Here is a 57671-nt window from a genome sequence, read left to right on the forward strand (position 1 = left end):
TGTTCGAAGTTTTTGAAAATATTGCTAAAAACTACGAGTACAAAGAAACAATTTCTCACAAATCTACTGAGGATGAGTTGAGAGAATTTATGGGAGCATCACTTCCAAACTATGATACAGAAAGAGTATATTTTTCTGATATCAAAAAATTAGCTCAATGGTATAACATTCTTCACAAAGCAGGATATGTAACTCCAGAAAGCTTCGTGAAAGCTGAGCCTGAAACTACAGAAGGAGAAAGCGCTGAAGGTGATATCACTGCAGATAAAGCAGCTCCGAAAAAAGCAGCTCCAAAAGCTGACAAGCCTGCAACTCCAAAAGTGAAAGCAAGTACAGGAGCAAAAGCAGCTACAAAAAGTACACACAGAAAAATGGGATAATTTAATTTATCTGAATTTATACAAAACCTTATCAGCAATGATGAGGTTTTTTTGTTTTTGGGCTAAAAAATTTGACTTAGGAAAATGGAGCGTTAAGAAAATTAAAAGTTAATCCGTTAAAAAATTCCCACTGTTTGAAGCGCGATATCAATTTTGAACTGAAGAATTGATTTAGAATTCGTGCAAGTTTTGGGAATTTTAGGATTGACTTTTAATTTTTAGCAGAAGTTTTCAATTCTTGAACTTTTGGTTCTTTTGTTTCAAGACAAAAGAACTAATAAAGATTTACCTTAAATTTGCATGAATTTCAACACTCAAATTATGAACACCAGACAGGAAAAACTCGAAGCTTTTGGAAGACTATTGGATATTATGGATGACCTTCGTGAAAAATGTCCGTGGGATCAGAAACAAACGCTTCAGACACTTCGTCATTTAACGTTGGAAGAAACATATGAACTTTCAGATGCGCTTTTGCAGGAAGATTTAATTGAAATTAAAAAAGAACTCGGTGACGTGCTTTTGCATTTGGTTTTTTATGCTAAAATAGGTTCAGAAAAAGAAAGTTTTGACATTGCTGATGTCATCAATTCACTGAATGAAAAACTAATTTTCCGTCATCCTCACATTTACGGTGATGTAGAAGTGAAAGATGAAGAAGAGGTAAAGCAAAATTGGGAAAAGCTGAAACTGAAAGAAGGTAACAAATCGATTTTGGGAGGTGTTCCTAAAGGCTTACCAAGTATGGTGAAAGCGTACAGAATTCAGGATAAAGTAAAAGGGATTGGTTTTGAATTTCATGATGCGGAAGATGCATGGAAAAAGGTAGATGAAGAGATTCAGGAATTTCATGATGAAACCGATTCAGATAAAAAAGAACAGGAACTGGGAGATGTATTTTTTTCATTGATTAATTATGCAAGAATTTCTGGTTTAAATCCAGATTCTGCGTTAGAGAGAACCAATTTGAAGTTCATTTCAAGATTCCAAAAGATGGAAAATTTAGCATTAAAAGAAAATTTAAAATTGGGAGAAATGTCTTTGGAAGAAATGGATGTTCTCTGGGAAAAAGCAAAACGTTTTGAATAAATGAAAACCGATCATTCAGCACAAAACCGATTTCAATATCTGATTGAAATTAAGAAAACTGAAAGAAAATGGCATTTCCCGTTTCTTGCGGCTTTGTGTATCGGTACGCCGCTTTTGCTGGGCTGGTTTTCCGGGAAACCAAATTACGGCAGTCTGTCGAGTTTGGGTGCGTTGACGATCTTGTATTTCACTACAGCACCAATTAGTCAACGAATGATTCATCTGGCGGTCTGCGCTTTCGGAATCATTTTTTCCTTTACCATCAGTCTTTTTTTTAGCTTTAATATTTATATGGCGGCTTTGTCCTTCGGGATTGTTTCTTTTCTGTCACATTTTATTACTTCTTATTTTAAAATTCCGCCACCGGGAAATTTTTTCTTCATTATGCTTGCGGCAATGGCAAGTACTTTTCAGTTTGATTTGGAAATGATTCCTATGAGAGTTGGATTAGTCGCAATGGGAGCCATTTTATCATGTTCGTTGGCTTTTATTTATTCCGTTTTTGTTGAAAAAAGTGAAGTGGTGACTGTTCCCCGAAGAGTTTTTAAAAAGAAAAGGTACAGCAAGTTTGTAGAAAGTACGATTATTGGTTTGATCATGATGCTGACTTTAATCGTGGGTCATCTTTTAAAATTTCAGAATACGTACTGGATTTCTATTTCCACCGTTGCCATTATTCAGGGACGGAATTTCGAGCATGTACGCCAAAGAAATATGCACAGGATTTTCGGAACTTTTATTGGTCTCGGTTTAGCTTCGCTGATTCTACTTTTTGATCCTGAAAAGATTGTAATGATAGGAATTATCGTAGTTTTACAGTTCATTGTAGAATTAATGATTGTGAGAAATTATGGTTTGGCCGTGATCTTTATTACACCACTTACCTTACTTTTAATAGAAGCGGGAAGTCCTATTCATCATGATGTTGAAAATCTCATGGAGGCGAGATTACTCGATACGATTATCGGAAGTTTGATGGGATTGGCAGCCGGTTTTTTTCTACATCATCAGCAAATCATCAATCAACTGGAGAAAAATATTAGGTATTCTTTTTTTCAGTTTAAAAAATTAAAAAAATAAAATTATGCGCATTCTTGTTGTATTCGCTTTCATGTTATTAAGTTGTAATCCGAAAGCTCAGGATTCAATAGCCCAATCACAGGACGATTTGAAAACAGAATTTTCACTTCCCAAAAAACTGAAAGAAGTTTCTGGGATTGCTCTTTCGCAGGATCAGAAAACCATTTGGGCCATCGAAGATGCAGGAAATAAAAATGTAGTGTACGGGCTGAACAGAAAGGGCGAGCAAATCGCTGACGTTTTGGTGGAAAACGCTGAAAACAACGATTGGGAAGATATTACAAAAGATGCAGCAGGAAATATCTACATCGGAGATTTCGGAAATAATGAAAACGACAGACAAAATCTTTCCATTTTAAAATTAGATTTAAAAACTGATTCTCAGAAGTCGACAAAGGTTATTCAGACGACGAAATTTCATTACGAAGGACAGACTGAATTTCCGCCTAAAAAATCAAACTTATTGTACGATTGCGAAGCTTTTGTAGAGAAAGACGGCAGTTTTTACCTGTTCACCAAAAACAGAAGCAAAGGTTTTGACGGAACTTTTCTGGTTTTCCAGATTCCTAATATAGAAGGTGATTTTGAAGCGAAATTGGTTGGTAAATTGAAACTTGAAGGTGGTTACAGTGATGCGGCAATTACTTCAGCAACCATCAATTCAAAAAATCAGATTGCTTTGCTGAATCATAAAAATATCAATGTACTTTCCGGATTTACAGCGAATGATTTTAGTTCAGCCAAAATTCAGAAAATCCCTTTAAATCACAATTCACAAAAAGAAGCGGTCGTTTTTGTTGATGATAAAACCTTGTTGATTGCGGATGAAAAGGATAAGAAAACGGGTGGCAATGTCTATCAGTTTTCTTTAAAATAAATATCCAGTTTGTCATTCTGAAAGAATCTCAACAGCTTGTTTAAAATGTTGTATAGATTCTTTCAGAATGACAAACTTTGTTTTATAATTTTACTTTAGAGTAGTTTTTTTTAGAGAGCTCTAAATAAAAAACGGTTAATGACCGTTAAAAACTCAATCCCACACCCCCAGAAATTCTTCCTCCATCTTCCCCGGTAAAATAATCCACTCTCGCAGAGAACGTTTCCAGAATGTTCATCCAGAAACCTGCACCGGCTCCTTGATGCCATTTGTCGGATTGTTCACCGTCTTTCCAGACTCTTCCTAAATCGTAGCCGACTAAAATTCCCAAGTTCGTAGGAACGATATTGTTTTTTACTCTTCCGAAATTCCAGCGGATTTCAGAATTATTGGCGAAATATGATTTCCCTGCAAACCTTTCATTTCTGTAAGCACGCATTCCGTTGTTTCCGCCGATGGCTGCAGCTTGGTAGAATTCAAAATTATTATTGTTAATAATCATTGCGTTGCTCGAGTTGGCAAATACAAATTTTCCTCGCTTATCAATTCTGTGGAATAGATTTAAAGTTCCGTTGAAGTTGGCGAAGTTTTGATTAAATTCTGATAGATTGGCTTTCCAGCCTGCATTTAAAATCATTTCCAAACCTAAAGTAGGGAAGGCTTTATTGTCTAAATTTTTAAAACTAAACGTATAGTTTGCGCCCGCAAATTGTTGTCCATTAAAAACTTCAGGATTAACATCGGGAGAAACAGCTATGAATCGATCATCATTGAATTGTACTTTAGCATGTTCAAAATTCAACTGGAATTGGTGTTTCAGATTCAGCCAACTTATTTTTGAGATAGAAGGTGCAAATTTAAACTGAGAAATACGCACTCTGTTGTAGTCGCGGTTATCTTCATCAGCATCATTCAAACTTTCATTACCCAAACCGAAAAATGTTCTTGCAAAAAACGGTGTGGTGTAAGTTGCGTCAATTCCTGCGTCCCAGCCTGCGATTGCTTTTTTGAAAATTCCTTTATAACCGACATTAAATCCACCTGTTGCGGTATAATAATTGGCGCTAAAACTATGCTTTTGGGTGAAAGGATCACGAATGAAATTATTAACCGTATAATTAGCAACAATTCCTAGAATCACTCCGTCATCAGGATTGAAATTGGCCATTGGGTATCCTGCAAAGAAATTGTATTTCGGATGCTTCCAGTTGTAGGTGTTGACGTCATAATCATTGCTGATATGTTTAGTTGCGGATTTTGCGTTGTAGGTGTTTTTTTGTGATTTAAAATCATAAATCTTTACCTTGCTTCCGTTTTCTACATTGTAAGTGTCATGATTATAACCACCAATTAATCGGATGTTTATTTTCGATTTTCCTTCTCCTGAAATTTCATAAATATCATCTTCTTCCAAACCGTAGATCCAAAGTTCTTTGGTTTTGGTATCGTCATATTTCTTTTCAAAAACCAGCTCTTCACCTTTGTTTTTGTCTAATTGATATTGTTTTACTTCAACAGAATTTTCTGTCTTAGTAATCACAAATTTATCTTTGTTTACAGTTCCCGTTAAAGGAATTTTTTCCTGCAAAACATCAAAATATCTCGTAGCATAATCTCCCAGTTTGCCTTTTCTCAGCTTCAGTTTTCTCTGAATGTCTATAATGGTTTCATCCTGAACCTCTTTAGGTAAATTATCAAAAGCACGGTCGATATCGGTATCTGATAAATGTTCCTGAATGTATTTTGCCTGACCCGTCCAGTCTTCCTGATTCGCATTTTTCAGGAAAATTAAATCCATAGGATAAGGCTCCATGTTCATCCATCGTACGCTTTTGATATCATCTTTAAACGTTTTCATGTGACGAATTGCAGGAATATTCATCAACAATTTAAAAGCTGCCCCATCATAGTTGCTGAATGCCTGATCTCTGTCACGGGGAATTGGTTTGTAAATTACTTTATCGCCAACTTTGTATTCTGCCCATTTCCATTGATCTTCGTGCCTGTCCCAATCGCCAATCAGCATGTCAAAAATTCTTGCTCTGATGTAAAGATCCTGATCTACTGAATATTTACCATCTTTTCGCATATTTTTCAGAACATCTGAAGTTGAAACGATGTCTAATGCATTATCCAATGACTGCAAAGTTTTCGGATCCGAAGAAAAGCGTTCTTCAATCATGTATAGTTCGTCACCGTAATTTTGATTGTATCGTCTTAAAGATTTTTGTTTTGGAATGTAATATAATTCAGGATTGCTGTGGAAAATACCCAACTTGTCAATCATATTATTAACCGCAAAACCTGTAAACGGATGATTTGTGGTATAAAAATCAAGTAAAAATCTTTCGGGAAATGTATTGTTAAGTTCGCTTCCGAAACTGTTTTTCTTGAAAGCCTGTGCATTCAGAAAACGGACTGCACTTTTCTTGATTCCGCGCATCACAAATTCTTGTCCGTCATTGGTTCTTAAACGTAAGCTGTTTGACTGGTTTCCGCCACCTTCTCTGACAGGAGAATATCCGGGATTCATGTCTGAAAGATTTTTTGTTTTGGCTTCTATCGGAAGTGCGTAGTATTTCCTGTAATGATTTCCCCAAAGCCAAGAGTAGAATTTTCCTGCTTTTGTCTGTCTTTCGGAGTAAATTGTTGACGTTACGGTTGCAGGTAAAGAATCTGGATAATTATTTTGAAATACTTCAGGTTTTTTAATGACTGCAATCTGAGTCAGCTTTTCAAATTTATTGTTTTTAGTCGAAAAATATTCCACATCCGAACTTAAATCTTTTCTGAGATTTAAAACTGCAAATCCGCTTCCGCCATAGGAGAAATCTGTTTTTTGAGCAATTGTCGAAGGATCGGTTTTAGAACCCGCACCGCTGATGATTTGTTTGATATTTTTGTCTTCATGATATTGGAGATTATGGTCATGCCCAGAAACCAAAATCACATTTTCTTTATCCTGAATAATACTTTTGATTCTATTGGCAAACTCTGCATAATGCGCATTGCTAATGTCTTCCATACTCGCTCCGGAAGAACTTCGCAAAACATTAATTAAACTCGCAACTCCGGGAATTGGAAGTTTCCCCTGAAAAGATGATAGATGAGATTTAGCAGAATTAAAACCTGCATGAACTCCCGAGCTGATGACAGGATGGTGCACCGCCACAATGATTCTCTTATCCTGATTTTTTGTAATCAAATCTTTAAACTCGGCATAAAAATCTGCTGTTGTCTTGATGTCGCAGCCTTTATTGATTCCTGGATATTTGTCCCAATTGATAAGAGCCCATTCAGAATCAAGAACAATCAGTTTGATGTCTTTAGTTAAATTAATATCATCAATCGGACAGGAGTTTTTAGGTAAAAAAGCTTTTTTATCATTCAGATAAGATTTTACAAATTCTTCCTGTGCTTTTAAGCCTTCCACCCCGTGATACCAATCGTGATTTCCAGGAATCACCAATGTTTTCCCTTTGAAATTTTTAGTAATTTCTAATTGATTTTCCAGTTTCTGTTTGGCTAGAGGATACCCTTTATCGGTCTCCTTTGGCATTCCCAGCGGATAAATGTTGTCTCCTAGGAAAAGCAGCATTGAGTTTTTATCGGCTGAATCTAATTTATTTTTAATGAAATTTAAAGTATGCTGCGCTTGCGGTTCATCTGCGTTTCCGGCGTCACCAACGAGGAAAATTCTAAAATCATTTTCAGTTTGCAGGTCAGAATTTTGTATTTCATGCACGTTTTTTCCTTTTTGTACGTTATAGGTTGCACACGAAAACAAAAATCCGGAAAGAAGGATAACTCTCGCACTCGCCGAGAATATTTTTCGATCAAATTTAAAGGATAAATTCATACATTTACATTAAGAAAAATTCAGAAATGAGCGTTTTAAACAAAGCCAAAGATTACGTTGAAAACTTATTCAAAGATAAGTTATCTTCTGTATATTTTTATCATAATTTTATACATACCACATACGCTGTCAACAAGGCTGAAGAGATTATCAGTCACTCTGAAGTTTCTGAGTCAGACAGAGAAAAAATCTTACTTGCACTATGGTTTCACGACGTAGGTTTTACCGATTGTAATGCAGAAGGTCATGAGAAAAAAGGAGTGGAAATTGTAACAGAATTTCTGCTTCGTGAGAATGCTTCACGAGAATATATTGATGAAGTTTCAAAACTGATTCTTTCTACCGAAAAATATCATCAGCCTCAAAATTTTCTCGAGCAAATCATGAAAGATGCAGATTTTAGCCATTTTGCGAGTCCGTTTTATAATGATACTGCTGAAGCTTTGCGTAAAGAATGGGAACTGACCGGCGGAATGTGCTTTTCTAATGATGAATGGAACGTGATGAATGTAGATTTTCTGAAAAACAAGCATAAATATTTTACAGATTACGCCAAAGAAAACTGGGAGCCGCTGAAACTGAAAAATGTAAAAAAATTGGAAAAGAAGATTGATAAAATTGAAAAAGAAGAAAAACCTAAGAAAGAAAATTCTGACTCCAAGAAAGATAAAGACCAAAAGTCTGACAGAAGTGTAGACACGCTTTTCAGAGTTACCTTAAATAATCATACAAGATTGAGTGATATTGCAGATAGCAAGGCAAATATTTTGCTTTCGGTAAATGCGATTATCATTTCGGTTTGTTTGTCTGTTTTGGTTCCGAAATTAGATACTCCGAAAAATGCGCATTTGATTATCCCAACTTTTTTCCTGTTGATTTCGAGTGTGATGACGATCATTTTTGCCATTCTTTCTACAAAACCGAATGTGACGAAGACTACTTTTACCAATCAGGATATCGAAGACCGAAAAGTGAATCTTTTATTCTTCGGGAATTTTCATCAGATGAAATTTGATCATTACCTAAGTTCAATGCATGATTTGATCAAAGACAGAGATTATATTTACGATTCTATGGTGAAAGATTTGTATTTCCTTGGGAAAGTTTTAGACAGAAAATATAAATTACTTTCTATCACCTACACCATTTTTATGGCAGGAATTATCTCTTCGGTACTTGCTTTTGCGTATGCTTTTCTTAGTCTGTAATTAAATGAGAATTTTAAATTTGGGTATATTTAAAGCGGAACTTTTCTAGATTGAAAAGAAATAAGCGAAAATATAAATCAAACAAAAGAAACTCTGATTGCCAACAATCCTGTAATTCCCTGAAGATCTTCAACTCTTAAAAATTCAACATCAGCTTTCAGAACATTTTGTTTTTGAAGTCTGTTGATGTATTGAAGATATTCACGTTGATTTTCCATCCCGAAATAAACAATTGTGATTTTTCCTGGACGGGTTAACCTCTCAGTAGAATCTTTAACGTGAGCTTTTTCAAGTCTCTTTTTAATGATTTCAAAATTAGAATTAAAAGCACCATCAACATCAAAACGTTTCTCATCCATTCGGAAACGGATGTCTATTTTTTCATTATAAACAAAGATCAGTGATGCAATATCCAGCGAGATTGGAAGATCTTCTTTGAATAAATGAAATTCATGTTCCATCGTGCAAATTGTTTCCAGCTGCCAATATCTCAATTCGTGAACGACTTTTGTGGAGTAAGGTAATTCCGGAGAGATATTGGGTCCGATGTAGAGATTATGTTCAACCCCATCAGATTTAAATCTTTCAAAATAATGTGGGAAAATTTCCTGCGCAATCACTTGTTTTTGGTCTAAAATATCCGCCAGTTTACGGTTGAGAAGCGTAATGGAATCATCTAAATTTTTTCTATTGGCATAAAACAGATCATTCTGTGTAAAGACCTGACTGAAATAATTTTTGATTTTATCTTTAATATTTTCATCGCTTTTTATCTCAAGCTGACCTTGTAAATAGGGATGAATTTCTTCCCGTAAAATTCTCTGAAAACGTTGCTCTGTATCTGCTTTTATTTCGTTGTTGAGTTCATTTTCAAAAACTTCAAGTGCCAATAAATGTTTTTTGGCGTCTGAAGAATTGAGCATGATCATTACTTCATGAAGTCCGTCTATTTGCAGATTGAGATCTTCCAGCATCAGATTAAATCGTTTGTCTGACGAAGAACGGATGTCTGAAAAACTGAATAATGGGGTAAGATTTTTAAACGAAATCTCCTTTAAAGTATATATTTTTTTAGATAAATAAGCATTGAAATACCGTTCCGCTTCATTTCTGAATTTCCAGATTACGCTGTCGTGAATCGTGGTGTATTCTCGCTGAATGATGGCTTCAATCTGATTATTTCTTTCATAAGTAAATCTGCTCAAAGAGAAAATAATCATGTCTGCTACAAACTCGAGTTTTTTCAGTTTTAAACCATTCAAACTGTTAGCGGTAGGTGAAGTGAACTCCATGATAGCCAGCAGTTCACCATCTTTCATAATCGGAATGACCATGAAGCTGTTGATCTGGTGATCTTTCAAAATATTAAATGAAGGCAGTTTTTTGATTTCTTCATCTATTTTATCAACATCAGAAATGACAACGGGTTTTGAGTTGTACGTGATGTTTTCAAAGGTAGTTTTGCGAACCTCTTCATCAAATGTGTTTAACCAAAAATCTAAGAGATAATTGGTGAACACGCTGTCATAGATTGGTAGTTTTTCGAGCCTTTTATTTTTATTATTAAAAAGCATCAGCCCAAAATTGAGTTCGGCAACATCAAAATAGGATTTGAAAATTTCTTTCAGATTTTCGTCCGGTGAAGGGTTTTCAAGATCAACTTTGATAAGCGTAGATTTCAGATCAGACAAAGCAACTTCTGTGGTGCAGTCGACGAGGGAAATAATGCTGAATCCGTTTAAAATCCAAGATTCTGATGGGAAATGTTTTTTCCAAATATGAATATCATCAAGATTTTCAAGCAACATATCGATGACATCATCCGCAGGAATTTTTGTTCCTTCTGCCGGATAAACGTAGCTGAAGTCTGAGTTAACTGTAATTTTATAATGCTTAATAATCCCGTTTTTATCGGGAATATCATAATAGAAAGGAATGGTGACTCTTATGTCTCTTTTCAGATAGGTCTGCAAAATGAGGCAGCAACAAAATACGTAATATTCATCATCGCTGATGTCTCTGAATTCAATCTCAAAATCTTTTCCGGCATCATTCAGAATATTCTGAAATCTCTCGGTATAATTGAAGGTAAGATTCGTTAAAGGAATTCCGGCGGCTTTAATTTCATTTTTTGTCAAGCCTGTTGGAAAGAGATCTGCCAGCAAAAGTCTTATGAGGTCTTTATGTTTTTCAAACACCGCAAGATCCTGAAAACCATCCCGCAATTCCTTGAAATTCTTGGTTTTTTCAATCAAAGATTCTGCATAATTGGCACGATACTCTAGTCGGTCGTTATATCTGATATGCTCAAGCACATCCAAATATTTTTTGAACGATATAAAAACCTGAAACGGACTTTCTTTCTTGTAAAGATTTGCCAAAATGTGAAAAAATTGTGAAGGTAAAGGTATGAAAAAGGTCTTTCAAAAGGTGAATTCGCAGGAGTGAATTATCAATTAAAATTAATTTATTTCACAGGTTGAGAGTTCAAAAAAATCTAAGCTTTCTTTTTTTCTAATTTCTTCTGGAATTGTTTAATTAAAAAGTAAAACAAAAGAAATCCTAAAGAAAACAATGAAAATCTGCTCAAAAGATCTCCTGCTTTTACATAGAATGTCTCTTTGTCATAAAGATTCACTTTAGCAAATAATGCAGTTTGATCACCATAAAAAGTATCTTCCAGAATTTCACCTTTTGCATTGATATGTGCAGAAATTCCGCTGTTGGCAGATCTTGCAATTTCCCTTCTCGTTTCAATCGCTCTCAGTTTTGCATAAGATAAAAGCTGTTTATGACCTTCTGTAACACCCCACCAGGAGTCGTTGGTGACAATTGCTAAAAAGTTCGCTCCTTTTTTTACATAGTCAGTTACAAATTCACCATAAATGCTTTCATAACAGATAATTGGAGCGATTTTTCCTTTGTTGAAAGGATTTGAAAAAGCTACTCGTTCTTCATCTATTCCGAGCGAAGCGACAGTTCCTCCAAGATCAATCATAGCATCGCCTAAAAGCGGTTTTAAAACATTCATGTATGGGAATATTTCAACACCAGGAACCAGTTTTCCCTTATGATAAACTTCTACTTTTTGATTGGGAATAATCTGTACTGCAGAATTGTAGCTTTCAACCCATAGTTGAGGATTCAGCTGATAGGCTTCTTTAGGTAAATTTTTATCACTTTTATAAAATCGATGCGATGAAATTCCGGTGGTGAAGACCGAACCTGGATGTTTTGCCAGAAAACCTTTCACGTCATTCAGAAGTACGCTTTTTTCAAATGCAGTTTCAGAGATAGAACCTCTTCCAGGTATTGCGGTTTCTGGAGCAATGTAATAATCTATTTTTCCTTTGGTGTTTTGCTCGGCAAGGGCAAGAAGTTCTTTGACGATAGTAACGCTGTCTTTGGAATATTTTTCTGCGTAAGGATCAAGCGCAGGTTGTAGCATCAAAACGTTAACCTGGCCAATCGGTTTTTCATTAAAATTATTAAATTTAACCAAAGAAATAATCATTGGAAGAATAATTAATAAAGCTACAATTGATGAATTTCTTATTAGATCTTTTCTTTTTCGTCCAGCTTCAAAAACTCTTATCGTATAAAATATCAGAACATTAATTAATAAAATCCAGAAGCTACCGCCGGTTGCGCCTAAAGTGTCGTACCATTGAACTAGTTCAGGATAATCTGAAAAAACATTTCCTAAATTCAGCCAAGGCCATGTGAGCTCCCAGTTCATGTGGAATTTTTCAAAACTCATCCAAATCGCCACGAAAAATGCCAATCCCCAATAACTTCCCTGTGCGTTTTTGTACCAATGATAACATTGAAAGACCAAAGAATATAAAAATGAATTGGCTAAAATAGGAATCAGTACTGCCATCATCGAGTGGCTTCCGTCGGGGTTCTTAGAACCGTACAGCCAACCTGTGGTGACAATATTCCAAATGATAAAACATAAGTAAGAAAGTCCGAAAACTACCCAGCTTTTTCTTTTGAAATTGGAAAATTTAGAAACACCATGTTCCATCATCAAAAGCGGAACGAGGGCGAAAAATATAAAAAACGGAATCCCGTATGTAGGCCACGAGATGGACAAAAGCATCGCTGAAATGAGCGTGAGTAAAACGTATTTCATTAAATTATTTTAACACACAAATTTAATGCTTTTGAAATGAATAACTTTGCAAATGATGTTAAAGAAATTTTATAAATTCATCATTTTACCCTACACAATTTTTCTGCTCTATCTGATGTTTTTCGGGATGGGAAGATTTCAGTATGATGAAAATGTGATAAGGATAGAACCACTATTTTCAACATTGAGCTACATTGAAAATACAATTCGTTGGTGGGATATTATTCGTGTTGTTTTAGGGAATGTGGTCATGTTTATTCCTTTTGGGTTTTTGGGATGGGCATTTCCTCAGGTAAAACATTTGAAGAATACTATTATAACGTTTGTTTCTGCTATTGTGATTGTAGAAGCTCTTCAATACTTTTCAAGATTGGGTATTTTTGAGGTAGATGATGTTATCCTCAATACTTTTGGAGTTTATTTGGGCTGGCAGATTAAGAGACTGATTGAAATTAAATTCATGAAATTTGTAGCCGAATAATTCAATACAAAATTTGTCATTCTGTAAGAATCTGGACAGAGTGATTAGATTTAGAATTTTTAAAATCTCGCAGATAATTCAGATTTCGCAGATTTTATTTTAAATTCATCTGCAAATAGCTAAACAAAATTTATCCATTCAATTCTTTAGCCCTCTTTTCTGCATTTAAAATTCCTTTTTGTAAAATCTCTTTGAAATTATTGTCTTCAAATGTCTTCAGGGCAGCTTCGGTGGTTCCGCCTTTAGAAGCTACATCTTTGATGAGTTCCTCCAAGTTTTTTTCGGAATTATTGATTAAATGATAAGCGCCAAGCATGGTTTGCTTTACGAAAAGTTTAGAAAGATTTTCATCAATTCCCATCTGGGTTCCGGCTTTGATCATGGCGTCAACGATATAATAGAAATAAGCGGGTCCACTTCCGGAAAGTGCGGTAACGCCATCTAATAAATCTTCATTTTCAAGATAGACGGATCTTCCGGTGCTGTTTAAAAGTCTTTCAACATTCATTAATTCATTGAAAGTAATTCCTTCTGCGGAGGTGTAGCCTGTGATTCCCATTCCCAAAAGGGTAGGTGAGTTGGGCATTGCTCTTACAACCGATTGATGGTTAAGTAATTTTTGAATTTTCCCGATTTTGATTCCTGCCATGATGGAAAGAATCATTTGCTTTTCATTCAATTTAAATTTAAAATTTTCCGCAACTTGCTGAAAATCTTGTGGTTTTACGGCAATGATAATTAAATCTGCATCTAATTCTTCAACATCATTAAAAATTGAAATTTTCGATTTTGGAAATTCTTCTGATATTTTAGAGATTTTCGATTGATTTCTCGTGATTAGCTGAAGGTTTTCGGGTTTTATCAATTCGTATTTCAGGAAAGATTTAGAAAAAGATAAGCCCATATTTCCGGCTCCAATGATGGCGATTTTCATTTGTGTGTCGTTTTTTTAATGTTGAATTCTTTCGGGTATTTTTGAACACGAAGGCTAATAATCATTAAAAATAGTGATTTCTAACTTTTAAAATGAAATTTAAACCTTCTTTTTAAAGAATATTCACCTCTCTTTCCAATTCAATCCCAAACTTCTCTTTAATAGATTCAATAATCATTGTAGAAAAATCAAAAATTTCTTTTCCGGTTGCGTTTCTTGTTGCGTTGATGATGACTAAAGACTGTAATTTGTGTGAAGCCACATTTCCGATTTGTTTTCCTTTCCAGCCGCATTGTTCGATCAGCCAGCCTGCAGGAACTTTCACAGAATTTCCGTTCGGATATCCTTGAATGTTTTCAAATTTTTGCTTTAATTCTTCAAATTGAGTTAAGGGAATTGTTGGGTTTTTGAAAAAACTTCCTGCATTTCCAATGACTTTCGGGTCGGGTAATTTGCTTTGTCTGATATTGATGACGGCTTTTGAAATATCCTGAATGGTAGGGTTTTCAATACCTAATTTTTGTAATTCAGATTGTATAGCGCCGTATTCTGTTTTAATTAAATGGTTTTCTTTTGTAAGCTTAAAACTTACTTCCAAAATCACATACTTTCCTTTTCCTTCCTGTTTAAAAATAGAATCTCTGTACCCAAATCTGCACTGTTCCGCGTTTAAAGTTTCGACTTCAAGTGTTTCTAAATTTAAAACTTTACATTCTACAAATACATCTTTTATTTCAGTTCCGTATGCACCGATATTTTGCATCGGTGAAGTTCCTACATTCCCCGGAATCAAAGAAAGGTTTTCTAATCCGCCGTAGTTTTTACTTAAACAAAACATCACGAATTCGTGCCAGTTTTCTCCTGCTTGTGCGGTTACTAAAATCTCATTATCGTTGATGATTTCTTCTGAAATTCCTTTTAAATGAAGCTGAATGGCTAATCCTTCAAAATCTTTTGTCAACAAAATATTACTTCCACCTCCAATAAAAAGCAGTGGGAGAGTTTTAGTGTTTGAGAGTTTTAGCGTTTCTTTTAATTCATCAACAGAATTTACTTCTGCAAAATATCTGGCGTTTGCTTCTACACCGAAAGTGTTGTAAGGTTTTAAAGAAAAATTTTCGTGCATTGAAAAGAAGATATTTAGAATTAATTTAAGCTGAAATATAGATTGTAAATTTAGCGTTGCTTCGGTGAAAGGTTTTCTAATTTGATTTTGAATTCTTCAAATTGTCTGTAATGGGTATCGCTGTAAGCATTCACAAAAACATGAGACTTTTTTGTGGTCTTGATCTGAAAAGTTTCATCAATTCCGTCAATAGGTTGAATGCTGGGCGAACTTTCAATTAAGCCTAAGTCTTTGATTTTAATAGAAGAAATCAGGTTCTTCCAGATTTGAGGAGTAATTGCTCTGTGCCATTCATTATGTTTTTGATTGGCGGTCATTCCGCCCTCAAAATGAATAGAATCTCGAGTGATTTTGTAGCTGCTGTAGTTTCCTAATTGTCCGCCAACATGAGATAAGCTGATAAAAGTAATTTCTTCAGGATCTTTTGGCGAGGGTTTATTTTCAAAACTTTTTTCGCTGCAAGAAAAAAATGTCAACAGTAAAAACATGGATAAGATTACTCTTAAAGCATTTGTTTTTACTGTTGACATAATATGTAAAGTTTGTTAGTGACGTTTGTCTGAATTATAATTTTCTAACGCAGCCTGCAATATCGCAACGCTTTTTCTTAAATCCTGTTCTTTCAGAACGTATGCGATTCTTACCTGTTTTTTTCCTAATTCAGGATTGCTGTAAAATCCGCCAGCCGGTGCAACCATGATGGTTTCGTTATTCAAAGAATATTTTTCTAATAACCACTGAGCAAATATTTCTGTATCGTCAACAGGAAGTTCGGCTACACAATAAAAAGCGCCTTTAGGTTTCGGGCAAATAACACCAGGAATAGCGTTAAGTAGATCTACCAAAACGTTTCTTCTATGAGTGTATTCTTCTCTTACCGCTCTGATATAAGCTCCGTCATTTTGATGAGCGGCAGTTGCTGCGATTTGTCCTAAAAGTACAGGGCTCAATCTTGCCTGTGCAAAAAGCATCGCTGCATCATGAATTTTTTTAGAACGAGTTAATAAGCAGCCAATTCTTACCCCACACATTGAGTAACGCTTAGATTCTGAATCGATGATAATGCAGTTTTCGCTTAATTCGGGAAAAGCCAACATAGAAATTTGCTGTTTCCCATCATAAACATATTCTCTGTAAACTTCATCTGAAATAATGACGATATCATATTTTAAAGCAATATCTGCCAATTGCTGAAGTTCTTCTCTTGTATATAAATATCCGGTTGGATTTCCGGGATTACAAATAACGATTGCTCTCGTTTTTGCGGTGATTTTTTTCTCAAACTCTTCAATTGGAGGCAATGCAAATCCTGTGTCGATTGTAGAAGGTACTGCAACCACATTTACGTTAAAAGTGCTTGTGAAACCATTATAGTTTGCATAATAAGGCTCCGGAATAATCACTTCGTCACCATCGTCACATAATGTGGAAATTGCAAAATTCAAAGCTTCAGATCCGCCATTGGTTACAATGAAGTTGTCTGGCGTTAAATCTGTAAAGTCTAAAGAGTGGTAATACTCTGTCAATGCTTTTCTGTACTCAATGTTTCCCTCTGATAAAGCGTATTCCAATACTTTTAAATCAATATTTTTTAAAGCGTTAAGAGCGGTTTCCGGAGTTTCGATATCGGGTTGTCCGATATTTAAATGATAAACTTTTGTTCCTCTTTGTTTTGCCTGAAGGGCGAATGGAACCAGTTTTCTTACCGGTGAAGGTGGCATCTGTTGTGCTCTGTTTGAGATATTCGGCATTGTTTAAAATTTGTATGCACAAAAATAAGATTAAATTCTTAATAAGTAAAATGCAAATGCTGGAATGTAATATTTTAATTTAATGTTAAATAATGTTTAATGTTTTACTATTATTTGTTAATTAAACTTTTTCATTTATTTATTTTGGTGTTGTTTTGTTATTTTTTATCAATTATTTAAATTATATTATTTGTGTTAAATTGAATTAATTATTTGTGATTTATTTAATTTTAATTGTTTTATTGTGATTTATATTTATATTAGCGCATTAAAAATTAATAATATGAAAATAAATCGATTTTTTGGAATTGCTAGTTTGGCTCTGGTTTTATCTTCGTCTTGGTTAACAGCTCAATATTATCATCCGGTTACGGTTACGGGCTTTACGCAAGATGTAATTGTAAATGGGGTTGGCAGTGCATCTACAAGCACAACATCTGCTGTTGATGACGCGAGTTTTGCTTATATCTCCAGAGATTTTCAAGCAACTGCTGGTGCTCCTCTACCTTATTACGGTCTTCCTGTAACCGGACAGTTTATGACAATCGTCGGCTCAACTGCAGGACTTACTTATCAGTTAGCTCCTTATTCGGGAAATAACTCTCTGAAATTGAGTGCTGCAAATGATACAGGCACTTTGACATTGGGTACCCCTACTGCAGCTTACAATTTATACTTTCTTGCAACAGGAGGAAGTGGTGCTGCAGTTGCAAGTGCGGTTGTTACCTTTTCAGATAATACGACGCAAGCCTTTAGCGGTTTAAATGTTTTAGACTGGTATGGCGGTGCAAATGCTGCAATACAAGGGATTGGAAGAGTAAATCTTACCACTAATAATATGGAAGATGGGGGTGGAGTTAATCCTAGAATCTATCAAATTCCTTTAGCAATCTCAGCAGCTAATCAATCAAAAACTATTCAAAGTGTAAGTTTTACCAAGGTATCAGGAACGGGATTTATTAATATATTTGGTATTTCAGCAGATCGTTACACCACTTGTTTAGCTCCTACAGCTGTTACTGCTTCGGCGATAACATTTACTACTGGTACACTTAGCTGGACGGCACCTGCATCTACTCCGAGTAGTTATGATGTTTATTATACTTCATCTACCGTTGCGCCTAATGCATCTACAACACCGTCTCAATCTGGTATTACTGCGACAACAGCTCCAATGAGTGGGCTGACGCCTCAGACCAGATTTCATGTATGGATTCGTTCAAATTGTAGTGGTAACGTCGGCGAATGGGCTTACGGAACAACATTCTTAACACCTTGTTCCACTTATAATGTACCTTACTCTGAGAATTTTGATACAACTGCGGTGGGGTCTTCTACTAATACAAATGCACCATATTGTTGGTCATATCTTGAGACAAGTGGTTTTGCTGGTTCTGGCTATGTAGTAGCGACCAACCCGTTTGTTGCGCCTAATTCTTATGTTTTAGCAAATTCAAGTGCAACTACAGGAAATCAAATGCTGGTGTCTCCTCAAACCATTGCGCTATCAGATGGTACAAAAAGAGTAAGATTTTATGCTAGAGGAAGCTCTGCAAACTATTCATTGCAGGTTGGCACACTGACGAATCCTTTAGATCCTACGACATTTGTAGCATTTAATACTACCACACTTACAAATGCCCATGCATTGTATACGGTTTATATTCCAGCGGGTGGTGGTGATTATTTGGCTTTCAGACATAATTTAGGAGGTACTTCGAGATCGATTTATATTGATAATATTACAGTGGAAGCTAACCCTACATGCATTGAGCCGGCTAATCTTTCTTCATCAAACGTACAAGCTTATACTGCTGACATTGCGTGGACATCAACTCCGGGCTCTCCTGCAAACGCACCAGGTTCTGTTTATGAATATTATTATTCTACATCCAACGTTGCTCCTACTGCTTCTACTACAGCATTAGGTTCTAGCTCTGGTCTCTCTGCATCTCTAAGTGGTCTTACACCATCATCAAATTATTATCTATGGTTAAGATCATCTTGTAGTGCTACTGATAAAACCAGTTGGTTAGGTCCTATAACGTTTACAACGCTTTGTGTGCCGGTAACAACTTTCCCTTGGAGTGAAAATTTCGATTCAATGACTGCTATAGGATCTGGAATCGTTCCGAACTGTTGGAAGCAGACTTTAGGAGGTGGTTCTTCAAATTTCACTTCGGCAAACGCATCTCAACAATCGTATAATGATCCTAAATCTGCACCGAATTATATGACAATTTATTATCCATATAATAATCCTGCTTATTTATGGACACCTCTATTTACTTTAACAGCGGGAACTTCTTATGAATTCTCTTTTTATTGGGTAGGAGACAACTTTGCAGGTTGGCAAAATGAAGTGGTTGTAAACAATACGCAATTGGCAACCGGTTCTACAAGTTTGACTACATTTATTGAACCATCACAAGTTGCAACAGGAGGAGGTAACAGTACGAATTATACCAAAGTAACCGTTACCTATGTTCCTACAGCCACAGGGAATTATACTTTTGCGATAAAGGCTAATAATACAACAACGGCTCCGTTTTATATGGGATTTGATGACTTCTCTCTAACGCAGGGAGCATTGGCTACTTCAGAAGTTGGTTCAGATAAAAAAGAGATTAAAATATCTCCGAATCCATTTACGGATGTAATCAAGATTTCAGAATTTAAAGATATCAAAACGGTAAAAATCATTGATCTTGCTGGAAGAACTCTTCAGACTATTGAAAATCCTGGACAGACAATTAATTTAAGCTCATTGAGCTCAGGTTTATATTTGGTGAATATGTATTTCAAAGATGGCTCACAAAAAAGTGTGAAGGTCATCAAAAAATAAAACTATTTTTTTTGAATTATTTTTTTAGCAGCTGTACGAAAGTATGGCTGCTTTTTTATGTGCTCAAATTTTTGTTATTTTGAAGCTTAAACTTAAAAGCAATGCAAATTCCTGCTTCGTCTGTAGAAGACTATATATCCAAAATTCCTGAAGAAAGGCAGGAGGTTTTCACAAAGCTATTTGATACCATCACTGAAAATCTGCCAAAAGGTTTTACCAAAGGTGTCAGCTACGGAATGGTTGGCTGGGATGTACCTTTAGAAACTTTTCCTGCGGGTTATCATTGTACGCCGGGTTCGCCGCTGCCTTTTATGGGATTGGCTTCGCAGAAGAATTTCATAGCCCTTTATCACATGGGGATTTATGCAAAACCTGATCTTCTTGATTGGTTTGTAGCAGAATTTCCAAAACATTCTAAAAGAAAATTAGATATGGGGAAATCATGCATTCGCTTCAAGAAAATTGATGAAATTCCTTTTGAATTAATTGCTGAGCTGAGTAAAAAAATGACCGTAGATGAATGGATCAATATTTATGAAACCAACTTTAAAAAATAGATCATTCCTGAAATTAATCTCTTTTTTTGCAATTTTTCTTTTTGTTTTAAGTTGTAAAAATTCTCAAACTTCGGGTTTGAAGAATGGGGATTTACTTTTCGTCACCGCAAAAGAAAGTGGACTATCGGGAGCAATTAATAACGTCACTCAAAAACAAAAAAACGCATCCTTCGATCATATCGGAATTTTACAAAAAGATAAAACTGGAGTTTTTGTACTTCATGCTGCTCCAAAAAATGGTTCTCAGAAGCAAAATTTAGATGAGTTTTTAAAAGATCAGGCAAACGACGGACAAAAAGTGGTGGTGTACAGATTGAAGCCGGAGTTTCAGAATACAATCCCTGACGCAATCGAAAAAGCAAATTCTATGCTGGGGAAACCTTACAATTTCAATTATATTTTAGACGAAAATTCTTATTACTGCTCAGATTATATCGAGAGATCATTTAGAGAGAATCATATTTTTAAATTAGAACCCATGACTTTCGTTGATCCTAAAACGGGGAAAATAAATACATTTTGGGAAGAGTTTTATACTAAAAAAAATCTCAAAGTTCCGGAAGGTGAACCCGGGTGTAATCCCAACGGATTGGCTATGTCAGATAAAATACAACGTATAAAAGAACTGTAAATATTAGAGAAACTGAGAGGTTTCTCTTTTTTTATGTTAAAATTAAAAATTAATACCCTACTAATTTGGTAGACTAATATTTTTTTATACTTTTGTCAAAGAATTAACAGGTAAATATTTCAAAATATGTAATTCAGAAAATATTGTTTAATCAAAAATTGTTTAGTTATGATTACGCCAAATTTGCAGGCTTTACCAAAAAATGTACACCTTATCAAAAAAGATTTGATCATCGAAGTAGAACTGAATGGAAAAATGAAGTTTGACCATCTTTTGAATGCAATCTACCAACAAATGGGGATCTGCTATAAAGTACTAAGCGCAAATGTGGAGTATATGAACGGAGCAAATTTTGGTTCATTTCAGTTACATTTAAATGCAACACCGGAAGAATCTCAGCAACTTGAATTTTTCCTAAATAAAAATAAACTTCTGAATACCACTGTCGATTATACCTGCAGAAAGTATTCATAAAGCTGTAAGTCCATATAGTTTGAGGGGCGTTCAATTTATTGAGCGCTTTTTTTATTCAATTCTCCGATAAAAAAGTTTATTTTTATTTTAAAATAAATTACAAAATTATGGTTGCACTTATTATCATCGGAGTTCTTGTATTGATTGTCCTTTACGGAGTTTCTATTTATAACCGTCTCGTAAAACTAAAAAATCTCGTTCAGGAAGCATGGAGCAGTATCGATGTCATGCTTAAAAAACGTCACGATTTGATTCCGAATTTGGTTGAAACGGTAAAAGGGTATGCAACTCACGAACGTGAAACTCTTGAAAACGTTACCAGAGCAAGAAATTTGGCGGTAGGAGCAGATTCTGTAGAGGGTAAAGAAGCTGCAGAGAAAAATCTGAACCAGGCGATGGTGAATTTATTTGCTGTAGCCGAACAATATCCGGATTTGAAAGCGAATGCCAACTTCCAGCAATTGCAGACAGAATTGAGCTCTATTGAAAACGATATCGAAAAATCAAGAAGATACTACAACGGAACGGCAAGAGAAAACAATACGTTGGTAGAATCTTTCCCAAGCAACGTAGTTGCCAACATGTACAAATTTGAAAAAGCCAAGTTCTTTGAGCTTGAAAATATTGCAGACAGAGAAGTTCCGACAGTAAAATTTTAAGAAATGAAGTCGCTTTGATTGGTTTGAAACATCAATATCAATCTAGAAAGGCGATACCATACGACCCACCAAATAATAAAATCTATGTATGAAAAATTTCTTACAGTTACTTTTCCTTTTATTCTTTAGTTTAAATTTTGCTCAGGAAGAGCCTATACGAACAGATCAATTGTCTATCATCGATGGGCGGGAAAGAATTATGAATTTTCACGCTGATATTGATGTTGATAAAAATTCGAACATCACGGTTACTGAGAAGATAAAGGTTCACAGTCTGGGAGATAAAATAAAACGAGGCATCTTTCGTTCACTTCCGCTAACCAGAAATATTAATAATACGACTCAGAAAGTACAGTACAATATTGTTTCTGTAAAGAAAAATAGTGTTGATGAAGATTATCATGAAGAATATGAAGATGGCTTTCTGAAAATTTATTTCGGAAACAAAGATATTATTCTCGAGCCGGGCGACTATGATTACGAAATAAAATATACCACAGAAAAACAAATCGGTTTTTTTGAAAAGTATGATGAGTTTTATTGGAACGTCAACGGAAATTTCTGGGATTTTCCCGTTGACCAAATTTCCGCAACAGTCAATCTTCCGCAAGGTGCAGGGATTTTGCAAAATTCTTGTTACACAGGCGGCCAGGGAAGTACAGATCAAAATTGTACGGTAAAAGTACTTTCAGAACATTCGATCGAATGGAATGCTGAAAATTTGGGTTCCGAAGAAGGTCTTACGATTGCCGTGGGTTTTAAAAAAGGGGTGATGATTCCGCCGCCGCCTCCCACTTTTATTGAAAGATTCGGAATTTTGATTGCCGGAATTATTGTGTTTTTAGGGATGGTTATTTATTATATTTCAACATGGAGAAAATACGGTGTAGATCCCGAAAAGCCAATTGTTTATCCACAATTCAATTCGCCAGACGATCTTTCGCCTGCTTCTTTAGGTTACATCAACAGCGAAACTTTTAAAAATAAATATCTTACAGCAGCTTTGGTAAATTTAGCTGTTAAAGGTTATATTCAGATTATAGAAACTGAAGATCCGGGTGTTTTAGGTTTATTTAAATCAAAAAAGTTTACAGTAAAAAAACTAAAAAATGCAGATCAAAAATTACCTGTAGAAGAAATTAATTTGATGAACAATCTCTTCACAACGGTAGACACTGTGAAATTTGACGGAGAATACAATTCTAAAATTGAACAGACGGTTAAGAGTTTTCAGTCTTCGCTTACCTATCAGCATAACAAATTATTGAATGAGGGAAATAATACCAACAAATTATATCTGCCATTGATTTTAATGACAGTGGTTTATGGTCTCGGATTGCTTTTAAGTTTTAAAATGTTTCCTGAATTTGAAAAGGTAATTGTTGGCGGATTTTTGTACGTTATTCTTTTGGTCTGTTTTTTAATCACAGGATATCTTTTCAAAATTTTCCCGGTTTTATTTAAAATTTTCCTGATTATTCCGACAATCATTCTCATTATTTTGGGAGCGTTAATGTTCAATCACAACGAATTTACCATTGATAATAATTTTAATATCTGTTATATTTTTATTGTTTTAGGATTTACATCACTGATTATTTATCAGTTTCTCATCAGAAGACCTTCCGAAGAAAAACTGAAAAAGAAATCTCTGATCGATGGTTTCAAAATGTACATGGGAGCTGCAGAAAATGAGCAATTGAAATTTCACAATCCACCCACAATGACCCCAGAATCTTTTGAAAAATTGTTGCCTTTTGCAATGGTCTTGGGAGTTGATGAAATTTGGGGGAAGAAATTTGATGCACTGCTGACGAAAATGTCTACAGAATATCAAAGCAACTGGTACGTTGGCTCATCGATGAATCATTTTGCTATGGCAAGTGTTCTTAATTCCAGTTTGACACAATCGATACAGTCTTCTGCTACACAACCATCAAGTTCGGGAAGCAGCTCTGGTTCAGGATCGGGCGGCGGAGGATTTTCCGGCGGTGGCGGCGGTGGCGGTGGTGGCGGTGGCTGGTAAAAATTTAGATATGAAAAAAATTATTCAGATCATTATTTTCTTCTTTTGTTTTCTTGCTTTTGCGCAGGAAAACATCGTTGAATTGCCAGTTGACGCATTAGAATATGCCGAGGAAACTAATGTCCAGAGAGAAAGAATTGTTTCTTTTCATTCTGACATCAAGATTGCAGAAAACGCTGATGTTACCGTTACAGAAACCATCAAAGTGTATGCTCGTGGTTATGAAATCAGGCGGGGGATTTTCCGTGCATTACCAACTATTAGAAATATCAATGGAGGAAAGGAAAAGATTACTTACAAAATAATTTCTGTAGAAAAAGATGGTATAAAAGAGCCTTATCATATCGAAAGGCAAAATGGTGTTTTTAATATTTATATTGGCGATAAAGATTACCAGCTGAGTGAGGGTTTTTACACCTACAAAATTGTTTATAGAACGCAGGATCAGATTGGTCATTTCAAAGGGTATGACGAGTTTTACTGGAATGTAAACGGTACAGATTGGTCTTTTCCGGTAGAAGAAATTATTGCCACAATTCATCTGCCAAAGAACGCAGATATTCTTCAAAATTCTTGTTATACAGGTGTTCATGGAAGCACGGATAAAAACTGTACCAGCGGAAAATTATCTTCAACACAGATTGTTTTTAAGGCTAATGATTTAAAGGAACATGAAAACCTTACCGTTGCCGTAGGTTTTAAAGCCGGAGTTTTAAAAGAGCCATCTGGTTTCTTTAAATGGATTGACAGAAACTGGCAAAGTTTGCCTCTGTTTTTTATCGGAATTTATCTTTTGTTTTTCTACTATAACAATTGGAAAAAATACGGGAAAGATCCTGAAAAACCAGTTGTGATTCCGCAATTCAATGCGCCAAATGATCTTTCGCCTGCATCTTTGGGTTATATTGATAAAGGTAAATTTGATGCTAATTTGGTTACCGCAAATCTCGTCGATCTTTCTGTAAAAGGTTTTGTTGATATTGATGAGGTGAAAGATGTTAAGGAAACTTATCTGTCTAAAATATTTACATTAAAAAAAGTAGAAGCAAGCGATTACAATTTGCAAGGTGATCAAAAACTGCTTTTGAAAAAGATGTTTGGAAAAGAAAAGAAAATTTCTGTAAACGGAATATATAGTTCTAAAATTAAAAATGCGGTTGAAGATTTTGAAAAATTGATCACTAAAGAGAATAAGATTTTTGTTGAGAAAACATCTAATCATAAACTTATTTACAAAGCTTTAAAAATTATTCTTGCGAGTTTTTTTCTTGCCCTTATTATTAATTCTTTAGTGACTCAAGAATTTACAGTCCTTGGGATTGGCATTGCGATAGGAATCTTTGGAGGTATTTTTGCGGCAATTTTAATAGCTATCTGGAGTGATAAAAACAAAATTGTAGTATTGGTGGTCTTGTTTTTTGCATCAACAATTATGATGCCTATGTTTTTTTTAGCATTTGTAGGTTCTGACGATATTTCTTCATTTGAATCTAATTGTTTTAAATTTTTAATCTTCGCAATTATTTCTCTATTTGTATTCAGGTATTTTATTAATAAGCCAAGTGTTGAAAAGGTAAAAATGAAATCTGAAATTGAAGGTTTTAAAATGTACCTCAGTGCAGCTGAAGAAAACCAATTAAAGTTTCATAATCCTCCTGAAATGACTTCCGATGTGTATGAGAAATTTCTTCCTTACGCCATTGTTTTCGGGGTTGAAGGAATTTGGGGTAAAAGATTCAGAGATAAAATGCAAGAAACAATCGACGCAGCCGAACCTTACAGAGAAATTCAAAATCATTTCAGTTATGGTTTTGCCAATTCATTTACCACAACATTGAAAGGAACAACCGTTGCTCCTGTAAGCAGCTTTTCATCATCATCTTCCTCCTCATCACGATCTTCAAGCAGTTCATCCTATTCAGGAGGTTCCAGCTCTAGCGGTTCGTCTGGTGGAGGATCATCTGGTGGCGGCGGAGGTGGCGGCGGAGGTGGCGGCTGGTAATTTGTTTTACAGAAATTATCAAAAACATCAACGGCTTAAATTTATTTAACAAAATAAAAGCGTTCAGAAAATTAATTCCGAACGCTTTTTTATCTATAATTAAATTAAGCTTCCTTAGTCTCAACCTTAATTTTATATCCTCTCAATATCTGCTCCAATCGCTTTCAATCTTCCATCAATATTTTCATATCCACGGTCAATTTGCTCGATATTGTGAATGATTGATTTTCCTTCAGCAGAAAGGGCAGCAATCAAAAGTGCATTTCCGGCTCTGATATCGGGAGAAACCATCGTTGTTCCACGAAGTGGTGATTCTTGATTCAAACCGATTACTGTTGCTCTGTGTGGATCGCACAAGATAATTTGTGCTCCCATGTCAATCAGTTTATCAACGAAAAATAGTCTCGATTCAAACATTTTCTGATGTACCAAAATACTTCCTTTTGCCTGTGTAGCCACTACCAAAATGATGGAAAGTAGATCCGGAGTAAATCCTGGCCAAGGTGCATCTGAAATCGTAAGGATAGATCCGTCGATAAATTTCTGAATTTTATAATGCTCCTGAGATGGGATGTAAATGTCATCACCACTCTGCTCAAGCTCGATTCCCAGTTTTCTGAATGTATTCGGGATTACGCCAAGCTGGTTCCAGTTAACGTTTTTGATGGTGATTTCAGATTTTGTCATGGCTGCAAGACCAATCCATGAACCGATTTCTACCATGTCCGGAAGCATTGTGTGTTCTGTTCCGTTCAAACTTATAACGCCTTCAATCGTTAATAAATTTGAACCGATTCCTGAAATATTGGCACCCATTCTGTTCAGCATTTTGCAAAGCTGTTGCAGGTAAGGTTCGCATGCCGCGTTGTAGATTCTTGTTTTTCCTTTTGCTAAAGCTGCTGCCATCACAATATTAGCAGTTCCCGTTACGGAAGCTTCTTCAAGAAGGATGAATTTTCCGTTAAGTTCTTTAGCTTTTAATGAATAGAAATATTCGTTCTCATCATAATGAAATTCGGCACCCAATTCTACCAATCCCTGGAAATGAGTATCCAATCTTCTTCTACCGATTTTGTCACCACCCGGAGTCGGCATGTAGGCTTCACCGTAACGAGCTAACATTGGACCCATCAGCATAATTGAACCTCTTAGTTTTGCGCCGTCTTTTTTGAATTCGTCAGATTTGATGTAATCAAAATTGACGCTGTCCGCCTTGAAAGTAAAATCGCCATGACCATTTTTGGTCACTTTTACTCCGAAATCTCCTAAAATCTCAATCAATCTGTTGACATCATGGATATCCGGAATGTTTTTAATTCTTACTTCCTCATCTGTTAACAAAACCGCACATAAGATTTGGAGAGCTTCATTTTTTGCCCCTTGTGGAGTAATTTCACCTTGCAGTCTTTTTCCTCCTCTTATTTGAAATGTCCCACTCATTATCTTCTATTCTTATTATTGTTGTTATTTGTGAATCTTCTTTTGTTAATATTGTTGTTAGTATTGCTTTGATTCCGGTTATTGTTATTCTTGTTCAGATTGTTACGGTTTGCGGTTGCGTAATAGATCTTACTTTTTTCAAGAGATTCAATATTGGTTAAATCAAGTCGGTTAGATGATAATTCTTTCAGATGACGGAAAATCACATCATCAGTCACATGTTCTTTATTATAAACATTGTAAGACTTCTTCATATTGTTAGCAATCACTTCGATCAGAGCTTCTTTTTCGTCTCCTGGTTCAAGTTCGATTGCTTTTTCTATTAATTGAAGAATACTTTTTCCGTAAAATTTAAAATCACCCTGAAGTTTTGGATATTCCATTCTTTTAGGCTTCTCCTCAAGTTCTTCTTTGGTTGGGAAAGGGTAAACAGGATCGATGTCAAGATCATGTTTAGCCAAAATATACAGATGATCCCAAAGTTTATGTTTGTAATTGTCTTCGTCTCGTAGTTGTGGGTTTCTTTGACCCATAAAATCAATGATTGCCATTGCCATTTCGTTTCTTTCTTCCTTTGTAGAAAGCTCTTTGCAACGCTCAACCAACTGTTGTATGATTCTGCCGTATTCCGGCATATTAAGCTGAGTTCTTTGGGTGTTATATTCCATAATATGCAAATATATGGATTAATAAAAAAATCAGTCAGAAAAACTTAAATGTTTGTTATAATTTAATAAAAAATTAAAGTTTTCCGCTATTTTATCAGATGCCAAAATTTAAACCAATCAAATTTCGATAAATTTCTTTCTTTGATGAGGAGTTGGTAAATAACATTTCTGATTCGCAATTTTCATCCTGTTCTCCGAAATTTTATCATAAATCTTGTCTCTTAAGAATGAAGGGAAGATTTTTCCCATCACAGACAGTTTGTAAATTCCGCCTAATAAATCTGCGATTTTTAAAACTGCGTGAGATTTAATTAAATAATAAGAATTAGGCTTCCACAAATACATGGTGTTGAATTGTTTGGTCTCAAGACCTCTTTCTGAAAGAAATTTTTGTCCGAATTCAGACTGCAGTGAAGCAAACATAAATTGGTCATTTTTGTCTCTTTCTAAAATCCATTGTACCCAAAAATTACAGACGCCGCACTCGCCGTCAAAAAACACAATATGTTTATCCTTCCATTTTTCCTCCATGATTTTTTGTTTTATTGCATTTTTATCTGCGTGTCTTCTATTTGTTTTTTTAAATAGATAACGAGTTCTTTTCTTTGTTGATCAGTCAGCTTAGCATCCTGATGACCGACGTAATAAGATTCTAATGGCATTTCTTTCTTTTCAATCATCTCAATGCATTCTTCCATTTTATGAATCTGTCTTTTCGGTTCGTAAGTTGCAAAAATAGAGAAGTTTAAATGTTTTCTGCCTTCATTAATATGGTTTTTTAAGAACCAAGAGGAAGGCGCAATGCTAGAATACCAAGGATATTTTGTTTCGTTTGAATGACAATCATAGCAAGAACTTCTGATAATCTTAGCGACATTTTCAGGAGTGTTTTTAATTTTCAAAAAATCCATTCCTTCATTAACGGGCGGATTTGTTTTGTCAATCGGAAAAAACTGAATGATAACAAAAGCAACCAAAAAAATAATAAGTATTTTCTTCATAAAGCGAAATTTTAAAAGACGGTTAATTAAATCACATCTCGTGCCTAAAGTTTAAATTTAGAAAAAAATATCGACTATTTATTTGTGGACTAGCTGTTTAGAATAAATCAATGATTAAGGTTAAATTTTAAAACCCTATCTTTGCAAAAAAATTGGGCTCCAATAGTTGGAGTAACCCATTGATAATCTGATCCTGAGTACATCTCAAGGGTTATTAAACATTTTTTATGTCAAATATTGTTGCAATCGTTGGACGTCCCAACGTAGGAAAATCCACACTTTTTAATCGTTTGCTTGAAAGAAGAGAAGCTATCGTAGATTCTACTTCCGGAGTTACCAGAGACCGTCATTACGGAAAATCTGACTGGAGTGGTGTAGACTTTACTGTAATCGATACAGGTGGTTATGAAGTAAACAGCGAAGACGTTTTCCAGGAAGAAATTTCAAAACAGGTTCAGCTGGCAATTGATGAAGCGACGTCAATTATTTTTATGATGAACGTAGAAGAAGGTCTTACAGATACCGACTATGAGATTCATGAGATGTTGAGAAGATCAAAAAAGCCGGTTTACCACGTAATTAATAAAGTTGACTCTTCAAAAGAAGAATTGGCAGCTACAGAATTTTACCAGTTAGGAATTGAAAAATATTACACGTTGTCTTCAGCTACAGGTTCCGGAACAGGAGAGATTCTTGATGCTGTAATTAATGATTTTCCGACAACTGATTACAAAGATCCATTCGAAGGTCTTCCAAAAATCACCATTGCAGGTCGTCCAAACGTAGGGAAATCTACTTTAACGAATGCTTTGCTTGATGCTGAAAGAAACATTGTAACTGATGTTGCTGGAACTACAAGAGACAGTATTCAGACCCTTTATAATAAATTCGGACACGAGTTTGTATTGGTAGATACTGCCGGAATGCGTCGTAAGTCTAAAGTAAATGAGGACTTAGAATTTTATTCTGTAATGAGATCTATTCGTTCAATCGAATTTTCTGATGTTGTGATCATCATGGTTGATGCAACTTTAGGTTGGGAATCTCAGGATATGAATATTTTCGGTTTGGCTCAGAAAAACAGAAAAGGAATCGTAATCGTTGTTAATAAATGGGATTTGATTGAAGACAAAACAACAAATACCGTTAGAGATTTTGAACAATCTATCAAAGATAAAATCGGTCAGTTTAGCGATATTCCAATTCTTTTTGTTTCAGCTTTAACGAAACAGAGAATCCTTAAAGCTGTTGAAATGGCAATGGTTGTGTATGAAGACCGTAAGAAGAAAATCAAAACTTCAAAATTGAATGAAGTAATGCTTCCTATTTTCGAACGTACTCCGCCGCCAGCAAACAAAGGAAAATATATTAAAATCAAATATTGTGTACAGTTGCCGACACCGTCGCCACAATTTGTTTTCTTCTGTAATTTACCGCAGTATGTGAAAGAAGCGTACAAACGATTTACAGAAAATCAGCTTAGAAAAGAATTTGGGTTTACCGGAGTTCCGATTGAAGTTTATTTCAGACAAAAATAATCGTATTCATTTCGATTTAAAATCATAAAAATAATCCCTTTCAGTAATTTTCTGAGAGGGATTTTATTTTAAATTTCATAGTTTTGTTTTCAGAATAATCAAATTATGACGGTAGAACTTTCTAAAACATTTTCTTTAGTTAATTCATGGATTAACGAGCTTCGAAACGTAGAAATTCAGCATGACCGAATGAGATTCCGTAGAAATATGGAGCGTATCGGAGAAATTGCCGCTTTTGAAATCTCTAAAGATTTAGAAACAAAAGAAATTGAAATTCAGACCCCTTTAGATAAAATAAAAGTTCATGAAATTGCCGTTCAGCCAGTGATTACAACCATTTTAAGGGCTGGAGTTCCTTTGTTTGAAGGGATTTTAAATTATTTCGACAGAGCTGACTGTGGTTTTGTAGCAGCTTACAGAAAGCATGACGCAAATGATTATTTCTCCATAAAGCAAGATTATTTAACCTGCCCGAATATCGACGGAAGACCATTAATTGTAGCAGATCCTATGTTGGCAACTGGCGCATCTTTAATTGAAGCCATCAAAGATTTACTAACCAACGGAACGCCTTCTCAACTACACATCGTTGCAGCCATTGCATCAAAACAAGGTGTCGAAACTATTGAAAAAGCTTATCCACAAGCGAAAATATGGGTTGGTGCTATTGATGAAAATTTAACGACGAAGGGGTATATTACTCCAGGCCTGGGCGACGCGGGAGATTTGAGCTATGGTGAAAAACTGCAGAGATAATTAAGGCAGACTCCACAAATCTTGCATCAGATTGAGAAGTAGATCTGCTCGTACTTTTTCTAGCGGATGTTTTGTGTCGGGAAGTACGGCCAATTTTCCTTTTGTAAGTTTTCTGCAAACTGCAGTGCTTTCCTCAATCGTAACCATATTGTCCTGATCTCCGACCATAATCTGAACCGGAATTTCGATATTCTTTAAAACTTCATCATGTAGCGGTGGATTTTTACCCAAAGAAATCATCATTTCGGCAATCGCAGGAAGTAATTTTTTCCATTTTGAACCATGCTGAGATTCTAATAGTTCGGCATATTTGGGAATTTTTTCTATAATAATATCAGGATTCAGCATTTTACTTTCTTTCAATGCCTGTTCTTCTGTCCAGTCAAACTTGGTTCCTAATGTCATGACTGAATTTACTTTTTCAGGATTTTCTAAAGCATAGCAAAGTGCTACGTAGCCACCCATGCTGTGCCCGAAAATACAAACATCTTCCAGATTTTTCTCTTCAATAAATTCACTTAATTCTTTAATGTATTTTTCAATCGTAATTCCGTTCGTCGGAAGTTCTGTGTTTCCGTGTCCCGAAAACAATGGGGTATAAACATTGAAAGATTCTGAAAGCGCATTTAAATAAGGATTGAATAGATCACTGTGACCCAATGCACCATGTAATAAATAAGGTTCCTCATATAATTAGTTTGTGGAAAATTAGCAAAAATATTTTAATCTAAGCTATTCATCCATCGCCATTACCAGAGTACTCACTTTGTTATTTCCTTCTTTCAGAATTTCCCACGCAATCGTAGCTAAAGTATTTCCGGTCGTGAAAACATCGTCAATCAGTAAAACATGTTGGTTAGAAATTTTTTTCGTTAATGAGAAGGTATTTTGAGTTTCCAAACGGTGTTTTTTATCTTTCAACGCTTGAGCTTTTGAGTAATGATTTCTCTTCAGTAAATGATGCTCAAATGGAATTCCATAAAAATCAGAAAGTGTTTTGGTGAACAAATGTAATTGATTGTAGCCTCTTTCCTTTTCTTTCTTCGGATGGAGTGGAACACTTATCAACAAATCCGGCTTTTCGCTTTTAAAATCTAATCTTTCTGTCACCCAATCTGCAACAGTTTTTCCGGTTTTTTCTCGACTTCTGTACTTTAATTGGTGAATGATTTTCCGGCTTAAGTTTTCCTGTTCAAACTGCATCAAAGCGTATGCATTCTCAGTCGGAAATAACAATTTGCATTTTTCTTTTAAGCTGTTTTCAGATAAATAATCAAAATGAGTAAAGTGAATCTGCTCAAAACAGATATTGCAAACAAGTAAGTTACCATCGATGATTCGGTTGCAATGAATGCAGCGGTTTGGGAAAAATAAATCTAAAATCATTTGTGTGTTTTCTGAAACTAAAATAATTAATTTCTAAAGAAGTTCGATGCTTATAGATTTGTTTTTTTTTAAAAAATTAAGTATTATCACAAAATACTCTTTCTGATTTTCTCAACCGAATTTTTCATGCTTAAATTAAAATACTCCTTCTCAAGACGGATTGGCGGAGCTTGTCTCACCTCACAGTCTGCAATACTGCACGATTCGCAGGTTACACCAACATTGATGGTTTTCAAAGTGGAAGATTTTATAAAATTGATTTTTTTGATCGTTTGCGTATTCAGTAAAATTCCCAAACAATAACTTCGGTTGCTTCCATCTGAAAAAGGGTTTTTTTGTGAAGTTGAAATGACCAGATAACTTATTCCTTGATCTTTATAGTGCGAAATTTGCGCATCGGTTAAAGTTTCATTTTCCTTTAAATGATCGAGATTTTTCACGGCAATCCATCTTCGGCAATAATGTTCATTGGTAGCATTTGCGTGCGGAGCTTGTTGGTGGTTGAGGTGTAACTCTTTTAAAATCTGGATTTTATCTGAATTTTTCTTTTTAACTAAACATAAATAAAACAAATCTCTGATTCCCAATTCGGATGAGAGAATATTGGTCAGTCGATAATAGAAAGTTTCGGGAGAATTGGTGAAATTTTCGATGAGGTTTTCAAAACTTGTTGGTTCCCAATTGTTTTGTGAAAAAAAATTAGAAGTGTTTTCAATGATTTGTCCTTTTGAAATCAATAATGCTCCTGCAAAATAAGAAGCGTAGAAGTTATTCAGTATTTCTTCAAAACTTCCGAAATCAATCCATGAATAAGTATTGGGGCGGTTTTTGAGCTCCAAAACATTAAACCCAATCTCCTTCGCCAGAATGAAAGTTTTCTGATCTTTCTCAAGTTTATTATTAAGTAATAATAATTTTTTCTCTGGAATAAATAACGAACGGAGATGATCTAAAGTTCCATATGTTTCAAAATTTTCTGTTTGAATTGCATAATTAAACTTTTCAATTAAAATCGTTTCCAAAATTTCAGACTTTAAATTTTTGCTGATCTCTAATTGATTTTCATTAGCAAACTGAATCACTTTTTCTTCAATGTCAGGAAAATAATTGTCATATAATTCCTGAAAAGACCGTAGAACAGCAAAGTAAAATCTTTCTTTTCCTAAATTATAATTCTGCGAAATTTCTATCAATGCATTAATAAAAGCGGTTACTTTTTTGGGCGCATCGCTGATAATGCTGATTAGATTATTTTTATTAATTCCGAAAAGATCTAAGGGGACTTCTTTAAAAAAATCGGATTGTAAAATTTCATTGAAAGGAGCTAAACTTTTATCCAATTTTGTTGAAACCAAATCGTCAAAAGTACAGTTGAGAGCTTCAGAAAGCTGAATGATTTTGTCGTGTTTGGGATATTTTTTTCCGTTTTCGATTTCGTTAAGATAAGATTTAGACAAACCTGTTTTCACCGCAAGATCTTGTAAAGACCAATTTTTCTTTTGTCGTTGCTGTTTCAGTTTTAGCCCAAAAACCGTTTTGATAAAGTCACTATCCGAATTCATAGATCAAATATAAAGAAATGAAAGCGATTATTCGCATAATAATTTTTTAAAATATTTAGCGAACGTTCGCTAAATATTAGGTATTTTTATTTATGTTTGTAATGTCAAATCATAAAATCAATAGGTTATGGAAACTAAGACTCAATTAAAAATAAATGCGGAAAATCAATTTGAAGAATTGTTCACCTCGGAATTGGTGGATTTCTTGGTAGAGCTTCATCAAGAATTTAATCCAAAACGATTACGGCTTTTAGAGGAAAGAAAACAAACTCAGCAGGAATTTGACAAAGGAATTCTCCCAAAATTTTTATCTGAAACTGAAGAAATGAGAAACGCAGATTGGGTATGTTCTCCGCTTCCGGCAGATTTACTGGATCGTAGAGTTGAAATTACTGGTCCGGTTGATAGAAAAATGATTATTAATGCTTTGAACTCAGGTGCTTCAACTTTTATGGCAGATTTTGAAGACAGCAATTCTCCCACTTGGAATAATTGTATGGAAGGGCAAATCAATCTTTCTGACGCAATCAATCGAAAAATTGACTTCACAAATGAGCAAGGAAAATCATATGAGTTAAATGAAAAAACAGCCGTTCTTCTTGTTCGTCCAAGAGGTTTACATTTAAACGAAAAGCATATTGAAATCAACGGCGAACAAGCTTCTGCATCATTAATCGATTTTGGAATTTATTTTTTCAGAAATGCAAAGCAATTATTGGAAAATGGAAGTGCACCATATTTTTATCTTCCAAAATTAGAGCATTACAAAGAAGCACGTTGGTGGAATGAAGTTTTTGTTTTTGCCCAAAATTATTTGGAAATTCCAAAAAGCACGATCAAAGCAACGGTTTTGGTGGAGACAATCACCGCTTCTTTTCAGATTGATGAAATATTATTTGAATTAAAAGAACATAGTTCAGGTTTAAATTGTGGACGTTGGGATTATATTTTTTCTTTCATTAAAAAATTCAGAAATCTTCCCCATTTTCTCGTTCCGGACAGAGATCAGGTGACGATGACTTCCCATTTTATGAGTGCTTATTCTAAAAGAGTGATTGAAATTTGCCACAAAAGAAATGTTCACGCGATTGGCGGAATGGCGGCGCAAATTCCAATTAAAAATGATTATGAAGCGAATAGTCAGGCTTTCGGAAAAGTGAGAAATGACAAAGAACGGGAAGTGAAAAATGGTCACGACGGAACTTGGGTAGCTCATCCTGCATTAGTTTCTGTAGCAAAGGATATTTTCGATCAATACATGCCTTCGAAAAATCAGATTGATAAAAAATTTGATTATCAAATTACGGAAAATGACTTGTTGGAAATTCCAAAGGGTGAAATTACAGAAAATGGAGTTCGGAAAAACATCAATGTCGGAATTTTATATATCGAAAGTTGGTTAATGGGAACCGGAGCTGCAGCAATTTATAATTTGATGGAAGATGCTGCAACTGCAGAAATTTCAAGAACTCAAATCTGGCAATGGCTGAAAAATGATGCTGTTTTAAATGATGATCGAGTGTTGACAAGAGAGATGATTCTTCAGTGGGAATTTGAAGAATTGGAGCGTATTGAAAAATATGTTGGTCAAGAGCGTTTTAGAAACGGGAAATTCAATTTAGCTAAAGAACTTTTTAATGAATTGATTTTCTGTGAAGAATTCGAAGAATTTCTAACATTGAAAGCTTATCCATTTATTTAATTTAAAAATATAGGTTTCGTCACTTCGAGTAGATTTTGAAAAAATCGTATCGAGAAGTTATTAAAGTTCTACAAGTTTTCGATACAAAATTCTTTCAGAATTTCACTCAAACTGACGAATATCAAAACTCAATCTAATAATTTAAAATCCAAATATTATGAAAACAAGACAAGAACAAATCCAGAATTTAGAGCAGGGCTGGTTGACCAATCCTCGCTGGAACGGAGTGAAAAGACCCTACACAGCAGAAGATGTGTTAAAGCTGCGAGGTTCTTATAAATTAGATTATACAATCGCAACAGAAATGTCAAAGAGGTTTTGGGAACAATTAAATAATCAGGATTTTGTTGCCGGATTGGGAGCTTTGACGGGAAATCAGGCTGTACAAGAAGTTGATGCAGGGCTGGAAGCAATCTATCTTTCAGGTTGGCAGGTTGCTGCAGACGCAAATTTATCTGGTGAAATGTATCCAGACCAATCGTTATATCCTGCGAACTCAGTGCCTTCTGTGGTAAAAAAAATAAATAATGCTTTGTTAAGAGCAGATCAAATTCAGTCAGTAAATGGTGGCGGAGAAAAAAAATATTTAGTTCCGATTATTGCTGATGCTGAAGCTGGTTTTGGTGGAAATCTTAATGCTTATGAACTGATGAAACAAATGATCGAGGCTGGAGCCGCAGCAGTACATTTTGAAGATCAGTTGTCTTCTGCTAAAAAATGTGGTCATTTAGGCGGGAAAGTTTTGGTTCCGACTCAGGAAGCGATCAATAAGTTGATTGCAGCACGTTTGGCTTCTGATGTTGCAGGTGTTCCGAGTGTGATTGTTGCAAGAACAGATGCGGATGCAGCAGATCTTCTGACTTCTGATATTGACGAGAGAGACAGGAAATTTGTAACAGGAGAAAGAACTTCAGAAGGATTTTATGTAGTGAAAAATGGAGTAGAACAGGGAATTGACAGAGGTTTATCTTATGCTCCGTATGCGGATTTAATTTGGATGGAAACTTCTAATCCTGATTTAGATTACGCAAGAAAATTTGCAGAAGGAATTCATGCTAAATTTCCGGGTAAAATGTTGGCTTACAATTGTTCACCATCTTTCAATTGGGCAGCAAAGCTTTCGGTTGATGAAATGCTGAATTTCAGAGAAGAATTGGCGAAAATGGGATACAAATTCCAGTTTATTACTTTAGCAGGTTTCCATGCGTTGAATACGGCGATGTTTGAATTGGCTTTGGCGTATAAAGAAAGAGGAATGGCTGGATATTCTGAATTGCAGGAACGTGAATTTGCTTTACAGAATAAGGGTTTCAGAGCGGTGAAACATCAGTCTTTTGTAGGAACGGGTTATTTTGATGAGATTCAGAATGTTGTGACCAGCGGTTCTTCTGCAACGGTTGCGATGAAAGATTCTACCGAAACGGCGCAGTTCCATTAATTTTTTTTGTTAAATATATTGTTAGACCTTCTCAGCTTTTGGGAAGGTTTTTTTTATGAAAGAATTCTGGTCACTACTTCAAAGTAAAAGAGCAGAAAATCGTTATCTTTGCATCATGATACGTATTACAAAAATTTTTACATTCGAGACTGCTCATGTGTTGTACAATTATGATGGGAAATGTAAAAATATGCACGGACATTCTTACAAACTTTTCGTTACTGTAAAGGGAAAACCAATCAATGATCTGGAAAATCCTAAAAACGGAATGGTGGTAGATTTCGGAGATATTAAAGCTATTGTAAAAGCTGAAATTGTTGATGTTTGGGATCATTCGGTTTTGATTAACGGGGTTTCTCCGCACAGAGAAATGGGTGAGGAATTAGAAAATAAAGGTCAGAAAGTGATTTACTGCAACTTCCAGCCTACTTGTGAAAATATGTTGTATGCGATTGCTGCAAAAATCAAATCAAAACTTCCCTCAGATGTTTCTTTAGCTTACTTGAAGCTTCACGAGACAGAAAATTCTTACGGAGAATGGTTTGCGGAAGATAATCAATAATTTTTTCTGAATTTAATATAGAAAAGTGCTAAAGACAACCATCAATTTAGAGCCGGGAAAGAAGGTGTATTTTGCATCAGATCAGCATTTTGGTGCTCCAGATCCGAAACAGAGCAAAATTCGGGAAGAAAAATTTATCCGTTGGATGAATGAGATCAAAGAAGATGCTCAGGTTTTGTTTTTAATGGGTGATTTGTTTGATTTTTGGCACGAATGGAAACATGTAATCCCGAAAGGATATGTGCGTGTTCTCGGAAAAATTGCGGAACTGAAAGACAGGGGAATTCACGTTTATTTTTTTGTGGGAAATCATGATCTCTGGATGAAAGATTATCTGGAAGAAGAGATAGGATGCACTGTTTTTTATAAAAAGCAATATTTTGAAATCGCAGGAAAACAGTTTCTGTTAGCTCACGGAGATGGTTTGGGACCAGGTGATAAAGGGTACAAAAGAATGAAAAAAGTCTTTACAAATCCCGTAGCACAGTGGTTTTTCAAATGGTTACATCCCGATATTGCGATGAAGATTGCATTGTACATGTCTCAAAAAAACAAAATGATTTCCGGAGATGAAGACAAAGCTTTTTTGGGAGAAGATAAAGAGTTTTTGATTATTTACTCGAAAGAGAAATTGAAAACTGAAAAGATTGATTACTTTATTTATGGTCACCGTCATTTGCCGATGGTTTTAGATTTAAATCAAAATTCAAAATACATCAATCTTGGAGACTGGATTTCTTATTTCACCTACGGAGTTTTTCAACATGATTTTGAATTGAAAACTTTTGAGCAGAAATAAAAAAAATTACCTCCGAAGAGGTAATTCCTGAATAACAGTTTCTACGGCTGTTATATCTAATCCATATTCCGCAGATTGAATTGCAATAACCTGACCAAATTTTATTTTTTAATATTAATTATACTTAAAATTAAAGTCAAATTCCCTAAATGATTCAAAACGAATCAATAAGGCTTAAAAATCATTTAAAATTAAATTGAAAAGTATATTTGACATAAAGACCGAACAAGAATTTCTGGATGTGGCACTGACTACTTTTCGGTATCAATACAGAAATATTGAGGTCTACAGAAAATTTGTTGATTTTTTAAATATTAATATTGATGAGGTGAGAACGATAGATAAAATTCCATTTTTGCCCATTGAAATGTTTAAAAATCATCAGATCTTAGACGAAAATATTTCCACTGATTTGTATTTTCAAAGTTCTGGAACGACGCAGATGAATTTGTCTAAACATTTCATCGCAGACGAAAATATTTATCAGGAAAGCATCTACAAAAGTTTTGAGCAGTTTATTGGAAAGCCTGAAGATTTTATATTTTTAGGATTGCTACCAAGTTATTTAGAAAAACAAAATTCATCACTGATTTACATGGTCGATTATTTGATGAAAAAATCAGACAAGCCTGAAAACGGATATTTTCTCTATAATCACGAAGATTTATTCAAACTTTTAAATGAATTAAAAGACAAAAAAGTCATTCTTTTCGGAGTCTCTTTTGCGCTTCTTGATTTTATCGATTATTGTCATTCTGAACGAAGTGAAGAATCTCTAAATTCTTTAAAGAATTTAGTGGTAATAGAAACCGGCGGAATGAAAGGGCGTAAAGAAGAAATGACCAAAGATGAATTGTTGAAAATTCTTCAGAATGGCTTTAAAACCGAGAGAATTTATTCAGAATATTCAATGACCGAACTGCTTTCACAAGCGTATTCTTTAGGTGAAAACATCTACGAATGTCCAAACTGGATGCGTGTTTTGGTCAGAAATGTAGAAGATCCTTTCAGTTATGAAACTGCGGGGAAAACTGGGGCAATCAATATCATCGACTTGGCAAATATTCATTCCTGCTCTTTCATTGCCACGCAGGATTTGGGTAAATTGTTAACCGAGGATGAAAAGAAATTTCAGGTTTTGGGAAGAATTGATCATTCGGATATTCGTGGTTGCAGCTTATTGGTGAGTTAGCTGAAATAGTTGCGGTCTTAGCTGAGTGGAACGCCTTAGCGAACGAAAAATATGCTCAATAATAAGAGGAAATCTTTGCGGACTTTGCGTTTAAATAAAAAAACTTAAAACGTGCTTAAAATAGAAGAGTTAGTTCACGCTTACATTCATGTGAATTGCGATTTTGAAAAGGAAATTGTACTGAGCAATCATTTCCATTCAGATTGGGAAGCGGATATGCTGATTATCGATTCTGAAGGTTTCAGTCACGAAATTGAAATTAAACTTTCAAAAAGTGATTTTAAAAATGATTTCAAAAAGTCTTACATCAATACTAAAACTGGCGAAAAATTTTTAAAACATGACAAAATCTGTTGTGGAGATTACGTTTGCAATTCGTTCAGCTTTTTACTTCCAATGGGAATGATTGAACATTCTCAAATTCCCGAACACTGCGGAATTATTGAATTCTACCACAACGCAGATAATTGGAATACGGAATTCTATCTCATCCGAACACCCAAAAAAGTACACGAAGATTCTTACTGGAAGCTAAACGATAAAGATCTTTTCATCCGAAAAATGGCTTTAAATTTACTTCAACGAAAATTAGAAATCAAAGGAAAATATGAAGAATTGATCTTTAAAAATCCTGTTGAAATAAAGAAATTAAAATAGAAAAATCCTGCCGAAAGACAGGATTTCATTTTGATATATAATTTAAATTATTTCGCTTGTTCAGGTCTTTCCATCAATAAATTGTAAGTAAAAGCTGCTGCAATGCCTCCTAAAACCGGAGCAACAACAAATAACCAAAGTTGCGAAAGTGCTGCACCACCTGCGAAAATTGCCGGACCAATACTTCTTGCTGGGTTTACGGAAACTCCGGTTATTTTGATTCCAACAATGTGAATCAAAACCAAAGAAAATCCAATCGCCAAACCTGCAAAACCACCGTTGATGTTTTTTGTGGAAGTTGATCCTAAAATTACCATCAGGAAAATAAATGTAAATACAAATTCAGCTACAAAAGCTGCCGTTGTATTGTAAGCATCAAGATATCCCGTTCCCCAGCCGTTCGAGCCTAGAGCCCATTCTTTCATTTCTGCACCCGGATGGTTGGTGAAAATCACGTAAAGAATTCCTGCACCAATAATTGCACCGATGATCTGGGCAATAATGTACCGTATCGCTTCGTCCATTTTCATTCTTCCCGCCGCAACCATCGCAATAGAAATTGCAGGGTTGATGTGGCAGCCCGAAATGTGACCGATTGCGTAGGCCATAGCAACAACACTAAGACCAAATGCGAAAGAAATTCCCAGAAGTCCTACACCTGTAGTGCCGTCTGCGCCTGCAATCACTGCGCTTCCGCAGCCCATGAGAACAAGTACCATTGTGCCAAGCATCTCGGCAACGAATTTTGAAGTTTTTGAAATCATCTTTTTATGTATTTTAAATTGTAGAGCGAATGTACAAAAATTAATTATTCAAAATTAATGGAAATAAAATAAATATTATGTTATAAATTTTTAATATTGTTTATGTTTAATATATCTAATTAACTTTAATTATGATGGTTTTTATATTCATAAAATATTATGTCTTTTCATTAAATTAATATCTTTGGCAACAACAAAATCTGTAATTTTTGCGTTTAAATCTTCAAAATAGTCTGTATGAGGAAATTTCTGTACATCATTCCATTGGCATTTCATCAGCTTGTTTATAGTCAGGCATCAAAAAAAACGGTTCCGTGCTATGATTTTACTGAGGTTTTAAAAGTGGAACCGACTCCTTTGTACAAACCACATTTAGATGCTTCACGAAGCTTTAATGTCAATATTCTTAAAAATACCTCGCAAGTTCAGAAGTATATCAATAAGGGAAAATTTCACACGGTTAAAAAATCAGGAAAAGGGTATAAGGTTCAAAAGTTAGATTACAGCAGAGCATATTTAGTTTCAAAAGCAAAAACTACTTTAGAAAAAATAGGTTCAAGATTCAGTAAAGAAACCAAAGGGCATACGTTTACCGTTTCATCGATTACCAGAACATTGGAAGATCAGTGCAGATTAAGAAAAGTTAATGCAAACGCATCGTTGGGAATAAGTTCGCATAATTATGGTAATTCTTTCGATATTTCTTATGTGAGATTTAATAATAAGCTTAAAACAAACCCCAAATTGGAAGTTGCACTAGAAAAAGTTTTAAAATATTATGCCAATGCTGGACGGATTTATTACATCAAAGAACGCCAGCAAAGCTGTTTTCATATCACGGTAAGGAATTATTAAATTTAAAGTCCTTTATTTTGCGTATTTTTGCACCCGAAAAATATTCAGTACACATTATTCATCATTAATTACTCATAAAGATGCTTTCGGTTCAAGGTTTAGGCTTACATCATTCGGGAAACTACTTGTTTCAAAACGTGAATTTCACCATTAAAAAGGATGATAAAATTGGTTTGGTTGGTAAAAATGGAGCAGGAAAATCTACGCTTCTAAAAATGCTTTCCGGCGAAATTACTTTCTATGAAGGGAATATCGTTCCTGAAGGAAATATTACCATAGGATTCCTGAAACAGGATCTTGATTTTGTAAAAGGCAGAACCGTTTGGAACGAAACCATGCAGGCTTTTGAGCAAATTAATGCTTGGAAAGAAGAACTTGAGGAAATCAATCATCAACTAACCGTAAGAACCGATTACGAAAGTGATGCTTATACCGATTTGATCAATAGAATGACCGATCTGAATGATCTTTTGATGCACCACGATGCCTATAATCTGGAAGGTGATATTGAAAAAGTTCTATTCGGTTTAGGATTTAAAGCGGATGATTTTCAAAAAATCACTGACGAATTTTCCGGAGGTTGGAGAATGAGAATCGAATTGGCGAAATTGCTTCTTCAGAAAAATGATTTGATGCTTCTCGATGAGCCTACCAACCACTTGGATATGGAGTCAATCATTTGGCTAGAAAACTTCTTGAAAGATTATCCGGGAGGAATTCTTCTGGTAAGTCACGATAAACAGTTTATGACAGCAGTTTGTAACAGAACTTTTGATGTCAACAACAGAAAAGTAGACGATTATAAAGCCAATTATTCTAAATATTTGGTGATGCGTGAAGACCGACGCGAAAAACTGATTCAGGCTAAAAAGAATCAGGACTCGGAAATCAAGCAGATGGAAGATAATATTAATAAATTCCGTGCGAGTGCGACTAAAGCTTCTTTTGCGCAGTCTTTGATTAAAAAATTAGATAAAATAGAACGTATTGAAGTAGATAACGAAGACGTTTCTAAATTCAATATTCGTTTCGTACAGTCGCAGGTTCCCGGGAAAGTTATTTTCGAAGCTGAGAATCTTGGTAAAGCTTACGGACAGAAACAAATCTTTGACGATGTAGACTTTATCGTTCAGCGTGGCGACAGAATTGCACTTCTTGGACAAAACGGGCAAGGGAAAACAACTTTGGCGAAAATTCTTTCAGGAGATATCAAAGATTATTCAGGTAACTGGAACTTAGGCCACAATGTGAATATTGGGTACTTTGCCCAAAATCAGGAAGAAGTTTTAACTCCAAATAAAACGGTTCAGGAAGAAGCTGAAGATGCCGCAACCGAAGAAACAAGACCTAGAGTAAGAGATTTGTTAGGTTCTTTCCTTTTCCAGGGTGAGGCGGTGAATAAAAAGACAAAAGTACTTTCCGGAGGTGAAAGAAACCGTCTGGCGCTTTGTAAATTGCTTCTTCGTCCGTTCAACACGTTGATTATGGATGAGCCTACCAATCACCTGGATATTCAGTCTAAGGAGATTATCAAGTTGGCTTTACAGAAATTTGAAGGTACGTTAATCGTAATTTCTCACGATAGAGAATTTTTACAAGGACTTTGTGATAAAATTTACGAATTTCGTGACGGGCATATGAAAGAATTCCTTGGTGACATCAACGAATATCTTGTTTTCAGACAGAAAGAAAGCATCAGAGAAATTTCTGCAGAGAAAGCAAAACTTCACACTGATGAACCAAAAGTTGAGGCGAAGAAAGTTGAAGAAAAACCTGTTGTCAATCAAGCAACCATCGTAACAAAAGAACAAAAAAGTATTCAGAATAAACTGAAGAAAGTAGAAGAGAAAATTTCTGAATTAGAAACAGCAATCGAAAATTTTGAAGCATCTTTTACAAAAGAAAATCCTTCTGAGGAAACTTTAGAAAAGTACAATAAAACCAAAGAAGAGCTCGATCTTGCATTGCAGGAATGGGAACATTTGGGAACACAGTTAGATTAATTTTTTAACGAAATATAAATGAAGGATGGGTTTTGAGCTCATCCTTTTTTGTGAATGTTTAGCCTGCATATGAACTTTGTGTTTCTGAAGCTTGTGAGCTCCGTAGGAGTGACACTCTTCATAAAAAATCATCATTAAATAACCATAATTTAATCTTTAATTAAAATCCTTTAAAATATTATTCCTATTTTTGCCAAATGATTTTCAAGGAAAGCAGACAATTAAAAAGCTTTATCTCAAAACTGATGTTTGGGATTTACTTTTTTGCATTGTTTTCTTCAAGCTTTCACAGTCATGAGTCTTCTGATGTTTTTATAGGTTTTAATCTTAAAAAATCAGAAAATAGTATTTCAAAATCCGAAGCCAAAGAAAAAGCCGGCGACTGTTTGGCTTGTCATTTCTTGGTAACCGGAAATACTTTAATTCCTGAAGAATTTAATTTTACTTTCGAAGGCTACACGCATGAAGTAGATCAAATTATTGCAGTTCAGGAAAGAATTTGGTCTCAGACAAAATTCACTTTTCAACTTCGGGGTCCACCCATCATTTCTTAATTACAGATTTACTTACCGGATTTTTTAGTTTAAATTTTTTAGAATTTGAATGATTTTCAAATGCATGATGTATTTTAATTAAAATAACATGATGTTTTTAAACCATTTAGGAGATTAAGGAGTTAAGGTTATGAAAATAAAAATCAGATAGATTTTTCCAAGTAGGCTTCAAAAAGCGAAGCTCAACTTAACTTTTCTAAACTTCTTAATAAAAAATCTTAATGGTTTAAATTGAAACTGATAATTCATTACTTTCTGAAAATCAGAGCATTCAAAATTGAATACTTTGAACTTTAATATTAAAGAAAATCCAATCAATTTTTTTAAACAAACAAAACTTTACAGTGGTTGCCAATCGCAGCATTATGTAAAGTCAATCAAGCTATTTACAATGAAAATAATATATAGTGTACTACTGATCCTTTGTGGATTGGTGTTTACAAACGCACAGAAAACTTTCACTGTTCAGGGGACAGTTCAGGATTTCCATGATAAAACCATGCTCGAAAATGCTGTGGTTAAACTGGGAGATTTCACTGCTAAAACAGACAAAAGCGGAAAGTTTTCATTTAATAAAATTCCTTTAGGGAATTACACACTCATTGCAAAGCATCCTGATTGTAATGATTATACTGAAAATGTAGGAGTTACGCAGGATGTTCACTTAGCCATTACTCTAGAGCATCATATTGGCGAAATAGAAGCCGTTACTGTTCATGGAAATCACAAAACGAAAGGTTCCGTGATTATGCAGACGCTGAGTCATTCTGATATTGAGAGAAATTCAACTGAAAATCTGGGCAATCTTTTATCAAGAATATCGGGAGTTACGGCACTTAAGACAGGAAACAATATCTCAAAACCTGTGATTCACGGTTTATATGGAAGCCGTATTGCAATCGTGAACAACGGCGTGAAGATGGCGGAACAGGAGTGGGGTGTAGAGCATGCTCCCAATGTCGATGTGAATGATTTTGAGCATATCGATGTTGTTAAAGGTGCTTCTGCATTGAAGTATGGAGGCGATGCTGTCGGTGGAGCAGTGGTCTTGGAACCTGCTGTTTTGCCTAAAAGAGATACCATCATGGGAAGTATTAAACTTTCGGGTATTTCCAATGGTAGGGGTGGTGAAATAGCAGCAAATGTTGCTAAAACATGGAAGAACCAATGGTTTGTAAAAACAGGCGGAAGTTATAAGAAGTTAGGAGATTTATATATTCCACATCACACACTGCAGAATACCGGAGCTGAGGTGAATTCTTTTAATTTCTCTTTTGGAAATCATGGTTTTATGCAGGGTTTTGATGTTTCCTACAGCGGAATTAATCAGGAATTTGGTATTTTTAAAGGTGCGCATTTAGGAAATAATTTAGATTTTAGAAATGCCATCAAATTTGGGCAGCCTTATTACCTTGATAATTTCAGCTATGATATTGTGAACCCCAAGCAGGAAGTTGAGCATCATATTGCAAAGCTGTCTGCATATAAACGTTTTGAAAACTTTGGAAAACTCAGCTTTCAATATAGTTTTCAAATAAATCGTCGTAAGGAATTTGATATCAGAAGAGGAGAGCTCAATGAACTTCCATCGATGGATTTGAGATTGATTACGCATTCTGCCAGCCTTACTCATCTTTTAGAAAGAGGGAACTGGAGCTTAGAAAGCGGCCTTTCGGCAGGTTTTCAGGATAACTATCCTAACCCTTCTACGAAAGCAAGACGTCTGATCCCTGATTATTATAGATATGATGCAGGAGCTTTTTCTGTATTTAAATATAAATTTAGCTCAAAACTAAATGCAGAAGCCGGGGCGAGATATGATTTCAGCAGATATGATGCGTACAAATATTATGATGCAAAAGACTGGAATGAAAAATTTGCAAGTCGTTATCCTCAATTTTTTGTAAGAGAAGCTGACAGCAGAATTTTGACACGTCCTATTTTAGATTATCATAATTTTTCTGCCAATTTGGGATTCAATTATAAGCCGAATACTACTTTTGAATTTAAATTAAACTTTGCAAGAGCAGACAGAACCCCGAATCCGGCGGAACTTTTCTCGGATGGTCTTCATCATTCTGCTGCCATTATTGAGGAAGGAGATTTATCTATTCAGAAAGAAACGGTATATAATGCTAACCTTTCGATGATTGGGAAATTCAATGTTTTAAAGGGGCTACATATTGAGGTTAATCCTTATTATATGATTTCAGATAGCTTTATCAATCAGGTGCCGACGGGTATAGAATCTTCAAACAGAGGTGTTTTCCCGGTTTGGAGCTATCAACAGATTAAAGCCAGAATTTTCGGAATTGATGCCGATGCGGAACTTAATATTCTTGATAATCTAAAATGGAATACGAGTTTCAGTGCATTAAAAGGAGATGGTCTTACCCATGACGAGCCTCTGATTTTAATGATGCCTGCCAATCTTCGAAATGCGGTTGAGTTTAAATTGAATACACCCAAAAACTTCTACGTACTTGTGGAAAACGAAAATGTCTTCAGACAGAAACGTTTCCCCATCAGAAATCAAAATCTTGATTTTATTGAAAATGGCACGACATTCAATGAAGAACTTGACCTAAGTACCCCTCCTTCAGCATACACATTATTCAATGCATCTGTAGGTGCAGACCTATTTAAAAATCTGAATCTTAATTTCAGAATCAATAACATTTTTAATACAGAGTACCGTGAATATCTTAACAGACTGAGATATTTTATGCCGGAATCCGGTAGAAACTTTATCATTACTCTCAAATACAATTTCTAATTATTAATACTTAAAATTAAATTTAAAATGAAAAAATTATTCAACATAACACTATTACTTTTAGCGACAGTTTTTATCTTATCATGTAGAAACGGAGATGATGATATCCCGGAAGATATTCATGAGCATGACGAAATTGGTAAAGTGGTTTTAACATTGACCAATAAAGCTGATGTAGCAGATATTCAAACCGTAAATGTAATTGGCGGAGTTGCGGACGCACATCTTCACTTGCATCAGGGTGATACTTACGTTGCTGTACTCGATTTCCAGATCAAGCATGATGACCATTACCATTCTTCTGATGAGATTGAAGAAGAAAAAGATCATCACTTTATTGTATTTAATCCTGCAGATGCAGACATCACTTTGATCAGAGCTGCAAATGATATCGTAAGAACAGACGGTCAAAAGTTAGGTTTAAGAACAGAATGGAAAATCAATTCTACACAGGCAACTGGTAAAATGAATATTAAATTAATTCATTCTCCTACATCAGTTAACCAAAATTATCCTTCAGCGTCCAACCAATTAGGACAAACTGTAGGAGGAGAAAGCGATGTTGATATTACGGTTGACGCGCACTAGAATTTTTAAAAGACAAAATTTTTTAATATTACCAAAAGACACTATTCTGTAGTGTCTTTTTTATTTTAACGTATTATAACAAAAGGAATGGCTTGTTTTAATAAAAAATTCATATTTTTGCAACCTAAAATTTTAATCAATAATGAAGGTTACCGCAAAAAACCATGATGATGTAAGTGCATTGCTTACAGTAACATTGGAGAAATCTGACTACAAAGAAAAAGTAGAAAAGCAATTGATTAATTATGCTAAAAACGCACAGGTTCCTGGTTTCAGAAAAGGAAAAGTGCCTTTGAGTATGGTTAGAAAGCAATATGAAGCAGGGATTGCATTCGAAGAAATCAACAAACAAGTTTCTGATGCTTTGAATAACTATATCAACGAAAACAAACTAAGACTAGTAGGTCAGCCAGTACCTCAGCCGGTGAATGATTTCAATCATAACGCAGAGAAATTGGAAGTTGCTTTCGAAGTAGGTTACGAACCAGAATTTACTATAGATTTGGCTAAATATGAAGCTCCACACTACAAAGTAGAAGCTTCTGATAAAGAAATCAGCAAAAGCATCGAGAACATGCAGAAGCGTTTTGCAGAGCAGGTTCCGCAAGACAAAATCACTAAAGATTCTTACATCAACTTAGAGATTTCTCAGGTTGTAGAAGAAGATGCTGAAGGTGAGCACCACCACCATCCAAAAAATGTGACCATTACTGCTGAAAACAAAGATGCTTTCAAATTGGTAAAAGGTCTTAAAATGGATGAGTCTGTAAAAGTTTCTAAAGAAACTTTGGCTGCTGACGAAAACTTAGCTAAAGAATTAGGATTCACTAAAGAAGAAGCTGAGCACTTACACCACGCTGAAGTTGAAGTGAAAGTAAAAGATTTCTACAGCTTAAACTTAGCAGAACTTAACGAAGAATTATTCGATAAAGTTTACGGTGAAGGAAACATCAAAACTGAAGAAGAGCTTAAAGACAAAGTAAAAACTGAGTTAGACGAATACTTCCAGCAGAATGCAGACGTACACTTTGTGAACAAAGTGTTGGAGCAGGTTTCTGAAAAAGAAGAAGTAAAGCTTCCTGAGTCATTTTTGACGAAGTGGTTGGTATTCTCAAACCAGAACATCCAGTCTGAAGAGCAGGCTAAAGAAATCCTGGAAGCTGAGAAAACTCAATTGAAATATCAGATCATCGAAGGGAAATTGATGTCTGATAACGATATTAAATTGGATTATGCAGACGTATTAGCTCAGGCTGAGCAGTTGGTGAGAAACCAATTGGCGATCTACGGAATTCACCACTTAGGAGACGAAGAAGTTCAGAAATATGCTGCTGAAATGTTGAAAGACCAAGAGCAGGTAAGACAAATCTCTTCTGAGGTTGCTATGGCTAAACTAAAAGATGTAATTCTTGAAAAAGCGACTAAAAAGGAAACTGCAATTTCGCACGACGAATTTTTAGAAGAATTGAAGAAGTAATTTATTCTTATATAATATTTGAAAACCTCCAAGCAATTGGAGGTTTTTTGCTTTTAGATAATGCGGCATATTTTGATTTCTACTTTTTAAATTAAATTATTTATATAATTGTACATTTGGTTGCTATCTGATTTAATTCCAACTTATTAATCTACTAAAGTTTTCAGAAAGCGAAATATTATGAAGAATATAAGCCAGATGAAAAATAATCTGTTGAATGTTTTATTGATTTTATTTTTGGGGATAAATTTTTCATGCTCAATAACAAAATCAAAAAGAACTAAAGTCATTTCTGAAAAGGCAGATCCTTTGTATATTGAAATTGATAAGCTAGGTAAGGAGCTTACCGTTAAAAATAATGTTCCCGGAATCGCTGTAGCTGTAATCAAAAATGGAAAAGTGGCGTGGATTCAAACTATCGGTTACGCAGATTTAACATCTAAGAAACCCGTAACATCTAAAACGATTTTTAATGTAGGCTCTGTTTCTAAGTTAGTTTCTGCATGGGGCTTTATGCAGCTTTCAGAAAAAGGACTTGTAAAATTAGATGAACCGGTTGATAAATATCTTACCAGATGGCACTTTCCGGAATCAGAATTTAATAAATCAAAAGTTACCTTGAAAAGATTACTGAGTCACACTGCGGGACTTTCTGTTCATGGGTATGGAGGTTCAGATCAGGGAACGCAACTTCTTAGCCTTGAAGAATCGCTCAATGGAAAAACTAAAAGAAATGGCGAAACGGTACATCTTATTAATGAGCCGGGAACGAAATGGCAATATTCAGGAGGTGGTTACACAGTCGCGCAACTGTTGTTGGAAGAGACAACTAAAAAAGGTTTTTCGGAATATATGAAAGAGAATGTTTTTCTACCACTTAGAATGAAAAATACTAGCTACGAATGGGCCAAAGATATGATGGCAAACTCAGCAACTGCGTATGACGAATTGGGCAAACCAATAAAAAACAGAATTTTTACCGAAAAAGCCGCCGCAGGATTGCAAACTACCATAGAAGATCTGGCTCATTTTGCAGAACTTTCGATTACACCGGATAAAAATCAATTGAATAATGTCTTAACAAAAGAAACAATTCTATTAATGGAAACGCCTGTGCTTCCTTTTTCTAATGAAGGAAAAAGCGGTTTGGGATATAGATTTCTGAATTTTGACGGATTTGAAACAATAGGGCATACCGGAGAAAATGCCGGTTGGAGTGCAGCTTTGTTTTTGGATTTACCTACTAAGAGCGGTATCATCGTGCTTTGTAACGGATCACTCGGAGATCGTGTTTGGTTTCCAATCTATCAAAGTTGGGTAAAAACAATAAAATCGAAAAATTAATTTGAGTTATTATTTTATGAAAAAGAAAAACCCAGCCGAAGCTGGGTAAAAACTAATAACCATGAAAACTCAATTAAACATGAGAATCGATTCTATTGGAAGCAATAACTATACCTAGAAATGTTAATAAATCATTAATAAAAGTTATTTGTTTGTTAAAATGAATATTGGTTTAAAAATATTCTAATTCAATATCTACTCGATGCTTATAAACTACAGAAAATTATCCTCATTTGGAAGGTGATTCTTTCGGAGAAAGAAAGCAAGGTGGTTTAAGATGAGCACATCATCAAAATGTAGTTATTTATTTTAAATTCTTGAATTCCCATTATTCCCATAAGCCATATTTATTGGGGTGTTTTTTTTCGGAACAGAACTTGATAGCCTTGTACCGTTCAAAATTCTTATATTTACATCATTAAAATTTAATATTATTATGAAAAAGATAATCGTTCCGTTTTTCTGTGCTGTACTTTTTTCTACATCAGCAGTCGCACAAAAAACATCTACGGCTACCGTAAAATCAACTGCATCAACTTCGCAGATCACTCCAAAACAAGTAATCGATAACTATCTTACCGCTCTTGGAGGAAAAGCAAAACTGGAAGCAGTGAAATCTACCATCATCGAAAACGTAATCAGCGCTCAGGGTATGGAAATCAATTCCACCACAAAGAAAATGGGGAATAAGTTCAAATCTGTGCAATCTGTAATGGGTCAGGAGATGACTCAGGTTTTCGACGGTGAAAAAGGGTATTCTAATCAGATGGGTGCAAAAACAGATTTCCCGGCAGATAAAATTCCTGAATTGAAAAAAAGTCAGACAATAGATGCGTTGGCTTATGATCCGTCAAGCTTTCAGACCGCTACGGTTGAGAAATTAGATGGTAAAGATTACAATGTATTGTCATCAGACAAAGGTAAGTTCTACTTTGATGCGGCTACAGGATTACTTTACAAAGCAGGAAGCGGTCAGGGTGATGCCATCATGAAAAGTTATATGACTGTTGACGGAATTAAATTTCCTGAATTAATCGAAGCTGAAGGAGGAGGACAAAAAGTGAGTATCAGAACCACGAAAGTTACTCTGAACTCAGGAATCACTGAAGCTGATTTCAAATAAAAAAATAAAACTTTATATCAAAAAAAGACCGGAAATTTTTCCGGTCTTTTTTGTTTAATGGCCAATCAATACGAGTTTTTAATTTTAATCTCTTGCATATAAGATAAATTGAACAAATTAATAAAGAATAAAATTTCCCACTAGCAAAATCTACGATAGTAAATAGGTTCATAATCATTAAGATACATTAAAATAAAGGTTCCAATTATTAAACAACTGTTTGTGAAATAAACTTTAACTCAACTTTAACTAAAATTCTAGGGATAAAATTTTTTGTAATTGTGATTAATTTATACTTTTATCACGCAAAATTTAATAAACAACTGTATGAAAAAAGTTCTATTGTCATTAGGGATAGTCTTCATGGCTTCAGCTAATGCATTCGCACAGGATATCCCATTGGATCCTTCTGTCAAAACTGGTACTCTTCCAAACGGAATGAAGTATTATATCAAAAAAAACACATTACCAGAAAAGAAGGTAGATTTCCGTTTAGCAATCAACGCCGGATCTATTCTTGAAGACGAAAACCAAAGAGGTCTTGCTCACTTTATGGAGCACATGAACTTCAACGGAACCAAAAATTTCCCAGATAACAAATTGGTAGACTTTCTACAGTCAATCGGTGTGAAATTCGGACAGCATCTTAATGCCTACACAAGCTTTGACGAAACTGTTTACATGCTTCCTGTACCTTTAGACAAGCCGGGGAATCTTGATGCAGGTCTTAAAGTAATGGAAGACTGGGCATTTAATGCAACCCTTACTGATGAGCAGATCAACAAAGAAAGAGGCGTTGTTTTAGAAGAAATGAGAAACGGTTTGGGTGCAGACAAAAGAATGTCTGATAAATATTTACCTAAATTATTATACAAATCTCAGTACGCCAACAGATTACCAATCGGTAATAAAGAGGTTCTTCAGAACTTCAAGCCTGATGTGATCAGACAATTCCACAAAGACTGGTACAGACCAGATTTGATGGCAATAGTAGTAGTAGGAGACATCAATGTGGAGGAAGTTGAGAAAAAAATTAAAGACAATTTCGGTAAATATAAAAATCCATCTAAGCCGAGAGAAAGAAAGACTTTTGATCTTCCAAATCACCAGGAAACTCTTGTAGCCATAGAAACCGATCCTGATGCTACCAGCTCCAGAGTACAGTTTATCATGAAAGATGCTGAATCTTACCAGCCGGATGTTACTATTGAGCAGTACAATCAAAGTTTAGTAGAAAACGTAGCAACGACGATGCTAAACAACAGATTGAGAGAATTGGTGAATTCAAATAATCCTCCATTCACTTTCGGGTCTGTATATCACGGCGGAACGTATGCAAGAACTAAAGAAGCTTTCCAGGGATTTGCAATGGTGAAAGAAGGAAACCAGTTGAGCGCTTTGAAAGTTCTTTTAGAAGAAACGGAAAGAGCAAAAAGATTTGGTTTTACTCAGGGTGAATTAGACAGAGCAAAATCTCAGATCATGTCTAACATGGAAAGTATGTACAACAACCGTGAGAAGACTGAAAGCGATATGCTGGTTGATGAGTATGTAAGAAACTTCCTTGAGAAAGAGCCGATGCCTGGTATCGCTTGGGAATATGACGATACGAAAAAGTTTTTGCCAACGGTAACTTTGGCTCAGACGAATGAGGTAATCAAGAAAATGGTGAAAGAAGACAGCCGTGTTATTGTAATCACAGGTCCGAAAAAAGAGAACGTGACGATGCCTACAGAATCGATGGTTCTGAAAACTTTCGACGATGTGAAAATGGCAGATCTGAAGCCTTATGAAGAAAAAGCAGCCATCAAAAACTTAGTAAAACCATTTAAGTCTGAAGGTAAAATTGCTAAAACAGAAACTGATGCTAAATTGGGTACAACAACATGGACTCTAGGTAACGGTGCAAAAGTGACATTCAAAAAGACAGATTTCAAAGATGATGAAATTGTTTTCACTGCAAGAAGTATGGGTGGAAATTCATTATTGAATGATTCAGATTATAACAATACTCAATTTGCTTATCAGGCATTAACTGAAGCAGGTGTAGCAGGTGCATCTAAAGCCGACCTTACCAATTATATGTCAGGAAAGCAGGTAAGTGTAAATCCTTTTATTTCAGGTGTGGTAGAAGGTATTTCTGGTAGAACTAATCAAAAAGACTTGGGCTCTGCAATGGAGCTGATGTATGCTTATTTTACAAATTTAAATTATAACCCTGACGCATTTAATGCTTATAAATTAAAGCAATCTGCAATGTTAGACAATATTCTGTCTAATCCACAAACGTATTTCGCAAGTGAGCATGCTAAGTTTACCAATCAGAAAAATCCAAGATTCATTGGTATTCTTCCATTGGAAAAAGACTGGGCAAGAACAGATTACAAAAAAGCGTATGATGTTTATAAAGAGAAATTTGCCAATGCAGGAAACTTCCATTTCTATTTCGTAGGAAATATTGATGAGGCTAAATTTAAAAATGAAGTTTTACAGTACATCGCAAGCTTACCTTCAACAGGAAAAACAACCAACTTTAAAGACACCGGATACAGACCAATAACCGGAGATCATACAAAGGTTTACAAAAAAGGAAAAGATCCTAAGAGTATGGTACAGATCGTATTTTCAGGAGAAACTCCATACAACGAGAAAGAGGCAATGGCATTGTCTGCTTTGGGTGAAGTAGCAACTATCAAGGTGATTGAAAAACTGAGAGAAGACGAAAGCGGAATCTACAGCGGTGGTGCAAGAGGCGGAATGAGCAAGATTCCTTACGGAAATTATTCTTTCAGCCTGAGTTTCCCTTGTGGAGCAGAGAATGCAGATAAATTGACAAAAAGTGCTCTAAGAGAACTTCAGGCACTTGTTGACAAAGGTCCGGATCAAAAAGACCTTGACAAGTACAAAGAAGGAGAAATGAATGACTACAAAACCGATATCAAAGACAATTCTTATTGGATGAATGCCATCTCTAAGAATCAATTGGATGGAAGTGATAAGTATGAAATCTTAAACTACCAGGATAAAGTAAAAGCCCTGACGGTAAAAGATCTGCATGATACTGCTAAGAAATATCTTACTAAAAATAGAGTAGTGGCAACCCTAATGCCTGAAGACGGCTGGGAAAGTGCTCCTAAAAAAGAAGCTGCTGCAACAGTAAAAGCGACCGCAGTAAAATAATCTTAGTCGATTATATATGAAAACAACCGCAGAAAAATTTCTGCGGTTGTTTGTTTATTGTAATGTTTTCTACCTAATTAAATTAGGTTTAATAGTCAAAAATAGTTGGTAAGATTCTTTGTAACGCCGATTATTACTGATGATACAGAAAGTTTATTGAACTTTGTTTCAATAAACTTTTTTATGTCTGAAAATTCAAAAAAAAACGTTGTTGGAGTTGCAAAAGCCTGAAGGTGATTTCTTGGGGTAAGCAAAATGGTAAGCGTCGTTTTAAATGTAAAAATTGCGGCATTTATTTTACCTCTGAAAACAAATCGGTGAGTTTGAAAAACAAAGAGATTTGGTTTAAAAATGGATTATCGGGAAGCAAACTTATGAGCAGATTTCAGCAGAATCCGGATATTCTGTTAGTACTCTTCAGCGGTATTTTAAAACGATGCTTGGAAAAGCTCCCAAGCTCACTTATAGCCAGAACAAGGAAGTTTATTTGTTAATTGACGGGACTTATTTTTCTAATGAAATTTGTCTTGTTGTCTTCAGAGACAATGTTTTTAAACAAACTCAACTTTACAGAATTACCGATGGAGAGCATTATGAAGAGATGAAAGAGGATCTGGAAAACATTCTGAATTTGAGTGTAAAAATCGGAGGAATAACCTGCGATGGCGATAAATCATTACTCAAAGCCATTCGTAAGGTCTGCCCGAAAGTTCCTGTTCAGAGATGTTTGGTTCATATTCAGAGAATGTGTAAAATATGGCTTTCTGCCTATCCAAAGTCAGATGCAGGGTTCGAACTTCGTGATATTGTCTGCAAACTTCATTTTATTGATAATGAAGTTAAAAAACAATATTGGATCAAAGAATTTTTGGATTGGTCTGAAAAGCATAAGGAATTTTTGAATGAAAAATCATACAGCCCGGAAACAGGAAGGTATTGGTACACCCACAAGATGGTGAGAAGGTGTTTTTCTGTTATCAGAAAAGCTTTGCCTAATATGTTTACTTTTCTTCAAAATCCGAAAATCCCAAAAACAACAAACGGAATCGAGTCTTTTTTCGGTCATTTGAAAGGAAATCTCAATATTCATCGGGGTCTCACAATAAGCCGCAGAAAAAAGTTCATTCAATGGTATCTTTTCTACAAGAACCAAAACGGCGGAAGGTTTTCTTAGCCATAAAGCTGTTCCAATAATTAATGAAAGAAGGATGGCGTAACCATCCTTCTAAACCATTGTTTACAGCGCTGATTGTATTGCTGATGAGTTGCTCCTCAGCATTGCTCATTTCCTCTTCCAATCAACCGCAAAATATTACAAATTATTTTTGGAAAAAACACCAACTATTTTTGACCACATTACCTTTAAATTAATAGGATTGCATCCTCTTCTTTATTAAATCGTCCCGTTGGGACTTTGGTAAATCTTAAAATTAAAAAGTAGAATTTATCTATTCGCTGTTCTGTATCTAGCAACTAAAAACTAACAACCATCAACTACTTTCCATACTCCTTCTTCCACTCCTCAGCAACTTCGCTCAGGGTCGTGTAGAAATCTTCTCCGTATTTACGTGTTAACGGTGTTTTTAAGAACTTATATACCGGAACCTGAAGTTCTTTACCCAGAGTGCAGGCATCATTGCAAATGGGCCACTCATGGTAGTTTAATGCGCTGAAAGAAGAATACTCTGTTACACGGATTGGATATAAATGACATGAGATTGGTTTTTGCCAATCAATAGCGCCGTCTTCGTATGCTTTTTCGATACCGCACTTAGTGATTCCACGCTCGTCAAAAGTCACGTAGGCGCATTCTGCATCTTCAATCATTGGGGTAACATACATTCCGTCCATTGGGTCGGTCGTCCATGTTCCCTGTTCTTCCAAAGCTTTAATTCCGTCCTGGGTAAGGTAGGGTTTTATTTTGTCGAAAATATTATCTAAAATCACCAACTCATCTTTATCCAAAGGAGCTCCCACATCGCCTTCCACACAACATGCGCCTTTACATTTGGTGAGATTGCATACAAATTCTTCAGAGAATATATCTTCAGAAATTAATTTATCGTCTATTTGAATCATAATCTTTTTTTTAAAATAAATCGAAATGAGTACCTGCATTAAAACCGATCAAGCTGACAATGATGACCCACAAGCTCACTTCCTGCATCCAGTATTTTGGCAAAAATCTC

Annotated in this window: 48 protein-coding genes and 1 pseudogene (2 of these 49 running past the window's edge); 32 read left to right on the forward strand and 17 right to left on the reverse strand. The window is 35.1% G+C overall.

Annotated features, from left to right (window positions below):
- The 4 genes from MQX03_RS18975 to MQX03_RS18990 form a co-directional block, all read left to right on the forward strand.
- Nucleotides 1–380: the 3' portion of a DUF5606 family protein gene (locus tag MQX03_RS18975; RefSeq protein ID WP_242805006.1), read on the forward strand. Its footprint begins 184 nt before the window's first position; 380 of the gene's 564 nt are visible here — the last part of the coding sequence; its start codon lies beyond the left edge, outside the window; its stop codon occupies nucleotides 378–380.
- Between the two features lie 321 nt (nucleotides 381–701).
- Complete coding sequence (mazG, locus tag MQX03_RS18980; RefSeq protein ID WP_242805009.1) at nucleotides 702–1469, forward strand: nucleoside triphosphate pyrophosphohydrolase; 768 nt, start codon at nucleotides 702–704, stop codon at nucleotides 1467–1469.
- Nucleotides 1470–2549 (forward strand): FUSC family protein, encoded by a 1080-nt coding sequence (locus MQX03_RS18985; protein WP_242805011.1) that lies wholly within the window; start codon nucleotides 1470–1472, stop codon nucleotides 2547–2549.
- A 4-nt stretch (nucleotides 2550–2553) separates the two neighbouring features.
- Nucleotides 2554–3426, forward strand: coding sequence for a hypothetical protein (locus MQX03_RS18990; protein WP_242805014.1), 873 nt, complete (start codon nucleotides 2554–2556; stop codon nucleotides 3424–3426).
- A gap of 145 nt (nucleotides 3427–3571) precedes the next feature.
- On the opposite strand, the gene MQX03_RS18995 is transcribed toward MQX03_RS18990, so the two are convergent.
- The gene (locus MQX03_RS18995) at nucleotides 3572–7285 is read right to left on the reverse strand and encodes a metallophosphoesterase (RefSeq protein WP_242805016.1); all 3714 of its coding nucleotides are present in this window, start codon (nucleotides 7283–7285) and stop codon (nucleotides 3572–3574) included.
- Nucleotides 7286–7311: 26 nt separating this feature from the next.
- Between MQX03_RS18995 and MQX03_RS19000 the strand changes: the two genes are divergently transcribed.
- Entirely contained in the window at nucleotides 7312–8493 is a 1182-nt protein-coding gene (locus MQX03_RS19000) for a Pycsar system effector family protein (RefSeq protein WP_129536097.1), read from the forward strand.
- A 77-nt stretch (nucleotides 8494–8570) separates the two neighbouring features.
- Here MQX03_RS19000 and MQX03_RS19005 read toward each other — a convergent pair whose 3' ends face one another.
- Both MQX03_RS19005 and lnt read right to left on the reverse strand, forming a co-directional pair.
- On the reverse strand, nucleotides 8571–10874 hold the full coding sequence (locus tag MQX03_RS19005) for a GAF domain-containing protein (RefSeq protein ID WP_242805018.1): 2304 nt from the start codon (nucleotides 10872–10874) through the stop codon (nucleotides 8571–8573).
- Between the two features lie 116 nt (nucleotides 10875–10990).
- On the reverse strand, nucleotides 10991–12631 hold the full coding sequence (lnt, locus tag MQX03_RS19010) for an apolipoprotein N-acyltransferase (protein ID WP_242805020.1): 1641 nt from the start codon (nucleotides 12629–12631) through the stop codon (nucleotides 10991–10993).
- 52 nt (nucleotides 12632–12683) lie between these two features.
- Between lnt and MQX03_RS19015 the strand changes: the two genes are divergently transcribed.
- Nucleotides 12684–13112, forward strand: a complete 429-nt coding sequence (locus tag MQX03_RS19015; RefSeq protein WP_317225095.1) for a VanZ family protein — start codon at nucleotides 12684–12686, stop codon at nucleotides 13110–13112.
- A gap of 130 nt (nucleotides 13113–13242) precedes the next feature.
- Here the strand turns inward: MQX03_RS19015 and proC are convergent, their stop codons facing one another.
- The 4 genes from proC to MQX03_RS19035 all read right to left on the reverse strand — a co-directional run bounded on the left by proC (nucleotide 13243) and on the right by MQX03_RS19035 (nucleotide 16923).
- On the reverse strand, nucleotides 13243–14046 hold the full coding sequence (gene proC / locus MQX03_RS19020; RefSeq protein WP_242805021.1) for a pyrroline-5-carboxylate reductase: 804 nt from the start codon (nucleotides 14044–14046) through the stop codon (nucleotides 13243–13245).
- A gap of 112 nt (nucleotides 14047–14158) precedes the next feature.
- Nucleotides 14159–15172: a UDP-N-acetylmuramate dehydrogenase gene (gene murB, locus MQX03_RS19025; protein WP_242805024.1), complete on the reverse strand. Its 1014-nt coding sequence runs from the start codon at nucleotides 15170–15172 to the stop codon at nucleotides 14159–14161.
- A gap of 50 nt (nucleotides 15173–15222) precedes the next feature.
- A complete protein-coding gene (locus MQX03_RS19030; RefSeq protein ID WP_242805026.1) occupies nucleotides 15223–15702 on the reverse strand; it encodes a hypothetical protein in 480 nt (159 codons plus the stop codon).
- A 15-nt stretch (nucleotides 15703–15717) separates the two neighbouring features.
- Nucleotides 15718–16923 (reverse strand): pyridoxal phosphate-dependent aminotransferase, encoded by a 1206-nt coding sequence (locus tag MQX03_RS19035; RefSeq protein ID WP_242805028.1) that lies wholly within the window; start codon nucleotides 16921–16923, stop codon nucleotides 15718–15720.
- A gap of 283 nt (nucleotides 16924–17206) precedes the next feature.
- On the opposite strand from MQX03_RS19035, the gene MQX03_RS19040 reads away from it, so the two are divergent.
- The 7 genes from MQX03_RS19040 to MQX03_RS19070 all read left to right on the forward strand — a co-directional run bounded on the left by MQX03_RS19040 (nucleotide 17207) and on the right by MQX03_RS19070 (nucleotide 26117).
- Entirely contained in the window at nucleotides 17207–19768 is a 2562-nt protein-coding gene (locus MQX03_RS19040) for a T9SS-dependent choice-of-anchor J family protein (RefSeq protein WP_242805030.1), read from the forward strand.
- 101 nt (nucleotides 19769–19869) lie between these two features.
- Nucleotides 19870–20325 (forward strand): DUF1801 domain-containing protein, encoded by a 456-nt coding sequence (locus MQX03_RS19045; protein ID WP_242805032.1) that lies wholly within the window; start codon nucleotides 19870–19872, stop codon nucleotides 20323–20325.
- Entirely contained in the window at nucleotides 20285–20956 is a 672-nt protein-coding gene (locus MQX03_RS19050) for a YiiX/YebB-like N1pC/P60 family cysteine hydrolase (RefSeq protein WP_242805033.1), read from the forward strand. The genes MQX03_RS19045 and MQX03_RS19050 overlap by 41 nt, the downstream gene beginning before the upstream one ends.
- A gap of 168 nt (nucleotides 20957–21124) precedes the next feature.
- Nucleotides 21125–21430 (forward strand): NIL domain-containing protein, encoded by a 306-nt coding sequence (locus MQX03_RS19055; RefSeq protein WP_242805034.1) that lies wholly within the window; start codon nucleotides 21125–21127, stop codon nucleotides 21428–21430.
- 107 nt (nucleotides 21431–21537) lie between these two features.
- Nucleotides 21538–22089 carry a LemA family protein gene (locus MQX03_RS19060; RefSeq protein ID WP_242805036.1) on the forward strand — a complete coding sequence of 184 codons (552 nt, stop codon included), beginning with the start codon at nucleotides 21538–21540 and terminating at the stop codon, nucleotides 22087–22089.
- Nucleotides 22090–22177: 88 nt separating this feature from the next.
- The gene (locus MQX03_RS19065; RefSeq protein WP_242805038.1) at nucleotides 22178–24115 is read left to right on the forward strand and encodes a DUF2207 domain-containing protein; all 1938 of its coding nucleotides are present in this window, start codon (nucleotides 22178–22180) and stop codon (nucleotides 24113–24115) included.
- 10 nt (nucleotides 24116–24125) lie between these two features.
- Nucleotides 24126–26117 (forward strand): DUF2207 domain-containing protein, encoded by a 1992-nt coding sequence (locus MQX03_RS19070; protein ID WP_242805040.1) that lies wholly within the window; start codon nucleotides 24126–24128, stop codon nucleotides 26115–26117.
- 132 nt (nucleotides 26118–26249) lie between these two features.
- Here the strand turns inward: MQX03_RS19070 and murA are convergent, their stop codons facing one another.
- The 4 genes from murA to MQX03_RS19090 all read right to left on the reverse strand — a co-directional run bounded on the left by murA (nucleotide 26250) and on the right by MQX03_RS19090 (nucleotide 29226).
- On the reverse strand, nucleotides 26250–27557 hold the full coding sequence (gene murA / locus MQX03_RS19075) for a UDP-N-acetylglucosamine 1-carboxyvinyltransferase (RefSeq protein WP_242805042.1): 1308 nt from the start codon (nucleotides 27555–27557) through the stop codon (nucleotides 26250–26252).
- Nucleotides 27557–28225 (reverse strand): DUF4290 domain-containing protein, encoded by a 669-nt coding sequence (locus MQX03_RS19080; RefSeq protein WP_129536110.1) that lies wholly within the window; start codon nucleotides 28223–28225, stop codon nucleotides 27557–27559. The genes murA and MQX03_RS19080 overlap by 1 nt, the downstream gene beginning before the upstream one ends.
- Before the next feature lie 117 nt (nucleotides 28226–28342).
- Nucleotides 28343–28756 carry a thiol-disulfide oxidoreductase DCC family protein gene (locus MQX03_RS19085; protein WP_242805045.1) on the reverse strand — a complete coding sequence of 138 codons (414 nt, stop codon included), beginning with the start codon at nucleotides 28754–28756 and terminating at the stop codon, nucleotides 28343–28345.
- Nucleotides 28757–28767: 11 nt separating this feature from the next.
- On the reverse strand, nucleotides 28768–29226 hold the full coding sequence (locus MQX03_RS19090; protein ID WP_242805046.1) for a heme-binding domain-containing protein: 459 nt from the start codon (nucleotides 29224–29226) through the stop codon (nucleotides 28768–28770).
- A gap of 227 nt (nucleotides 29227–29453) precedes the next feature.
- Here MQX03_RS19090 and der point away from each other — a divergent pair, with 227 nt between their 5' ends.
- Nucleotides 29454–30764, forward strand: a complete 1311-nt coding sequence (gene der, locus MQX03_RS19095; RefSeq protein ID WP_242805048.1) for a ribosome biogenesis GTPase Der — start codon at nucleotides 29454–29456, stop codon at nucleotides 30762–30764.
- Nucleotides 30765–30869: 105 nt separating this feature from the next.
- Entirely contained in the window at nucleotides 30870–31520 is a 651-nt protein-coding gene (upp, locus tag MQX03_RS19100; protein WP_242805050.1) for a uracil phosphoribosyltransferase, read from the forward strand.
- Here the strand turns inward: upp and MQX03_RS19105 are convergent, their stop codons facing one another.
- The 3 genes from MQX03_RS19105 to MQX03_RS19115 form a co-directional block, all read right to left on the reverse strand.
- Nucleotides 31521–32180 (reverse strand): alpha/beta fold hydrolase, encoded by a 660-nt coding sequence (locus MQX03_RS19105; protein ID WP_242805052.1) that lies wholly within the window; start codon nucleotides 32178–32180, stop codon nucleotides 31521–31523. It abuts the gene before it with no gap.
- A 72-nt stretch (nucleotides 32181–32252) separates the two neighbouring features.
- Nucleotides 32253–32906: a ComF family protein gene (locus MQX03_RS19110; RefSeq protein WP_242805054.1), complete on the reverse strand. Its 654-nt coding sequence runs from the start codon at nucleotides 32904–32906 to the stop codon at nucleotides 32253–32255.
- A gap of 86 nt (nucleotides 32907–32992) precedes the next feature.
- Nucleotides 32993–34468, reverse strand: coding sequence for a helix-turn-helix domain-containing protein (locus MQX03_RS19115; protein ID WP_242805056.1), 1476 nt, complete (start codon nucleotides 34466–34468; stop codon nucleotides 32993–32995).
- Nucleotides 34469–34595: 127 nt separating this feature from the next.
- On the opposite strand from MQX03_RS19115, the gene aceB reads away from it, so the two are divergent.
- From aceB to MQX03_RS19145, 6 genes are all read left to right on the forward strand, one after another.
- Nucleotides 34596–36170, forward strand: coding sequence for a malate synthase A (gene aceB, locus MQX03_RS19120; RefSeq protein ID WP_242805058.1), 1575 nt, complete (start codon nucleotides 34596–34598; stop codon nucleotides 36168–36170).
- A gap of 157 nt (nucleotides 36171–36327) precedes the next feature.
- Nucleotides 36328–37608, forward strand: coding sequence for an isocitrate lyase (gene aceA, locus MQX03_RS19125; protein WP_242805060.1), 1281 nt, complete (start codon nucleotides 36328–36330; stop codon nucleotides 37606–37608).
- A 115-nt stretch (nucleotides 37609–37723) separates the two neighbouring features.
- Nucleotides 37724–38170: a 6-pyruvoyl trahydropterin synthase family protein gene (locus MQX03_RS19130; RefSeq protein ID WP_242805063.1), complete on the forward strand. Its 447-nt coding sequence runs from the start codon at nucleotides 37724–37726 to the stop codon at nucleotides 38168–38170.
- Between the two features lie 25 nt (nucleotides 38171–38195).
- Nucleotides 38196–38969, forward strand: coding sequence for a UDP-2,3-diacylglucosamine diphosphatase (locus tag MQX03_RS19135; RefSeq protein WP_242805065.1), 774 nt, complete (start codon nucleotides 38196–38198; stop codon nucleotides 38967–38969).
- Nucleotides 38970–39165: 196 nt separating this feature from the next.
- Nucleotides 39166–40161, forward strand: coding sequence for a LuxE/PaaK family acyltransferase (locus MQX03_RS19140; RefSeq protein WP_242805067.1), 996 nt, complete (start codon nucleotides 39166–39168; stop codon nucleotides 40159–40161).
- Between the two features lie 111 nt (nucleotides 40162–40272).
- Complete coding sequence (locus MQX03_RS19145) at nucleotides 40273–40818, forward strand: hypothetical protein (RefSeq protein WP_242805070.1); 546 nt, start codon at nucleotides 40273–40275, stop codon at nucleotides 40816–40818.
- 47 nt (nucleotides 40819–40865) lie between these two features.
- Here MQX03_RS19145 and aqpZ read toward each other — a convergent pair whose 3' ends face one another.
- On the reverse strand, nucleotides 40866–41582 hold the full coding sequence (gene aqpZ / locus MQX03_RS19150) for an aquaporin Z (RefSeq protein WP_242805072.1): 717 nt from the start codon (nucleotides 41580–41582) through the stop codon (nucleotides 40866–40868).
- Between the two features lie 237 nt (nucleotides 41583–41819).
- Between aqpZ and MQX03_RS19155 the strand changes: the two genes are divergently transcribed.
- From MQX03_RS19155 to MQX03_RS19200, 11 genes and pseudogenes are all read left to right on the forward strand, one after another.
- Entirely contained in the window at nucleotides 41820–42437 is a 618-nt protein-coding gene (locus tag MQX03_RS19155) for a DUF5715 family protein (RefSeq protein WP_242805073.1), read from the forward strand.
- A gap of 80 nt (nucleotides 42438–42517) precedes the next feature.
- On the forward strand, nucleotides 42518–44440 hold the full coding sequence (locus MQX03_RS19160) for an ABC-F family ATP-binding cassette domain-containing protein (RefSeq protein ID WP_242805076.1): 1923 nt from the start codon (nucleotides 42518–42520) through the stop codon (nucleotides 44438–44440).
- A 197-nt stretch (nucleotides 44441–44637) separates the two neighbouring features.
- Nucleotides 44638–44994: a hypothetical protein gene (locus MQX03_RS19165; RefSeq protein ID WP_242805078.1), complete on the forward strand. Its 357-nt coding sequence runs from the start codon at nucleotides 44638–44640 to the stop codon at nucleotides 44992–44994.
- A gap of 391 nt (nucleotides 44995–45385) precedes the next feature.
- The gene (locus MQX03_RS19170; RefSeq protein WP_242805080.1) at nucleotides 45386–47770 is read left to right on the forward strand and encodes a TonB-dependent receptor; all 2385 of its coding nucleotides are present in this window, start codon (nucleotides 45386–45388) and stop codon (nucleotides 47768–47770) included.
- 27 nt (nucleotides 47771–47797) lie between these two features.
- Nucleotides 47798–48358 (forward strand): hypothetical protein, encoded by a 561-nt coding sequence (locus tag MQX03_RS19175; protein WP_242805083.1) that lies wholly within the window; start codon nucleotides 47798–47800, stop codon nucleotides 48356–48358.
- 142 nt (nucleotides 48359–48500) lie between these two features.
- A complete protein-coding gene (locus tag MQX03_RS19180) occupies nucleotides 48501–49835 on the forward strand; it encodes a trigger factor (RefSeq protein ID WP_229983707.1) in 1335 nt (444 codons plus the stop codon).
- A 180-nt stretch (nucleotides 49836–50015) separates the two neighbouring features.
- Nucleotides 50016–51179 (forward strand): serine hydrolase domain-containing protein, encoded by a 1164-nt coding sequence (locus MQX03_RS19185; protein WP_242805085.1) that lies wholly within the window; start codon nucleotides 50016–50018, stop codon nucleotides 51177–51179.
- 436 nt (nucleotides 51180–51615) lie between these two features.
- Complete coding sequence (locus tag MQX03_RS19190) at nucleotides 51616–52302, forward strand: hypothetical protein (protein ID WP_242805087.1); 687 nt, start codon at nucleotides 51616–51618, stop codon at nucleotides 52300–52302.
- Between the two features lie 327 nt (nucleotides 52303–52629).
- A complete protein-coding gene (locus MQX03_RS19195; RefSeq protein ID WP_242805089.1) occupies nucleotides 52630–55482 on the forward strand; it encodes a M16 family metallopeptidase in 2853 nt (950 codons plus the stop codon).
- Between the two features lie 218 nt (nucleotides 55483–55700).
- Nucleotides 55701–55775: pseudogene (locus MQX03_RS20645) on the forward strand (IS1/IS1595 family N-terminal zinc-binding domain-containing protein); the annotation flags it as partial.
- 65 nt (nucleotides 55776–55840) lie between these two features.
- A complete protein-coding gene (locus tag MQX03_RS19200; protein ID WP_449508584.1) occupies nucleotides 55841–56656 on the forward strand; it encodes an IS256 family transposase, variant Zn-binding type in 816 nt (271 codons plus the stop codon).
- A gap of 320 nt (nucleotides 56657–56976) precedes the next feature.
- On the opposite strand, the gene MQX03_RS19205 is transcribed toward MQX03_RS19200, so the two are convergent.
- Nucleotides 56977–57561: a DUF3109 family protein gene (locus MQX03_RS19205; protein WP_242805093.1), complete on the reverse strand. Its 585-nt coding sequence runs from the start codon at nucleotides 57559–57561 to the stop codon at nucleotides 56977–56979.
- Nucleotides 57562–57571: 10 nt separating this feature from the next.
- Nucleotides 57572–57671, reverse strand: partial view of a DUF6427 family protein gene (locus tag MQX03_RS19210; RefSeq protein WP_242805095.1) — the 3' portion only. The gene runs 806 nt beyond the window's last position; the window shows 100 of its 906 coding nt (coding positions 807–906); the start codon falls outside the window, past its right edge; its stop codon occupies nucleotides 57572–57574.

This window comes from Chryseobacterium aahli, assembly GCF_022699665.1.
GTDB lineage: Bacteria > Bacteroidota > Bacteroidia > Flavobacteriales > Weeksellaceae > Chryseobacterium > Chryseobacterium aahli.

Coding starts and splice junctions, on each gene's coding strand:
- mazG (WP_242805009.1), top strand. CDS start 702: ATGAACACCAGACAGGAAAAACTCGAAGCTTTTGGAAGACTATTGGAT.
- MQX03_RS18985 (WP_242805011.1), top strand. CDS start 1,470: ATGAAAACCGATCATTCAGCACAAAACCGATTTCAATATCTGATTGAA.
- MQX03_RS18990 (WP_242805014.1), top strand. CDS start 2,554: ATGCGCATTCTTGTTGTATTCGCTTTCATGTTATTAAGTTGTAATCCG.
- MQX03_RS18995 (WP_242805016.1), bottom strand. CDS start 7,285: ATGAATTTATCCTTTAAATTTGATCGAAAAATATTCTCGGCGAGTGCG.
- MQX03_RS19000 (WP_129536097.1), top strand. CDS start 7,312: ATGAGCGTTTTAAACAAAGCCAAAGATTACGTTGAAAACTTATTCAAA.
- lnt (WP_242805020.1), bottom strand. CDS start 12,631: ATGAAATACGTTTTACTCACGCTCATTTCAGCGATGCTTTTGTCCATC.
- MQX03_RS19015 (WP_317225095.1), top strand. CDS start 12,684: ATGATGTTAAAGAAATTTTATAAATTCATCATTTTACCCTACACAATT.
- proC (WP_242805021.1), bottom strand. CDS start 14,046: ATGAAAATCGCCATCATTGGAGCCGGAAATATGGGCTTATCTTTTTCT.
- murB (WP_242805024.1), bottom strand. CDS start 15,172: ATGCACGAAAATTTTTCTTTAAAACCTTACAACACTTTCGGTGTAGAA.
- MQX03_RS19030 (WP_242805026.1), bottom strand. CDS start 15,702: ATGTCAACAGTAAAAACAAATGCTTTAAGAGTAATCTTATCCATGTTT.
- MQX03_RS19035 (WP_242805028.1), bottom strand. CDS start 16,923: ATGCCGAATATCTCAAACAGAGCACAACAGATGCCACCTTCACCGGTA.
- MQX03_RS19040 (WP_242805030.1), top strand. CDS start 17,207: ATGAAAATAAATCGATTTTTTGGAATTGCTAGTTTGGCTCTGGTTTTA.
- MQX03_RS19045 (WP_242805032.1), top strand. CDS start 19,870: ATGCAAATTCCTGCTTCGTCTGTAGAAGACTATATATCCAAAATTCCT.
- MQX03_RS19050 (WP_242805033.1), top strand. CDS start 20,285: ATGAATGGATCAATATTTATGAAACCAACTTTAAAAAATAGATCATTC.
- MQX03_RS19055 (WP_242805034.1), top strand. CDS start 21,125: ATGATTACGCCAAATTTGCAGGCTTTACCAAAAAATGTACACCTTATC.
- MQX03_RS19060 (WP_242805036.1), top strand. CDS start 21,538: ATGGTTGCACTTATTATCATCGGAGTTCTTGTATTGATTGTCCTTTAC.
- MQX03_RS19065 (WP_242805038.1), top strand. CDS start 22,178: ATGAAAAATTTCTTACAGTTACTTTTCCTTTTATTCTTTAGTTTAAAT.
- MQX03_RS19070 (WP_242805040.1), top strand. CDS start 24,126: ATGAAAAAAATTATTCAGATCATTATTTTCTTCTTTTGTTTTCTTGCT.
- murA (WP_242805042.1), bottom strand. CDS start 27,557: ATGAGTGGGACATTTCAAATAAGAGGAGGAAAAAGACTGCAAGGTGAA.
- MQX03_RS19080 (WP_129536110.1), bottom strand. CDS start 28,225: ATGGAATATAACACCCAAAGAACTCAGCTTAATATGCCGGAATACGGC.
- MQX03_RS19085 (WP_242805045.1), bottom strand. CDS start 28,756: ATGGAGGAAAAATGGAAGGATAAACATATTGTGTTTTTTGACGGCGAG.
- MQX03_RS19090 (WP_242805046.1), bottom strand. CDS start 29,226: ATGAAGAAAATACTTATTATTTTTTTGGTTGCTTTTGTTATCATTCAG.
- der (WP_242805048.1), top strand. CDS start 29,454: ATGTCAAATATTGTTGCAATCGTTGGACGTCCCAACGTAGGAAAATCC.
- upp (WP_242805050.1), top strand. CDS start 30,870: ATGACGGTAGAACTTTCTAAAACATTTTCTTTAGTTAATTCATGGATT.
- MQX03_RS19110 (WP_242805054.1), bottom strand. CDS start 32,906: ATGATTTTAGATTTATTTTTCCCAAACCGCTGCATTCATTGCAACCGA.
- MQX03_RS19115 (WP_242805056.1), bottom strand. CDS start 34,468: ATGAATTCGGATAGTGACTTTATCAAAACGGTTTTTGGGCTAAAACTG.
- aceB (WP_242805058.1), top strand. CDS start 34,596: ATGGAAACTAAGACTCAATTAAAAATAAATGCGGAAAATCAATTTGAA.
- aceA (WP_242805060.1), top strand. CDS start 36,328: ATGAAAACAAGACAAGAACAAATCCAGAATTTAGAGCAGGGCTGGTTG.
- MQX03_RS19130 (WP_242805063.1), top strand. CDS start 37,724: ATGATACGTATTACAAAAATTTTTACATTCGAGACTGCTCATGTGTTG.
- aqpZ (WP_242805072.1), bottom strand. CDS start 41,582: ATGATTTCAAAAACTTCAAAATTCGTTGCCGAGATGCTTGGCACAATG.
- MQX03_RS19155 (WP_242805073.1), top strand. CDS start 41,820: ATGAGGAAATTTCTGTACATCATTCCATTGGCATTTCATCAGCTTGTT.
- MQX03_RS19160 (WP_242805076.1), top strand. CDS start 42,518: ATGCTTTCGGTTCAAGGTTTAGGCTTACATCATTCGGGAAACTACTTG.
- MQX03_RS19165 (WP_242805078.1), top strand. CDS start 44,638: ATGATTTTCAAGGAAAGCAGACAATTAAAAAGCTTTATCTCAAAACTG.
- MQX03_RS19170 (WP_242805080.1), top strand. CDS start 45,386: ATGAAAATAATATATAGTGTACTACTGATCCTTTGTGGATTGGTGTTT.
- MQX03_RS19175 (WP_242805083.1), top strand. CDS start 47,798: ATGAAAAAATTATTCAACATAACACTATTACTTTTAGCGACAGTTTTT.
- MQX03_RS19180 (WP_229983707.1), top strand. CDS start 48,501: ATGAAGGTTACCGCAAAAAACCATGATGATGTAAGTGCATTGCTTACA.
- MQX03_RS19185 (WP_242805085.1), top strand. CDS start 50,016: ATGAAGAATATAAGCCAGATGAAAAATAATCTGTTGAATGTTTTATTG.
- MQX03_RS19190 (WP_242805087.1), top strand. CDS start 51,616: ATGAAAAAGATAATCGTTCCGTTTTTCTGTGCTGTACTTTTTTCTACA.
- MQX03_RS19195 (WP_242805089.1), top strand. CDS start 52,630: ATGAAAAAAGTTCTATTGTCATTAGGGATAGTCTTCATGGCTTCAGCT.
- MQX03_RS19205 (WP_242805093.1), bottom strand. CDS start 57,561: ATGATTCAAATAGACGATAAATTAATTTCTGAAGATATATTCTCTGAA.